Consider the following 47418-nt stretch of genomic DNA (forward strand, 5'->3'; position numbering starts at 1 on the left):
CTGCTCCGCGAATTGGTGCCCGCCTCGGGGCGCGCGCCGGCGACATTCGTATTTTCGGACTTGCTGAACATTGCTGAAGGCCGGGATACGTTCTGATCATTCCGTCGGCCACGGCTCACGCAGCGGGGCGAAGCCCCCTCAAAGCGCGCGGAAGCGGAAGTCGCGGAAGCGGGCCTCGCCGGTGCCCGCCGCATAGAGCGCCGGGCGGAGCATCAGGAAGCCGCCGCGGACATTGTGGTGATAGCCCGAGACCTCCATGCCCCGATCGAAGCGCTGCCATGTCGCGCCGCCGTCGCCGCTGGTGTGGAAGGAGACGATGTGGCGATCGTTGGTGACGCGGATGCGCATCCGGCGGCCGTGCGGATTGGCGGGGCGGCCGCGTTCCAGCCCATATTGATGCGTGACGAAGCGCGCCGCATCGAAGCCGAGGCCGCAATAGAGCCGATCGTCATAGAAGAGCAGCAGCCCGGCGGTGGTGCCTTCGCCCAGCTCGACATCGCATTCGAAGCGATAGGCGAGGTCGCCCGCCGTGAGCATCAGCGGCGACGAATTGGCGGGCGCGGTGCCGCGCGCGGCGAGGACCAGCGCGCCATCGGCGACGCGGGCGCGGGCGGCTTCGTCTGGCGCGGGGCGAAAGAAGTTCCATTTGCGGCCGAGTTCGAGCCGGGCGAAATCGTCGGACAGCGGCTGGCCGTGCGGGACGGCCGATCCGCCGCGCGGCTTTGGCAGGGGGCGCGACAGGTCGCCGCCGGTCATGCGGAACCAGCCGTCATCGGTCCATTCGACCGGATCGAGCAGCGCCTGCCGCCCGAGCGTCCAATAGCCATTCTCATACCCGTGATAGACCGACCACCAGCTGCCGTCCGGCGCCTCGACCAGCGAGGCATGGCCGCGCGACCACCATCGCTCGTCGTTGCTGCGCGTGCGGACGAGCGGGTTGGCGGGGCAATCCTCCCAGGGGCCGTGGATCGAGCGCGCGCGCGCGGCGATCACCATGTGGCCGGTGGGCGGCCCGGCGGTGCCGCCGACGGCGGTGATCATGTAGAACCAGCCGCCGTGGCGGTGGATCTTCGGCCCCTCGGGCGAGAAACCCTCGACCACCCAGTCGTCGGGATAGCGCCACGGATCATAGACATGCTCGACCGGGCCGGCGAGCGACAGGCCGTCCGCTGCGAGCCGCACCCGATCCCCGCCCGAGAGGAACAGCCAGCGCGAGCCATCCTCGCCGACCGCGTGGCACGGATCGATATGGCGATGCAGGCCGAGCGGCACCGGATCGCTCCACGGCCCGTCGATATGATCGGCCCAGAGGACATGGATGTCGTTCGGATCGGCCTTGACCGGCACATAGAGGAAATAGCGGCCGTCATGCTTTTCGAGGCTGACCGCCCAGACCGAGCCGATATTGCGGGTGAGCGCGGCGCGGCGCGGCTGCCAGTTCACCAGATCGCGCGAATGCCAGAGGGTGAGGCCGGGATAGGAATCGAAGCTGGAAAAGGTCATGTAATAATCGGCGCCGTCCTTCAGGATCGCGGGATCGGGCCGATCGCCGGACAGCAGCGGATTGAGGAAGCGGCCGTCGCCGAGATCGGCGATCCGCTGATGGTCGAAGCCGCGGCGGGGGGCGGGGGCGTCGCCATCCGGCGCGGGCAGCGCGCGGGCGATGCCGGGCGCGGTGGCGGCGAGACCGGCAAGCGTGGCGCCAAAGGCTTCGCGGCGGCTGATGGGCATGGGGCTCTCCTGTCGGGCCGTCCCCCTGTGGCTGGTGGGCCAGGGTGTTGGGGGGGCGTGCTCTTGTCGGCTTGACACCGGTGGCAGCAGATAAGCGGAGATGCGGCGGGGTGGCAAGGCGTTGCCGTTGCTCGACGGTGGCACCTTGAAGAACAGAGTGAGAACGCCGATCTTTTGGCGCTGAGTCTTTTGGGGGAAGCGCGATGCGCGGGACGGTTGCCGATCGGGTGCGGGAGAATGCGGCGTTTCTGAAGGCGCTGCGGCGCACCGCCAATGTGACGCTGGCCGCCGAGGCGGCGGGGCAGACGCGCAAGACATTCCAGAAGCGCCGCGCGCGCAATCCCGATTTCGCCACCGAATGGGATGCCGCGCTCGCCTTTGCCCAGGCGCAGCTTGCCGCCGGGCCGGGCGCTGTGGCGGCGCGCGGGGCGGGGGGCGATTATGGCGTGCGGGGATCGCGCGGGCGGCGCGTGCAGGTGCGGCGGCTGCCCCCAGGCACGTTGACGCCCGAGGCGGTGCGGCGCTTTCTGTCGCATCTGGCGGCGACCGCCAATGTGCGGCTTTCGGCGCAGGCGACGGGCGTTCACTGGAGCACCGTCTATGCGCTGCGGCGGCGTTCGGCGACCTTTGCGCGCGAAATGGCCGATGCGCTGGCCGAGGGCTATGAGCGGCTGGAGCTGGCGCTGCTCGCCTGTGCGGAGGCGTCGCTGTGCCCCGATGGCAGCGCGATCGCCGACTGGCGCGACGGGGGCGAGGGAGGCGAGCCGGCGGGGCCGCTGGCGCGGATGAGCCCCAAGGATGCGCTGCTGCTGCTCGGCTATCGCCGCAAGAACATCGTCGAGGGCGTGCCGCATGCCGGCTTTGCCGTGCCGCGCTCCACCCGCGAGGAAGCGGAGGGCTGGCTGGGCCGCAAGCTCGACGCGGTCGAGCGACGGCTGGCGCGCGAGGCGGCGGGCGAGGGCGGGCATTGCCAGGCGCGCGGCGGCGATGCGATGGAGGGGCGAGGAAGGGTGCCATGAAACTGAGATCATTGTTGTTCGTGCCGGGGGATCGCCCGGATCGCTTTGCCAAGGCCGCCGCGAGCGGGGCCGATGCGCTGATCCTCGACCTGGAGGATTCGGTGGCGGCGGCGCGCAAAGGGGAGGCGCGGGCGGCGATCGCCGACTGGCTGGCGCGTGAGCGCGACGTGCCGTGCTTCGTGCGGGTGAACCCGCTGGGCGGCGAGGCGATCGGCGACGACCTGCACGCGGTGCTGCCCGGGCGCCCCGATGCGCTGGTGCTGCCCAAGGCCGAGGGTGGCGCGTCGGTGCGCGCGCTGGTGGAACTGGCCGGGGGCGCGTGTCCGCCGATCCTGCCGATCGCCACCGAGACGCCGGCGGCGGTGTTCCAGCTGGGCAGCTATGCCGGATGGTCGGCGCAACTGATCGGGCTGACCTGGGGGGCGGAGGACCTGCCGGCGGCGATCGGCGCGGCGAGCGCGCGCGAGGAGGACGGCAGCTATACCGCGCCCTATGCGATGGTGCGCGCGCTGACACTGTTCGGCGCGCATGCCGCCGGGGTGGCGGCGATCGAGACGGTCTATCCCGACATCGCCGATGCCGAGGGGCTGGCCGGCTATGTTGCGCGCGGGCGGCGCGACGGCTTTACCGGCATGATGGCGATCCACCCGGCCCAGGTGGCGACGATCAATGCGGGCTTCACCCCGTCCGACGCCGAGGTGGCGCAGGCCGAGGCGGTGATCGCCGCCTTTGCCGCGAACCCCGGCGCGGGCGCGCTTCGACTCGACGGGCGGATGATCGACCGCCCGCACCTCGAACAGGCGCGCGCGCTGCTGCTTCGCGCCGGGCGGTAGCGGCGGCGCGACCCCGGCATGGCCCTGTATGGCAGATGCCGGGGCGGACGGCGGCGCGCCGATGGCGCCGCCAAGTATAGCCAAATTGTATTATGATAACGGTTTCAGTCGTCGGACACTGTTACATCGACAACACAGTCCCCTTCGAAATCAAACCTGTCTGACAGGTTTCGCCTTCTGCGATTGACAATGTTGTCGGGCGCGGTAGCGTTATCAACGTGCGGTGAAAGACCCGCCAACGATAATCGCGAAATGACGAACCGACGCCGCGCAGGGTGCCGGCACAGGAGGGGACATGATGAAGTTGCAGAAATCGACGGGATTAACGCGCTCGGCGTCCATGATTGCGGTCGCGGCGTGCATGCTGATGCCCGCAATCGCCCAGGCGCAGACTGACAGCGCTGCCACGCAAGAGACCCAGGGCGACGAGATCGTCGTCACCGGTATTCGCGCCAGCCTCGAGCGGTCGATCGCGATCAAGCGCGAGTCGCCGGGTATTGTCGACGCGATCTCGGCCGAAGACATCGGCAAGTTCCCCGACACCAACCTGGCCGAATCGCTCCAGCGCATTCCGGGCGTGTCGATCAACCGCACCAACGGCGAAGGCTCGCTGGTCACGGTCCGCGGCTTCGGCCCGAACTATAACCTGGTGACGCTCAACGGCCGCCAGCTCGCCGCGGCGAACGTCTCGGTGGTCGGCGGCGACCAGAATGCCGACAACGCCCAGGGCACGACGCGCTCGTTCGACTTTTCCAACCTCGCGACCGAAGGCGTCCGCACGCTGGAAGTCTACAAGACCGGCCGCGCGGCGGTGCCGTCGGGCGGCATCGGCGCGACGATCAACGTCGTCACGCGCCGCCCGCTCGACAACGGCACGCCGGGCTTCAGCGGCAGCGTGGGCGCCAAGGCAGTGTACGACACCAGCGTCGACGGCTGCCTCGACTGCGGATCGAAGGTGACGCCGGAATTTTCGGGCGTGGTGAGCTGGAGCGATCCCGAGCAGCGCTTCGGCGTCAACCTGTTCGGCAGCTACCAGAAGCGTAATTTCACCTCGATCGCGGCGACGTCGAACGACTGGAACATCATTCCCTACAGCACCTTCCTGACCGGCGGCTTCGCCCGCAGCTCGGGCGCGTGCACCGGCACGGTGACGCCGACCTGCACCGTGGTGAACAACGCACCGACCGATCCGAACCAGCTGGTCGCGATCCCCAATGACAGCCGCTACCACTATGCCGAGGGCAGCCGCGAGCGCATCAACGGGCAGGCGACCGTCCAGTTCAAGCCGACCGATTCGCTGACGCTGACCGCCGATGCGCTATATGCGCAGAACAAGCAGCGCGAAGAGCGTTCGGACGTGTCCAACTGGTTCAGCCGTCCGTTCGACGAAGTGACGTTCGACAGCAACCCGACCGTCGCGACCGCCACCTATCTGCACGAGACGATCGCCGGCCAGAAGGACGAGGGCTTCGAGGCTCAGTCGCGCGCGCAGAAGAGCAAGATCGAGGATTACGGCCTGAACGTCCGCTGGGACATGGCGCCGAACTTCTCGCTGACCGTCGACGGCCATATCAGCTCGGCATCGAGCCGCCCGGACAACGCCAACGGCAACAGCTCGACGCTGATGGGCATGGGCGCGAACGTCGTCGCCGCGCATTCGGTGACCTACCTGTCGGGCATCCCGCAGCAGGAAGTGACGTTCGGCGCCAGCGCGCCGCTGGACGTCAACGACGTCGGCTCGTCGATCGGCCGTACCCGCCGCTCGCTCCAGGACCAGAAGGTCAAGGAACTGCGCGCCGATTTCGGCTGGGATCTGGGCCTGGGCAGCCGGTTCGACTTCGGCGCGAACTATCGCAAGGTCGAGACCACGCAGACCTACACCGAAACGCAGCAGACGCTGGGCGACTGGGGCCTTGCCGCGCCGGGCGACGTCCAGCAGCAGGCGCCGGGCGCGCTGCAGGAGTTCTGCCTCGTCTGCAAGTTCAACCAGTTCGATCCGGGCAACGACCCCAATTCGCTGATCGCGTTCCGCGGCAATGCGGCGAACATCTATTCGATCATGTCGCCTTATTATGAGGGTCGCGGCAACGCGGTTGCGGTCAACAGCCGCAGCGACAACCGGGTGAACGAAGAGATCTGGGCGGCCTATGGCCAGGTGACCTGGGCCGGCGAGTTGGGCAATGCGCCGGCACGGCTGGTCGGCGGCCTGCGTTATGAGCACACCAAGTCGCACACCACCTCGCTCACCGCGATCCCGGGTTCGATCCAGTGGGATTCGGACAACGACTTCGTGGTCGTGCTGTCCGACGACAGCGAGTATCTGAGCGACGGCGGCAGCTATGACAATCTGCTGCCGCAGGTCGACTTCCAGGTCGAACTGAAGCGCAACCTGCTCGCCCGTGTGTCGTACAGCAAGACGATCGCCCGGCCGAATTACAACAGCCTCTATACCTCGGTCACCGTCTTCGGCCCGCCGCGTCCGACGGCGAATGGCGGCATCCCGACCGCGACCACCGGCAATGCCCGTCTGCGTCCGCTGATTTCGGACAATTTCGACGTGTCGCTGGAATGGTATTTCAAGCCGGACAGCTATGTGTCGGTCGCGTTCTTCGACAAGCGAGTACGCAACTTCATCGGCAACGGCCAGTATACGTCTGAACTGTTCGGCCTGAACGACCCGGCTTCGGGCCTTGCGGGCACCCGTTCGGGCGATGCGCGCGATGCGTTGCAGAGCATCGGTGCCGACACCAGCGACGTGAACCTCTATGTCCTCACCTCGCTGATCAACACCACCGGCTCGACTTCGGCGGCGCTGGCCGAGTTCAACCAGCATTACAACACGTCGACCCGTGCGCTGGACGATGCCTATGTCCAGACGATCAACAACGGCCCGCGCGTCGTGGCCAATGGCAACGACGTGGCCTACCAGTTCCAGGTGACGCAGCCGATCAACAACAAGGACGCCGAAATCTACGGCGTCGAGCTGGCCGGCCAGTATTTCCTGGGCCAGACCGGCTTCGGCGTCGCGGCGCAGTACACGCTGGTGCGCGGCGATGTGGGCTTCAACATCGGGGCGGACCCGTCGGAAGACCAGTTCGCGCTGATCGGCCTGAGCGACACCGCCAGCGCCACGCTGATCTATGAAAAGCACGGCCTGTCGGCGCGCGTTGCGTATAACTGGCGCGACAAGTTCCTTTCGGGGATCAATCGCGGCAATTCGCGCAACCCGGAGTTCACCGCGCCGTTCGGCCAGCTGGACATGAACATCAGCTATGAAGTCACGCCGCAGATCGCCGTTACCTTCGAAGGCATCAACCTGACCGAAGAGAGCGTGCGGACCTATGCCCGCGACGAGAAGCAGCTGTGGTTCGCGCAGGAGCTGGATCGTCGCTTCCTGCTCGGTGTCCGCTTCAAATATTGAGGCGCGCTGCATGACGAAGGGGCCGCTGCGGGAACGCGGCGGCCCTTTTGCTTCGGGTTGAGGGGCGCTCCGCTTTGCGCCATGCTGGCGCCACGGCAGATGCGATCCGAATTTGGGTGATGATTGAATGACGAGGCACGTCGCGCTCGATAATGTTGCGCACCAGTCGTTGCGGGTGGCGCTGCGCCACGGCGCGACGTTTGGCGACCAGGTGAACCAGATGGTGGTGCTGCCCACCGAGTTCGAGGAAGTGCAGCGCGAATTTCCGATCCTGCTGCGCAAGACCGATGCGGGGGAGATGGAGGCGCTGGCGCTGCTGGGCCTCGATCGCGACGAGAATCTGTTCTTCGACGGCGAGCGCTGGACCAGCCGCTATATCCCGGCATTGCAGCAGCGCGGGCCGTTTTCGATCGGACTGCCGGGCGACGATGCCCCGGCCGATCTGGGCCCGACGGTGCATGTCGATCTCGACGACCCGCGCGTCGGCGACGAGGCCGGCGAATTGCTGTTCCTGCCGCATGGCGGCGCCGGCCGCTATCTGGAGCATGTCAGCCGGGTGCTGTCACGGCTGCACGCCGGCATCGCGATGGCGCAACAGCTCTATCCGCTGCTCGACCGGCTCGGCCTGATCGAGCCGACGACGATCGAAGTGATGCTGAACGACGAGCAGCGCTACAAGATCGAGGGCTTCCACATCCTTTCGCGCGAGCGGCTGGACGGGCTGACGGTCGGCGCGATCGAGCAGCTGCACGGCATGGGCGGGCTGGCCCATGCCTATTGGCTGGCGGGATCGCTGGGCAATGTCCCCGCGCTGATCGAGCGAAAGAACGCGCGGATCGCGGCGCGGTGAACCAGGCGGCGGCGGTCGCACCGGCGGTGCGCGAACTGAACGGCATCGCGCCCGATGCGATCCCGTTCGACGCGCTGATGGCGGAGGGCGCGCCGGTGATCCTGCGCGGCGTGGCTGCCGACTGGCCGCTGGTCCGCGCCGGGCGCGAGTCCGCCGCTGCGGCGATGGCGGTGATCCGCCGCTTCGACGCCGGAAAGCCGGTGGTGACGTTCATCGGCGAGCCGGCGATCGGCGGGCGCTTTTTCTATGACGAGCACGTCACCGGCCTGAATTTCGAGGGGCGGCGGATGGCGCTGGCCGCGCTGTTCGATCAGATGCTGCCGCGGCTCGACGATGCGGCGGCGCCGAGCGTCTATGTCGGATCGACCGATCTCGACCAGTATCTGCCCGGCTTTCGCGGCGAGAATGATCTCGCGCTGACCCATCCCATGTTCGCCGAACATCCGCCGATCGCGAGCATCTGGATCGGCAACCGCACCACCGCGACCTGCCATTACGACATGTCGAACAACCTGGCGGTCTGCGCGGTCGGGCGGCGGCGCTTCACGCTGTTTCCGCCCGATCAGGTGGCGAACCTCTATCCCGGGCCGCTGGAGCCGACGCCCGGCGGGCAGGTGGTGAGCATGGTGGATTTCCAGGCGCCCGATTTCGATCGTCATCCGCGCTTCCGCGACGCGCTGGCGACGGCGCAGGTGGCGGAGATGGCGGCGGGCGACCTGCTCTTCTATCCGGCGATGTGGTGGCACCATGTCGAGGCGCTCGATCGCTTCAACGTGCTGGTCAATTACTGGTGGAACACCAGCCCCGGCTGGCTCGACACGCCGCAGCTGACGCTGCTCCATGCGCTGCTCAGCCTGCGCGACCGGCCGGATTCCGAAAAGGCGGCGTGGCGGGCGCTGTTCGATTATTATGTGTTCGGCCCGGCCGATCGGGCGGGCGCCCATCTGCCCGAGGCGGCGCGGGGGCCGCTGGGGCCGATCGACCAGGCGCAGGCGCGGCGGCTGCGCGCGCGGCTGCTGAACGGGCTCAATCGATGACATCAGGAGAGGCGAAGGTGCACGACCGTCCGGTGAAGCGCGTGGTGATTGCCGGCGGCGGCACGGCGGGCTGGATCGCGGCGGCGGCGCTGGCGCGACTGATCGGGCCGCTGATCGAGATCACGCTGATCGAATCGGACGAGATCGGCACGGTGGGCGTCGGCGAAAGCACGATCCCGACCGCGCGGACCTTTCACGACCTGCTGGGCATCGATGAGCAGGCGTTCATGCGCGCCACCGGATCGGCATTCAAGCTGGGCATCCAGTTCGAGGACTGGAACCGGCTGGGCGACGCCTACTTCCACAGCTTCGGCCAGATCGGCAAATCGATCTGGATGGGTGATTTCCACCATTTCTGGCTCCAGGCGAAGCGCGAGGGGTGGAGCGGACCGATCGGCGACTATTGCTTCGAGCTGAAGGCGGCGCTGGCCGGCAAGTTCGCGATTCCCGCCCAGGGCAAGGGGCAGATCAACTATGCCTATCACCTCGACGCGGGCCGCTATGCGCGCTTCCTGCGCGGCTTTGCCGAGCCGCTGGGCGTGCGGCGGATCGAGGGGCGGATCGCGCAGGTGGAGCAGGACGGCGAGAGCGGCTTCGTCACCGCGCTGGCGCTGGCATCGGGCGAGCGGGTCGAGGGCGAACTGTTCATCGACTGCACGGGCTTTCGCGGGCTGCTGATCGAGCAGGCGCTGGCGGCGGGCTATGAGGACTGGCGCCACTGGCTGCCGACCGACAGCGCGCTGGCGGTGCAGACCGACGCGGTGGCGCCGGCGGTGCCCTATACCCGCGCCGCCGCGCACCGGGCGGGCTGGCAATGGCGGATTCCGTTGCAGCACCGGGTGGGCAACGGGCTGGTCTATGCCCAGGCACATCTCGACGACGATGCGGCGCGGGCGCTGCTCGAATCGCGGATCAGCGGCGCGATGCGGGGCGAGCCGCGGCTGATCCGCTTTCAGGCGGGGCGGCGGCGCAAGGTGTGGGACCGCAACGTCGTCGCGATCGGGCTGGCGAGCGGCTTTGTCGAGCCGCTGGAATCGACGAGCATCCACCTGATCATGATCGCGGTGACGCGGCTGGTGCAGCTGTTCCCGTTCGACGGGGTGAATGCCGGCACGACGCGGCGCTTCAACGATCTGAGCCGCGCCGAGATTGAGAAGATCCGCGACTTCATCATCCTGCATTACCACCTGAACCAGCGCGGCGATGGCGGCTTCTGGGACCAGCTGCGCGACATGGCGATCCCCGACAGCCTGGCGGCGAGGATCGAGGCGTTTCGCGAGGGCGCGATCGCTTGGCAGGGATCGGACGACCTGTTCCGCGTCGACAGCTGGGTGCAGGTGATGCTGGGGCAGGGGCTGGTGCCGCGGCGCCACCATCATATGGGCGCGCTGCTGCCGCCGGGCGAGTTCCGCGAGGCGATGGCGGCGGTGCGCGACAATATCGACCGCGCGGTGGCGGGGATGCCAGCGCACGAATCGTTCCTGTTCGACTACGCCCGCGCCGACTGAGCGCGCCCGCGAGTCGCGCGGGAACCGGTATCATCATGACGGGGCGGAGAACGCGCTGACGCGGCCGAAAGGGCGGCGCTCGAGGCGCGGATTTCGGGGTTTTTTGGACGAGAGCGGGTGCGTTTTCCGCCGAAGCGTCGACTGGCGCTCGTCGCAAGCGGATTGACCTTCGCGTTTGACACCGGTAGCAAAGGCGCCATGCCAAACAACCGACGACCCGGAACAGGGCGCGGTCAGGAGAGGAGAGGCAGATGGGACATGCATTTTCGTCGCGCATGGTCGCGGCATTCGGAGGGGTATCGGCGATCGCCGTGATGGTAGCCGGTGCATGGCCGGCGAGCGCGCAGGCGCAGGAGGCGCCGTCCGAGCGCGAGGTGCCCAACCCGCTCAGCCAGGCCGAGAGCGAAGAGATCATCGTCACCGGCTTTCGCGGCTCGCTCGACCGTGCGATCTCGCTGAAGCGCGATACGGTCGGCTCGGTCGACGCGATCCTTGCCGAGGACATCGCCAAATTCCCTGACCAGAATCTCGCCGAATCGCTCCAGCGCATTCCGGGCATCGCGATCACCCGCGACGGCGGCGAAGGGCGCCAGATCACCGTGCGCGGCCTGGGCGCGGGCTATACCCGCGTGCGGATCAACGGGATGGAGACGATCGCCACCTCGGCAGGCGAGGGCGGCCCCAATCGCGGACGCGATTTCGACTTCAACGTGTTCGCATCCGAACTGTTCAGCTCGCTGGTGGTCCACAAGACCGCCGAGGCGAATCTGGACGAAGGATCGCTGGGCGCGGTGGTCGACCTGAACACCGGCAACCCGATGGGGCTGAAATCCGGGCTGACGATCGGCCTGAACGCCAAGGCGCAGTATAACGACCTGTCGAAGGACTGGGGCCCGCGGCTTTCGGGCCTGATCGGCTACAAGGCGCCGAGCGGGGTGATCGCGGCGTCGGCATCGGTCGCCTGGTCGAAATACGACATTCTGGAAGTGGGCAACAACACCGTGCGCTGGCAGCAGGCGCGGTTCAATTCGGTCGACGGGACGCCGTGCTTCACGCGGAATGGTAGCGGCGGCAGCTATGTGAACAGCCCGGTGTGCGACGCGGCCTCGCTCGCCTTCCACCCGCGCATCCCGCGCTATGGCGAGATCGGCCATGAGCGCGAGCGGCTGGGCGTGACCGGCAGCGTGCAGATCAAGCCGGCGGAAAACACGCTGATCTCGCTCGACGGCCTGTTCGCGCGCTATGACGAGACGCGCACCGAGAAATGGGCCGAGGTGCTGTTCCGATCGAACGAGCGCGGCATCGACCTGGCCGATGTCACGATCGACGACGACAACAACATGGTCGCCGCGACGGTGAACAACGCCTGGGTGCGGATCGAGAATTTCCGCCGCGAATCACGCACCGATTTCTACCAGTACAACGGCAAGATCGAGCAGACCTTCTCCGACCGGTTCAAGGCGACGCTGTTCGGCGGCGCATCGCGATCCAAGGCGGACGTGCCGAGCGAGACGACGATCATTTTCGACAGCCGCAACGTCAACGGCTATCGCTTCGACTATTCGAACATGGACCTGCCGCTGCTGGCATTCCCCGACGGCACGATGACGCCGTCCAATTTCCAGTTCGCCGAATTCCGTGATCGCCCGTCGGAAGTGACCAACAAGTACCGGACCGCGAAGCTGGACCTCGACTGGAAGGTGACCGATGATTTCGGGTTGCTGGGCGGGCCGTTCTTCCGCCGGTTCGAGTTCGACACGACCGAGGCGGCGCGCGATTCGACCTATTGCGCGGCGTTCACCTGCGCCACCGGCACGTACGGCGCGCCGGTGACAGATGCGATCTCGCAGCTCTACACGCTGCCCGATGTCGGCAAGGCGCCATCGGGCACGACACTGACCTATCTGATCCCGAACATCGACGCCGCGGCCGAGATGATCGACCTGTATAACCGCCCGCTCAACCCCACCGCGGCGAACATCCGCAACGTGGTGGAGAAGGATTATGGCGGCTATCTCCAGGCCAATTTCAAGGGATCGCTGTTCGGGCTCGACTATGCGGCGAATGCGGGCATCCGCTATATCCGCACCGATGTCTCCTCGACCGGAATCAACAATTCGCAGACGGTGACGGTCGACCGCAGCTATGAGGACTGGCTGCCGTCGGTCAACATCGCCTTCTATCCGACCGAGAGCGTCATCGTTCGCGGTGCCGTGGCGAAGGTGATGACGCGGCCGGGGCTGGGCAGCCTGACGCCGGGCGGATCGGTCGACGGGTTCAACTATCGGATCAGCTTCGGCAATCCGGCGCTCAACCCGACCCGCGCGACCACCTTCGACGCGGCGATCGAATGGTATTTCCAGCCACAGGCGGTGCTGTCGCTGGCGGCCTTTGCCAAGGATATCGAGAGCTTCCCGATTTCCGACACCACGACCGGCACCTATGCGTCGACCGGCCTGCCGCTGTCGCTGATCCTTGCCAGTTCGCCGGCCGCCGCCAATCCCGAAGGCCAGCCCTGGACGATCAACACGACGATCAACGGCCCCGGCGCCAAAATCAAGGGCCTGGAACTGAGCCTGCAGACGCCGTTCGGCTTCGTCTGGGACAAGCTGCGCAACTTCGGCATGCTGGCCAACGTCACCTATGTCGACTCGAACGTCGACTATACCGTCCGCACCGCGGCGACGACGGTGGGCACGGGCAGTTTCCCGGTACTCGGCACCGAGCTGGTCACCGCGCCGCTGCTCGGCCTTTCGAAATGGTCGTACAACGGCACGCTCTATTACGAGGACAAGAAGTTCAGCATCCGCGGATCGGTGGCCTATCGATCGGGCTATCGCGACGGCACCAGCGCCACGGGCAATGTGTTCGAAGGCTATAACAGCACGTTCAACGCGGACCTGTCCGTCAGCTATGCGCTGACGCCGTATCTCGACCTGACGTTCGAGGGGATCAACCTGACCGACAATTACCAGGACCGGTTCGTCGATGCGGCGACCGATCGCAATTATGAATATGACCATACCGGCCGCGTGTTCCTGTTTGGCGCGCGGGCCAAATTCTGATCCGGGTGGGCGGACGGGCTGGCTCGCCGCCCGTCCACCCCACCCATCCAGCAATCGCAACTGAAGGCACGCTCCGCTGATGCACGGCACCTCGAACACTGACATTGTCGCCCAGGCCTTCGTGGCGGCACGACGGGCGGGCAGGGCGCTCCCCGACTATCCGGGGCAGCGACCGGAGACGCTGGCCGACGCCTATGCGATCCAGGCGCGCGCGATCGCGCTGATGGCCGCGCCCGTCGCCGGATGGAAGGTCGGCCGGATCGGCGACGCGCTGGTCGACCGATATGGCGCCAACCGGCTGGCCGGGCCGATCTTTCCCGACCTTGTCGTCGAGGCAGCGGCCGAGGGCACGCCGCCGACGATGAATGTGTTCGGCGAAGGCTTTGCCGCCGCCGAAGCCGAGTTCCTGCTCCGCCTGGGCGCGCTGCCCGCCAGCTTCGACCGCGAATGGACCAACGACGCGGTGGCCGCGCATGTCGACGAGGTGCGGCTGGGGATCGAGATTGCCAGTTCGCCCTATCCGGGTATCAATGCCGACGGGCCGGCGGTGACCGTTTCCGATTTCGGCAACAATCACGGCCTCGTAATTGGCCAGACAATTTCTCCCGAAAGTGATTTCCTTGTCTGGCCAGTCGCGCTATCGATCGACGGGGAAGTGGCCGGCGAGGGCGCGGCGAGCACCATGCTCGACGGGCCGTTCGGTGCGGTTCGCTTCCTGTTTGAACTGGCGGCGCGGGGAATCGTCACCCTGGCGCAGGGCCAGTGGATTTCGACCGGTGCGGTCACCGGCGTCCATCCCGTTCGCCCCGGCGCGCGGGTGGTGGCACGCTTTGGATCGGACCGGACGGTGGAATGCATGATCGGCGAGGGATCGGCACGCTGACCCGAAGCCGACGGAGAGGGGTTGCATGGTAGAGGTTGGTCAGGCTGCGGTTTCCGGCGCCACGGCGCGAATGGGGCGCAGGCGTTGGGTGATCGTTGCGCTGCTGTTTGCGGCGACGATCATCAACTATGTCGATCGCCAGATGATCGGCGTGCTCAAGCCCACGCTGATGGCCGATCTGAACTGGACCGAGCAGGATTTTGCCGGCGTCATCATCTGGTTCCAGTTCGCCTATGCGATCGGCTATATCGTGTTCGGCAAGGTGGTGGATCAGGTCGGCGCGCGCGTCGGCTATACGATCGCCTTCGTTATCTGGCAGGTCGCGCACATCCTGCACGGCGCCGCGCACAGCATGACCCAGTTCGCGATCGCCCGTTTCGCGCTGGGCATCGGCGAATCGGGCAATTTCCCCGCCGGCATCAAGGCGGTGACCGAATGGTTCCCCGCCAAGGAACGCGCCTTCGCAATCGGCGTGTTCAACGCCGGCGCCAATATCGGCGCGGTGCTGACCCCGCTGATCATCCCGTATATGGTGCTGGCCTGGGGCTGGCGTGCGGCATTCGTCATCACGGGCGTGGTGAGCTTTGCCTGGCTGATCGCGTGGTGGACGATGTACCGCACGCCGCGCCAGCACCCCAAGGTGTCGCCGGGCGAGCTCGCCTGGATCGAGCAGGACCCCGCCGATCCCGTCGTCCCGCTGGGCTATGGCGCGGTACTCAAGCGCCGCGAGACCTGGGCTTACGGCCTGGGCAAGTTCTTCATCGATCCGGTGTGGTGGTTCTTCCTGTTCTGGCTGCCGGGCTATCTGTTCGAGCGCTATGAACTGAACCTGCTGACCTTCGGCATTCCGCTCGCGGCGATCTACCTGATCTCCGATTTCGGCAGCGTCGTCGGCGGCTGGATGTCGTCGCGGATGATGAAGGCGGGTTATACCGCCAATGTCGCGCGAAAGGCGACGATGTTCGTCTGCGCCTGTGCGGTGCTGCCGGTGCTGTTCGCCGAATCGATTTCGAGCGTGTGGGGCGCGGTGCTGGTGATCGGTCTTGCGACCGCGGCGCACCAGGCCTTTTCCGCCAACCTCTATGCGCTGCCGGCCGATGTGTTCCCGCGCGGCGCGGTGGGATCGGTGATCGGCATCGGCGGCACGATGGGCGCCGTGGGCGGCATCCTGATGTCCTTCTATGCCGGCGAGGTGCTGGAGCGGCTGGGCACCTATTGGCCCCTGTTCGCGGTGGCGGGCAGCGCCTATTTCGTGGCGCTCGCCTGTGTCCATTTCCTGTCGCCGCGGCTCGCCCGTGTCGACATGAGCGCCTGACCCGAACGCGTACCGGAGTATCCGATGGCCAAGCCGCTGAAGCTCGATCCCGACCGGCTGTTGCCGGCCGAGGACCGCACCCGCGCGATCGCGCGCGAACTCTACAGGGAAGTGGCGGGGCTGCCGATCATCAGCCCGCACGGCCATACCGATCCGACCTGGTTTTCGACCAACGCCAACTGGTCCAACGCCACCGAGCTGCTGCTCTCGCCCGACCATTATATCTACCGAATGCTCTATTCGCAGGGCGTGTCGCTCGACGCGCTGTGCGTGCCGAGCAAGGCGGGCATGCCGGCGACCGATCCGCGCGCGGCGTGGCGGACCTTTGCCGAGCATCTCCATCTGTTCCGCGGCACCCCCTCGGCGATGTGGCTGGGCCATGTGTTCGGCGAGGTGTTCGGCTTCGACGTGGCACTGGATGGTGACACGGCCGATTTCTATTACGACACGATCAACGAGAAGCTGGCGAGCGACGAGTTCCGCCCGCGCGCGCTGTTCGATCGCTTCAACATCGAGTTCCTCGCCACCACCGAGGGGCCGCAGGACGACCTCTCGTCGCACCACGCGATCAAGGAGTCGGGCTGGGGCGGCCGCGTCGTCACCACCTATCGCCCCGATGCGGTGATCGATGTGGAGCATGAGCAGTTCCACGGCGCGCTCAAGGTGTTTGCCGAGAAGACTGGCGAGGACGTGTATAGCTGGGACGGCTATCTTGCCGCGCACCGCAAGCGCCGCGCCGATTTCCGCGCGGCCGGCGCCACCGCCACCGATCATGGCCACCCGACCGCGCAGACGGCCGATCTGGGCAAGGACGAGGCCGAGCGGCTGTTCCGCACGATCCTGTCCGATCGCTGGACCCCGGCCGATGCCGAGCTGTTCCGCGCGCAGATGCTGACCGAGATGGCGGCGATGAGCGTGGAGGACGGGATGGTGATGCAGATCCATCCGGGCAGCTTCCGCAACCATAATGGCGGGCTGTTCGCCAGCCACGGACGCGACAAGGGCGCCGACATCCCGATGGCGACCGATTATGTCCACAGCCTGAAGCCGCTGCTCGACCGGTTCGGCACCTCGACCGAACTGTCGATCATCCTCTTCACGCTCGACGAGACGGTCTATGCGCGCGAACTGGCGCCGCTGGCGGGGCATTATCCGTGCCTGAAGCTGGGGCCGTCCTGGTGGTTCCACGACAGCCCCGAAGGCATGCGCCGCTTCCGCGAGCAGGTGACCGAGACGGCGGGGTTCTACAACACCGTCGGCTTCAACGACGATACGCGGGCATTCCTTTCGATCCCGGCGCGGCACGATGTCGCGCGGCGGATCGATTGCGGCTTCCTGGCGCAGCTGGTGGCCGAGGGGCGGCTGCTCGACTGGGAGGCGGCGGAGCTGGCGTTCGAGCTGACCAACGGGCTGGTGCGCCGCGCGTACAAGCTGGGGGAACCGGCGCGGGCAGGACGCTGAGCGCGACAAGCGGTTGAAATATCGGGTGCGGCGGGCGAAATGTCTGCCGTATCCGCGAAAACATGAGCGTCGCCGTGCCGGCTATGGTAACCGGTGTCGCTTGCAGCAGAGGGACGAGGACCATGAAGATTGCGCTGATCACCGAGAACAGCCAGGCCGCCAAGAACGGGATCATCCACAAGGCGCTGACCAACGTTGCCGAGCCGCTGGGCCACCAGGTGTTCAATTACGGCATGTATTCGGCCGAGGATAGCGCGTCGCTGACCTATGTGATGAACGGGCTGCTCACCGGCATCCTGCTCAATTCGAAGGCGGTGGATTTCGTGGTGACGGGCTGTGGCACCGGCATGGGTTCGATGCTCGCCTGCAACGCGATGCCCGGCGTGTTCTGCGGCCTGGTGATCGATCCGACCGACGCCTTTCTGTTCGGCCAGATCAACGACGGCAACGCGATCTCGATGCCCTATGCCAAGGGGTTCGGCTGGGCGGCGGAACTCAATCTGGAGGACGTCTATCGCAAGCTGTTCGAGGGCGAGCGCGGGCTGGGCTATCCCAAGGAGCGCGCCGAGATCATGCGCAAGAACCGCGGCATCCTGGCCGAGCTGAAGCGCGCGACGTGCAACGACATGCTCACCGTGCTGAAGACGGTGGACCAGGACCTGCTGCGCGCGGCGATCGCGGGCGAGAAGTTCGCCGAACATTTCTACCCCAATTCGCAGGACGAGGCGATCAGCGCCTATCTGCGCAGCCTTTCGTAAGGCGGGCGGGGAGCGATGATGACCAACCCGTTCGACCTTGGCGGCCAGGTGGCCGTCATCACCGGCGCGAATACCGGCATCGGCCAGGGGATTGCGCTGGCGCTGGCGGCGGCGGGGGCGGACATCGCCGCCGTCGGCCGCACGCCGGCCGAGGAAACCGTGCGCAAGGCGCGTGCGCTTGGCCGCCGGGCGGAGATCATTTCCGCCGACCTTTCCACGATCGAGCCTGTGCAAAAGGTTGTGGACGAGGCTGTGGATAAGCTGGGGAAGATCGACATCCTGGTGAACAATGCCGGGATCATCCGCCGCGCCGACAGCCTTGATTTCAGCGAAGAAGACTGGGACGCGGTGGTCGACACCAACCTGAAGTCGGTGTTCTTCCTGTGCCAGGCGGCGGGCAGGTTCATGGTGCGGCGCTTCGGCGAGACCGGCGAGCGGGGGCGGATCATCAACATCGCCTCGATGCTCACCTTTCAGGGCGGTATCCGCGTGCCGAGCTACACCGCGTCCAAATCGGGCATTGGCGGGCTCACCAAGCTGCTGGCGAACGAATGGGCGGGGAGGGGCGTGAACGTGAACGCGATCGCGCCGGGCTATATCGCCACCAACAACACCGCCGCGCTCCAGGCCGACGAGACGCGCAACCGCCAGATTCTCGAGCGGATTCCGGCGGGGCGCTGGGGCGATCCCGAGGATTTGGGCGGCGCGGCGGTCTTCCTTGCGTCGCGCGCTTCGGATTATGTGCAGGGCCATGTTCTCGCCGTCGACGGAGGCTGGCTGGCACGATGACGTTCGCGTTCTTCGGGGAAATGATGCTGCGGCTGTCGCCGCCGGGCCGCGAACTGCTGTTGCAGACGCCGAAGCTCGACGTGGCGATTGCGGGCGCGGAGGCGAATGTCGCGACCGGGCTGGCGTGCCTGGGCCATGACGTGGCGATGATCAGCGCGGTGGCGGACAATGCGCTGGGCGTCGCCGCGATCGGCGAACTGCGCCGGCGCGGGGTGGATACCCGCCACGTCGTGGCCGAGGCGGGGCGCATGGGCCTGTATTTCCTCACCCCCGGCGCCGGGCTGCGCGCGTCGGAGATCGTGTACGACCGCGCGCATTCGGTGTTCGCGAACCGGCCGGCCGAGGCGTGGGACTGGGACGCGCTGCTGGCGGGCGTGACCCGGCTGCACCTTTCGGGCATCACGCCGGCGCTGGGGGCGAACACCGCCGCCGCCGCCATCGCCGCGGCGGAGGCGGCGAGCGCGCGCGGCATCGCCGTGTCGTTCGACGGCAATTACCGCGCCAAGCTGTGGGAAGCATGGGACAGCGATCCGCGCGGCGTGCTGACGCAGCTGATCCGCCATGCCGATGTGCTGTTCGGCAACCATCGCGACATATCGCTGCTGCTGGGCGAAGGCTTCTCGGGCGACGGGCCGGAGCGGCGGCGCGAGGCGGCGGAGGCGGCGTTCGCGGCGTTCCCGAAGCTGCAGCTGATCGCCTCGACCGCCCGGCACGTGGATGACGTGGACAGCCACCGCATCGCTGCGCGCGTCGATACCCGCGAGGGCGGGCACCAGACCGACGAGCTGCGCGTCAGCGGCATCGTCGACCGGATCGGCGGCGGCGACGCCTTTGCCGCCGGCGTGCTGCATGGCCTGCTGGAAGGCGGCGATGCGTGCGCGATGGCCGAGGCCGGGCTGGCGCTGACCGCGCTCAAGCATTCGCTGCCCGGTGACGCCAGCCTGTTTACCCGCGCGGATCTTGCCGCCTTTGCCGAGGGCGGGCTGGACGTGCGACGGTGACGAGTCGGCGCGCGGTGCTGGCGGGCGGGCTTGCGCTCACCCTGCCGCCGCGCGCCTGGGCGGCCGGCGATCCGGTGGTGGAGGCGCCGGCCGGGCGCTTTACAGGGATGCGGGAAGGGGGGCTCTCGCGCTTCCTGGGCATTCGCTATGGCCGAGCCGAGCGGTTCCGCGCGCCCGTCGCCGCGCCGCGCGCCGAGGTGTCCGCGCAGGCATTCGGGCCGATCTGTCCGCAGCGCGGGCTGAAGGACGAGCCGCAATCCGAGGATTGCCTGTTCCTCAACATCTGGACGCCGGGCACCGAACGCGCGGCGCGGCGGCCGGTGATGGTCTATTTCCACGGCGGCGCCTATTCGAACGGCAGCGTCACCGATCCGCTGAACGACGGCGCGACGCTGGCGCGGGCCGAGGACGTGGTGGTGGTGACGGTGAACCACCGGCTCAATGCGTTCGGCTATCTCTATCTCGCCCGGCTCGACCCGCGCTTTCCCGATAGCGGTAATGCCGGCCAGCTCGACCTGATACTGGCGCTGCGCTGGATCCGCGACAATATCGCCAGCTTCGGCGGCGATCCCGGCCGCGTGTTCCTGTTCGGCCAGTCGGGCGGGGGCGCCAAGATCGCGACGCTGATGGGGATGCCGGCGGCCAAGGGACTGTTCCACAGCGCCGCGACGATGAGCGGCCAGCAAGTCACCGCATCGGGACCGCTCAACGCCACCGCACGGGCGCGGGCGTTTCTGGAACGGCTGGCGGGCGGGCTCGACGCGGTGGCGACGCTGCCGGCCGAGAAACTGGTCGAGGCGCAGGACGCGCGCGACCCGATCCTGGGCGGGGGCGTCTATTTCGGGCCGGTGCTCGACATGCGCTGGCTCACCCGCCATCCGTTCTGGCCCGATGCGAACCCGCAGTCGCTGGCCATTCCGATGATCCTCGGCAACACGCATGACGAGACGCGCGCCTTCATCGATCCGCAGTCGGCGCGCATCCGCACGCTGGACTGGGGCAATCTCGCCGAGCGCATGGCGCCCGAGCTGAAGATCGATGTGCTGCCCGAATGGGTGGTCGCCGAATATCGCGCGCAGTTTCCGGCCGATACGCCGCAGGACATTTTCTACCGCGCCACCACCGCCGGGCGCAGCTGGCGCGGGCAGGTGATCGAGGCGGATGCGCGTGCCGCGGCCGGCGCGAAGGCGACCTGGGTCTATCAGGTCGATTTCGCTTCGCCGACCCAGCCCGAGCGCGGTGCGCCGCACACGATCGACATCGCGCTCGCCTTTGGCACGCTGGCGGCGCCGGGTTCCTATACCGGCACCGGCCCGGCGGCGCAGCGACTGAGCCGGCAGGTGATGGGCGCCTTCGCATCGCTGGCGCGCAGCGGCCGGCCCGCCGCGCCGGGGCTGCCCGACTGGCGACCCTATACGCTGCCCGATCGCGCGACGATGCTGTTCGATGCGACCAGCCGGATGGCCGACGATCCGCGCCGCTGGCAGCGCGAGCTGTTCGCCCGCATCCCCTATATCCAGCCGGGCAGCTGAAAGCGGCTATCGCCATGGCGCGCATCTACCGCTAGCATCCGCCGATGCAGAAGACGGGGAAGCCCACGATCAACGATGTCGCCCGGCTGTCCGGCGTTTCCAAGAAGACGGTCAGCCGCGTCATCAACCGTTCGCCGCTGCTGAACGAGGACACGCGGGCGAAGGTGGAAACGGTGATCGCGCAGCTGGGCTATGTGCCCAATGTGCAGGCGCGCGCGCTGGCGCTGCGCCGCAATTTCCTGCTCGGGCTGATCCACGACAATCCGAACGCGCAGATGGTGATGAACGTCCAGGCGGGCATTCTGGAGGCGATCCGCGACACCGAGTTCGAGCTGATCGTCCGGCCGATTGATCGCGGTTCCTCGACCGTGCTCGCCGATGTGCGTACCTTTCTGGAGCGGCAGCGGCTGTACGGCGTGCTGATCCTGCCGCCGGTTTCCGAGAACGACATGATCGCCGAGCTGTGCGAGAGCCTGGGCACCCGCTATGTCCGCATGGGCTCCGCCACGCTTGATGTGCCGGACCATATGGTCGCATCGAACGACAGCGAAGTGGTGGAAGAAGCCGTCCAGCACCTGATCGCGCTGGGCCATCGCCGCATCGGCCTGATCGCCGGGCCGCACGGCTTCCGATCGGCCCGCGAGCGGCGCAAGGGATTTGAGCAGGCGCTGTCGGCGGCGGGGATCAAGCTGCCGCGCAGCATGATCGCCGACGGCAATTACACGTTCGACAGCGGCCTGGCGGCTGCGGAGCGGCTGCTGGACCTGTCGCCGCGCCCGACGGCGATCTTCGCGTCGAACGACGAGATGGCGGCGGCGGTGATGCATGCGGCGCGGCGGCGACGCATGGAGATTCCCGACGACCTGTCGATCATCGGGTTCGACGACACGGCGATCGCATCGCAGGTATGGCCGCCGATGACGACGGTGCACTGGCCGATCATCTCGATGGGGCGTTCGGCCGCGCTGAAACTGCTCGGCGATTATTTCGGCGACCCCCAGGGCGTCGAGGAGCCGTCGATGTTCCCGTCGACGCTGATCCACCGCGCATCGGTGGCGCCGCCGCGCAGCGACGACTGATCGCGACGTTCGTTGACGACGACGGCGGTCGGCTGCCGTCATTTGCTTTGCTTTGCCGACATCGTGGTCCGACGCCCCGCCAGGCGGGCGGAAGGCGGGCTTGTGGCGCCCGCGCTGCACCGGCATGAAAACTTGCATCGCTATAAATGACACCGGTTGACTTGCGCCAAAATCGTGCAACAAATGCGGCAATACAGGCGCTCACGCGCTTGCGCCAAGGCGAGCCCAAGATTCGCCGGAGGTGGAGGAGAGAGATGCCGCGGCCGCTACCAGCGTAGTGTTCTGCGGAAACTGTGGCGCCGGGGGTGTGCCTCACAGATCGATTTCCTGTGTCCTCAGCGCAGCGCCGACATGCTTGGCAAGATGCGAACGGGGAGGTTGGAATGGCTTTTGGTTGCGGGTCTTCGACGGTAGGGCGCCGCCAGGTGCGGCATGGCGCCTCGCTTGGCGCGGTGGGAATGGCGCTTTTGCTGGCCGCGCCGGCCTGGGCGCAGCAGCAGACGCCCGGCAATGCCGTTGCCGCCGCCGATGAACGGCGCGACGCCGACATGCAGGAGTCGCAGTCGGGCGTCGATGCACAGAGCGAGGAGATCGTTGTCACCGGTTTCCGTGCCTCGTTGCAGAATGCGCTGAACCTGAAGCGCAACTCCAACCAGATCATCGATGCGATCACCGCCGAGGACATTGCCGATTTCCCCGACGCCAATCTGGCGGAATCGATCCAGCGGCTGCCGGGCGTCTCGATCGATCGCGACAATGGCGAGGGCCGATCAATCACGGTGCGCGGCCTGGGCGGCGATTTCCAGATGGTGCGGCTGAACGGTGCCGATGCGCAGAATGTGGCGGGCGGCAACCAGTCCGACGCGGGCGCCAATCGCAGCCGCGGGTTCGATTTCAACACCTTCGCCTCCGAACTGTTCGGCGGGGTGAAGATCACCAAGTCGACCGCCGCTGAGAATGACGAAGGCTCGCTGGGCGCGATCATCGACCTGACGACCGGCCGCCCGCTCGCCTATAAGGGCAATCGCTTCGCGGTCGGGGCCGAGGGCGAGTATCGCGAGAACGGCAAGACGTGGAACCCGCGCCTGACCGGGCTGGCATCGGTCAAGCTGACCGACAATTTCGGCGTGCTCGTCTCCGGCGCGTACCAGAAGCAGGAGCAGCAGCTCGATTCCTATCGCCGCGGCATCGGCGCGTTCGAATATGTCTATCGCAACTCGCAGATCGCGGGCGTGACGCCGCCCACTTATGGCTTTGCCCGTCCCGGCGGCACCGGCGCGACCTTCGGCTCCGATCCGGCCGCCTATGCTGCACTGGCATCGGACACGCTGATCCCGACGCTGCCGTCGATCAACCGGCAGGAACTCAGCTATGAGCGGCTGGGCCTGACCGCGACGGCGCAGTGGCGCCCGACCGAGCGGACCGAGATCGTGCTCGACGGCGTCTATTCCAAATATGACCAGGACAGCCGGCTGGCCGGCATCACCACGATCGGCCTGAACCGCAACGGCACCAATTCGCGCGCGACGCAGAACACGCTGCGCGCGCCCGGCACCACCAACGGCTATGCCGATCGCGTGGCGCTCTATCCGGTCTGCACCCAGAGCGCGATCGTCGATTGCGGCCAGCAGCTTTACGGCAGCACGGTGCTGCCCGGCTATTTCAACAGCTATAATCCCAATAATCTCAGCGCATTCGATTATTACAACAATCCGAATTCGCCCGGCTATGTCGCGACGACGAACCAGACGGGTTATTACACCCAGCTGATTGGCCGGCCCAACACGGTGCTGCGCGACGTGCATGTCAACGATGCGGGGCAGGCGGATTATCTGGCGCTCGACCGGGTCGACTGGCGCAGCTCGATCGACACGCAGCGCGGATCGACCGAGTTCAAGCAGGCGACGCTCAATCTGCGCCAGGATTTCGGCGACCGGCTGACGATGGAAGGCACCATCGGCTGGTCGAAATCGGTGTTCGACGCGACCGGCTATCTCGCCGAATTCAACGCGATCGACCAGAATGGCTATGTGTTCGACGAACGCGACGGGGGCAAGATGCCGGTGTTCAGCCCCGGCTTCAACGTCGCCGATCCGAACGCCTGGACGCTGGTGAAGGGCCTCTCGACGATCCGCGTGTTCAAGAACACCGTCACCAACGAATATCGCGTCGGCCGGCTGAACTTCGCGTTCGAGGCGGTGCCGGAAATGACGCTGCGCTTCGGCGGCACGTACAAGAAATACGACTTTTCGGCCGACCAGCTGCGCCGCAACCAGCGGATCGAGGCGCTGAACCCGACGCTGGCCGAGGCCAATCTGAGCATCACCGATCTGGGCAAGGTCTATGGTTTTGGCCAGGGGCTCGACGTGCCGGCGGGGACGCCGACCAGTTTCTATGCCCCCGATCTGGGCAAGTTCATCAATGCGTTCGGCATCGATTGCAACTGCGTCAACAAATGGGGCGATTTCCGCGTGGTCGCCGATGGGCGCCAGGGCGGTGCGGTGAGCGAGCGCGACATTTCGGGCTTCTTCCAGGTGGATTACAACCTGATGCTGCTGGGCCGCCCGCTGCGCGGCAATGCCGGCCTGCGCGTTGCGAACACGCGCGTCGAGGGCTTTGGCAATATCGGCGGCGCGGACGGCGTGGTGGGCACGCCGGTGGTCGGCACCAACGAATATTGGGACTGGCTGCCGTCGATGAACGCGAACTGGGAAGTGGCCGACGACTTCCTGATCCGGTTCGCCGCCGCGAAGGTGATGGCGCGTCCGCAGCTGGGCAATCTTTCGCCGGGCACCCAGTCCTTTTCGACCGGGCTGGCGACCTCCGGCGCGGCGCCGTCGCTCACCGTCGGCAACCCCTATCTGAGCCCGTTCCGCGCGACCAATCTCGACCTGAGCTTCGAGAAGTATTTCCGTAACAACGGCCTGCTTGCGGTGTCGCTGTTCAAGAAGAATCTCGACAGTTTCCCGCAGCAGATCGCGGGCGAGGCGCCGCTTTCGACCGTGTTCGAGCCGGCGGTGTATCAGCAGGTGCTCGACTCGATCACCAGCCCGACGCTGCGTGCCTATACCGAGGCGGGCGGCACCTGGGCGATACGCCAGTACAAGGACGCGCCAGGCGGCACGATCAAGGGCATCGAGGTGAATGCCCAGACCGATTTCTGGTTCCTGCCCGCGCCGTTCGACAAGATGGGGGTGATCGCCAACTACACCCATATCGAATCGAGCCTGAGCTACCTGACCGGCACGGTGCTTTCGACGACGCAGACCGGCACCAGCTCGACGGCGCAGAATATCTATGCCGACGGGCCGTTCCTGAATACCTCGCCCGATGCGTTCAACGCGACGATCTATTACGAGAACAAGCTGTGGTCGCTGCGCTTCTCGGGGGCGTATCGCACCCGCTATGTCAATCGCTTCCCGCTGGCGACGGGCACCTGTTCGGTGGGCACCACGACCAATGGCGGCGCGGCGTGCAACTCGCCGGTGGTGGCCGATTTCGGCTATAACGAGGACACGTTCAACCTCGACTTCGCGTTCGCGATCAACGTGACCGACTTTGCCCGGTTCACGGTGGAGGGGCGCAACCTGACCAACCAGACGCAGTATCGGACGATGTATGCGGACAACCCCGTGTCGCAGACCTATGGCAGCACGGGCCGCATCATCACCGCCGGCGTGCGGATGACCTTCTGACCTCCCCCGGCGGCCGGGTGCGGCGGCATCGACCGCGATGTCGTCGCGCCCGGCCGCAAGATGTGGACCGATTGCCATGCCCGATACGATGCGCCCCCTGTTCGCCGCCATGATGGTGGCTGCCGTTGTCGGCAGCGCCCCGGCGCTTGCCGGCGACCGGCCGGTGCCCGCCTTTCCGGGTGCCGAGGGAGCGGGGGCACTGTCGCTCGGCGGACGGGGCGGGCGGGTGCTGTTCGTCACCAACCTGAACGATCGGGGGCCGGGCAGCCTGCGCGCGGCGGTGGAGACGGCGGGGCCGCGCACCATCCTGTTCCGCATCTCGGGCACGATCCGGCTGGAAAAGCCGCTGCGCATCCGCGAGGGGCGGGTGACGATCGCCGGCCAGTCGGCGCCGGGCGACGGCGTCACGCTGCGCGATCATCCGCTGGAGGTGGACGCCGACGATGTGGTGATCCGCTATATCCGATCGCGGCTGGGCGATGAATCGCGCACCGAATCCGATGCGATCTGGGTGCTGGGCGGGCGCCGGATCATCCTCGACCATGTCTCTGCCAGCTGGTCGGTCGACGAGACGCTGTCGGCCTCCGCCAACTATACCAAGGCGGGCGGGGGGTTCTGGGACCTGACCGTGCAATGGTCGATCATCGCCAATTCGCTGACCCACTCGCTCCATGCCAAGGGCGAACATGGCTATGGCAGCCTGATCCGTGGCGGACAGGGCGCGCGGATCAGCTTTCACCACAATCTTTGGGCCAATCATGCAGCGCGGATGCCGCGGCCGGGCAATTACAGCGGGCCGGAGGCCGATCCGCTCGGTGCCTTTTTCGATTTCCGGTCGAACGTCTTCTACAATTGGGGCAGGAACTGGTCGGGCTATAATGCCGACAAGGCGACGCTGGCGCGGTACAATTTCGTCGACAATGCCTATGTGATGGGGCCGCAATCGAACAAGCCGATCGCGTTCCATGAATCGAACACGCTCGCCCATGCCTATTTCGCCGGCAACAGCATGAACGGCACCATCCCCGATGACCCGTGGAGCCTGGTCGACGGCATCGCGCCCGAGGGCTATCGCCTGGCCGAGCCGGTGCCGATGCCGCCGGTGACGCGGACCGGCGCGGCGGAAAGCTATGCGCTGGTGCTCGACCGGGCGGGCGCGTCGAAGGTGCGCGACAGCGTCGACGCGGCGATCGTCGCCGGGGTGCGCGACCGTAGCGGGCGGCAGATCGACAGCCAGCGCGACATGGGCGGCTGGCCCGAGCTGAAAAGCACCGCCCCGCCGCGCGACAGCGACGGTGACGGCATGCCCGATGCGTGGGAGACCGCCCACGGGCTCGATCCGCAGGACGCGAGCGACGGCAATGCCGATCGCAACGGCGACGGCTGGACCAACCTGGAAGACTGGCTGGGCTCGCTGGTGGCTTAACCCGCCACCAGCGCGGCATAGCCCGGCAACTGCGCCCGCGTCGCGCCGTTCAGCGCCTCGATCGGCGCCAGCCCGTTGAGCAGCGCGGGCGGCAGCGCGACCGGCTCCGGCGACAGGTTGAACGCGCAGACCAGCCGTGCGTCGCCGAGCGTGCGCGCGAAGACCAGCAGCGCGGCATCGGCATGGAGCACCGTCATCGTGCCCTCCACGAGCGCGGGGTGGGCGCGGCGCAGCGCGGTCATCCGCCTGGTGTGGTGGAGCAGCGAGGCGGGATCGGCCTCCTGCCGGTCGACCGCCAGCGCGGCGTGATCCTTGCCGAGCGGCAGCCACGGGCGCGCATCGGTGAAGCCGCATTGCGGGGCGGCGGCGCGCCACGGCATCGGCGTGCGGGCGCCGTCGCGGCTGAGCGTCAGTGGCCAGTTGGCGATCGCCTCGGGATCCTGAAGATCGGCATAGCCGATCTCGACCTGGGTCAGCCCCAGTTCCTCGCCATAATAGAGGATCGCGTTGCCGCGCAGCGTGAGCAGCAACAGCATCTTCATCGCGGCGAAGGCGGCGCGGTGCTCGGGCGCGACCCAGCGCGACAGGGCGCGGGGGGCATCATGGTTTTCGAACGCCCAGCTGGGCCAGCCGACCCCCGGCGCATCGGGCCATTCGGCGACGGCATCGCGCACCAGCGCCGGCGTCAGCCGATCGGCATAGAGGAAGTTGAAGCCGTAGGCGCTGTTCAGCCGGCTGTTGCCGGCGGTGAACAGGTGCATCTCCGCCTCGGGCGCGGGGCCGCCGACTTCGGCGACGGTGAAGCGGCCGGGATAGCGATCGGCCAGCGCACGCAGCCTTTCGAGCAGCAGCGGAATATCGGCATGGCTCTGGTTGTAGAGATGCTGCTGGAAATCGAACGGGCGGGTGCGCGGGGCGCCAGTATCGGGCGCGGGCGGGTTATCGCGGAGCTGCGGATCGTGCATCGTGAAGTTGATTGCATCGAGCCGGAAACCATCGACGCCGCGATCGAGCCAGAACTTGGCGGTGGCAAGCGTCGCTTCCTGCACCGCCGGATGGTGGAAATTGAGGTCCGGCTGTTCGCGCAGGAAATTGTGGAGATAATATTGGCCGCGCCGCGCGTCCCAGGTCCAGGCCGGGCCGCCGAACACCGATTGCCAGTTGTTGGGCGGGCTGCCGTCGGGCTTGGCATCGGCCCAGACATACCAGTCGGCGCGCCGGTTGGTGCGGCTGGTGCGGCTTTCCTGGAACCAGGGATGCTGGTCCGAGCTATGCGAATAGACCTGATCGATCAGCACCTTGAGCCCCAGCGCATGCGCGCGGGCGACGAGCGCGTCGAAATCGGCGAGCGTGCCGAACACCGGATCGACATCGCGGAAATCGGCGATGTCATAGCCGAAGTCCCGCATCGGTGAAGTGAAGAAGGGCGAAATCCACACCGCATCGACGCCGAGCGAGGCGACATGATCGAGCCGCGACGTGATGCCCGGCAGATCGCCGATACCATCCCCGTTCGAATCCGCGAAGCTGCGCGGATAGATCTGGTAGATCACCGCGCCGCGCCACCACGGCCGGGTTTCGGTGGAAAGCGTACGCATCGACATCAGGTTCACTCGGGCGCTCCGGCGGTGCAGACGGCATAGCCGAATGCAGGGAGGGTGAGGGCAAGGCTGCCGGGAGCGACAGCGTTGGCGGGGCAGGCGCCGGCAAGGGCGCGGAAGGCAGTGGAACCGGCTTCGACCTCGACATGGCCGGTCCAGGGTTCGGCCGAGGTGTTGAAGGCGATCACCGTCTCGGCGCCGCTCACCGGATCGAAGCGCGACACCGCGAACAGGCCGGGCTTGTCGCTGGCGAAGCGCGTCAACTGCCGCCCCCGGGTGAGCGCGGGGTGGCTGGTGCGCAGCCGGGCAAGCGTTGCGATCTCGCGGAACAGCGGATGGGAGGTGTCGAAGTTCGAACCGGCGGTGGTGGCACTGGTGCCGATCAGCTGATTGTCGTTGTACACGGCGACCTTGCTGGGGAACATGTCCTCGCGCGCGTCCTGATCGTTGCCGTCGCTGACGAAGCCCTGCTCGTCGCCCGAATAGATGGTCGGCACGCCGCGCAGCAGCAACAGCATCGCCTGGGCAAGCTTCACCCGCTGGAGCAACTCGTCCTGATCGATCTTCGGCATCGCCTGTTTGATGAAGGTGGCGCTGCGGCCGGCATCATGGTTGCTGACGAAGGTCGGCAGGCGCAGCGCGGTCGCGTCGCCGCCCTGGTACAGCGGGTCGGCGGCGAACACCCTTGCCAGCCGATCGGTGCCCTTGCCCGAGGCGACCTCGTCCACGGCGAGCGCGAAGGCGAAATCGAGCACCGCCGGGAATTTATCGACGCGGGTATGGCGGGCGAGCGCCGCCACGTCCGGGTCCGCCACTTCGCCGAAGATGTGGAAGTTGGGGATGCCCCTGGCCTTCGCCCGCGCCAGCATGGCGGGCACGAACGCCTGCCAGAATTCGGGGTTCACATGCCGCGCGGTATCGATGCGGAAGCCATCGACGCCGAACCGATCGATCCAGCCGCCGAAAATGTCGATCATGCCGGCCACCACACGCGGGTTTTCGGTCATCAGATCGTCGAGCCCGACGAAATCGCCCATCGTCGAGCTTTCGCCCGCGAAGGTCGAGTTGCCGCGATTGTGGTAATAGATCGGATCGTTGAGCCAGGCGGGCACCTTGATGGTCTTTTCCGCCTCCGGCACGAACGGCGTATAGGCATAGTCCGGGCGGGTCAGCTGCGCGAAGTTCGCCGCGGTGTGGACGTCGTCGCCGGCGAACCCCGGATTGATGGCCTCGCCGGCGACGCCCCCTTTACGGCGATATGGATAGGCGGCGCGGGCGCGATAGGCGCAGTCGCCGCATTCCTGATACTGGATGACATCGGCGGTGTGGTTGACGATGATGTCCATATAGATCTTGATGCCGCGGGCATGCGCGGCATCGACCAGCGCCTTGAAGTCGGCATCGGTGCCGAAATGCGGATCGACCCGGGTGAAATCGGTGATCCAGTAGCCGTGATAGCCGGCCGATTCCTGCCCCTTTGGCCCCTGAACCGGCTTGTTTTTGAAGATCGGCCCGACCCAGATCGCGGTGGCGCCGAGCGCCTGGATATAGTCGAGCCGCCGGATCACGCCCTTCAGGTCGCCGCCATGATAGAAGCCCTTGGCTGCCGGATCGAAGCCCGTTGCCAGCCGGTCGCCCGCCATGCCGCCGCGATCATTGGCGGCGTCGCCATTTTCGAACCGGTCGGGTAGGAGGAAGTAGAGCACCTCGTCCTCGGGCAGCCGATCGCGATAGGTCTGCGCGGCGACGGGCGTCGCGGCGAGCGCGGTGGCGAGCAGGGCGAGGGCGGTCTTGCGGATCATGCGGCCTGGGGTTCCTTCTGGACGGCGCCGATTCCGTTGAGGAAATCGACATGCGACGGCATCGCCGCGGTGGTGCGTTCGATCACGGTGCGGATCGTGGCGAGGAACTGGGCCAGTTCCTCGTCGCTCGGCTGATCGGAAAGCGGATGCCACCGGCCGGGGACGATGCCCTGGCCGAACAGCACCTGGAGCCAGCCGGGTTCGGCGAACAATTCGTCGTCGCGCCGCGAAATATGGCCCGTGGCATGGAACAGTGCGAGCTTGCCGGTCAGATCGTCGGGCAGCGCCATCGCCCGGCACGCCTGCCAGAGCGGTTCCGGCCGGTCATTGGCGTGGTAATGGAGGACGAGGAAGTCGCGGATCGCGGCATATTCGAAATGGGTCAGCCGGTTGAACTCGTCCTGCGCGGCGGCGCTGACCGGGCCTTGCGGCAGGAAGCGGAGCAGCCGGGCGATGCCGGCCTGGACGAGATGGATGCTGGTCGATTCCAGCGGCTCGAGAAAGCCGGCGGCGAGGCCGAGCGCAACGCAATTGCCCTGCCAGAATCGTTCGCGGGTGCCGGTGGTGAAGCGCAGCGTGCGCGGCGAACCCAGCGCCTCGCCATCGAGGTGCGCGAGCAGCGTCGCCGCCGCCTCGTCATCGGAAAGATGCGCGCTGGCATAGACATAGCCATTGCCGGTGCGATGCTGAAGCGGGATGCGCCATTGCCAGCCGGCGGCGCGCGCGGTGGCGCGCGTATAGGGAAGCAGCGGCGCCGTCCGCGCGCTGGGCACCGCGACGGCGCGATCGCAGGGCAGCCAGCGCGACCAGTCGCGATAGCCGACGCCGAGCGCCGACATCAGCAGCGCCGAAAAGCCGGTGCAATCGATGAATAGATCGCCTTCGATGAGGCGGCCACCGTCCAGCCGCAGCGCGGCGATCCCGGCGGGCCCGCGTTCGACATCGACGATGCGCCCCTCCTGCCGCTCGACCCCGCGCGCTTCGGCATAGCGGCGCAGGAACGCGGCGTAGAGGCCGACATCGAGATGATAGGCATAGGGCATGGCGGGCACCGGCCCCTGGCCGTCGAGCCGGGCGGCCTTGCCGGCGAGCGCGGCTTCACGGTTCAGCGAATAGGCCCCGAACGGCATCGCAATGCCGGCGGCATGCGCGCGCAGCCAGTAATGCTGAAACTCGAGCAGCCCGAGCCCGCGCCCGATCGTGCCGAACGCATGGAGATAGCGGCTGCCATCGCCGCTCCAGCCATCAAATTCGATACCCAGCTTGATCGTGCCGCCGGTGGCGCGGAGCAGGTCGGCCTCGTCGATGCCGAGACCGGCATTGAACAGGCGGATCTGCGGGATGGTCGCTTCGCCGACGCCGATTGTCCCGATCGCATCGGATTCGACGAGGCGCACCCGCCACTGGCTTCCGGCAAAGCGGGCCAGCGCCGCGGCGGCCATCCAGCCTGCGGTGCCGCCGCCGGCGACGATGATCGTTCGGGTGTCGGTCATGATCCGCACTCCTGGGCGGGACGCCGGGGGAGGGGGCATTCCCCGGCGCCCCTAGAGGGTCGAGCGTCAGAACTTGAAGCTGCCGCCGGCAAGGAAGCGGCGCCCATAGCGCTGATAGTCGATCACCTGATCCGGCTGGTTCGGATTATAGGTGACGAACGGCTCGTCGGTGAGGTTCTGGCCCTGGATGAACAGCGACAGGCCCTTGAGCGCGCTGCCTTCGGCGAAGTCATAGCCGATCTGGGCGTCGACGATCGTCTCGGGCGCGGCGCGGCGCCGGGTGCGCGCGGCACCGAAGCCCGACACCTCGCCCACGAAGGTCGAGCGATAGCGCACGCTGCCGCGCGCCGAGAAACCCCATTTCTCGAAATAGGCGGTGCCGTTGGCGACCCATTTCGAATAGCCGGGAATATCCTCTGCCGGGGCGCCGGGCGTCGGCGAGATGCTGGTTTCGGTATAGGAGACGCCGCCCGTCACGCCGAAGCCGTCGAGCGCGCCGACGAATTCGCCGAGCGGCACGGTGCCCGCCAGTTCGACGCCATAGAGATTGCCGCCGCTGCCGTTGATCGGCACGTTGATGATCGCGGTCGGCGCGATCAGCACGCCATTGCCCGGATTGGACAGCGCCAGGCTGGTCGAGGGGACTTCCTGGTCCTGATTGTACACGTAGCTGAGCAGATCCTTGTAGAAGAACTGCGCGGCCAGATAGCCCTGACGGCCGAAATACTTCTCGAACGTCAGGTCGACGGCATTGGCGCGCCACGGCCGCAGCCGGGGATTGCCGCTGCTGCCGGTGGCGAAGGCGACGTCGCCGACGCCCGGCACGGTGGTGATCTGATAGCCATAGCTGAGGCTGGCGCGCATATCGTCGAGCCGCGGCCGGACGATCTCACGCGCGGCGCTGAAGCGGATCACGAAATCGCCGGCGGTGCGCAGCGACAGGTTGAGGCTGGGCAGCACATCGACATAGTCGACGCTCGACCGGCGAAGCTCCGCGCCGATGTCCGGCGACCCATTGGCGTTGGTGCCGAGGAAGATCGCGGTCGCGCCGTTCGAATTCTGATCGGTGAACACCGCCTGCACGCCGATATTGCCGGTGAGCTGGTTGCTGCCGATTTCCTGATCGATGTCGGCCTGGAGATAGCCGGTCATCTGCTTTTCGCGGATCGAATAGGACTTCACGACGACGTCGCCATAGGGATTGCGGACGCGGCGATAGATGCCCGAATTGAGCAGCGCGACCGGATCGTAGCTGATCAGCGGGCCGAGCCCGAGATAGGTGAGATCGGTGGTGCCGAGCCGGGCATCGGCGGGCACGGGCACATCGGTGGCGCCATCGGTGTTGGCGACCAGGCCGATGAACGCCTCGTCCGGGGTCAGCGACTTCGACCGGTTGGTATAGTTCATCCCGAACTTCGCGGCCTTGAGGAAGCCGTCAAGCTCGCGCTCGATCTCGAGCCGGTACTGCCACAGCTCGTCCTTGATCAGGCGGTTGTTGTAATAGCCGTCCTGGCCGTTGAGGATGCGGGTGCCGTCCTCCGCGATCTGATCGCCGCCCCAGCCGAGCGGGCCGGTGAGCTTGATGAGGTCATAATCGCCGTAATCGAGCTGGTGGGTGAAGGAATAGCCGTTGTCGCTCGGCCGGAAGCCGATCGTGTCGGTGGCGCCGGTGCCTGCGCCGCGCGCGGTGCCGGCATAGGTTTCGAGCACGAGTTCGTTGCGATCGGTTTTCGACAGGCTGACATCGGCCATGACGTTCCAGCCGTCATCGCCTTCATATTTGCCGTTCCAGCCGAATGCGTAGAGCTTGGCGTGGCGCTGGAACGCATCGTTGCGGACGACGCCCTCGACGCCGGTGAAGCTGCCGTTCGTCACCATGCCGTTGGTGACGGTGGCGCCCGGCTGGAGCGTGCCGCTGCCCCAATAGAGCGGCAGTTCGATGCCGCGCTTGATCTGATCGTCCTTGAAGTCCGAGAAGAAGCCGTCGAGCGTCGTCGTGAATTCGGGCGCGGGCCGCCATTCGAGCGTGCCCTGAAGGCCGAGGCGCTTGAGCTCGGTGGAGGTCACATAGGATTTGGAGCCGCCGAGCACCGCTGCGCCGACCACATCCTCATAGCCCGGGCGGGCGACGCGGGCATTGGCGGGGCCGGTGCCATAGCGATCGTCGTTGATATCCACGGTGGGATAGCCCCAGGCGTTGAATTCCTTGATCTGATAGGGCTCGTCCAGATAGCTGGCCGACACCGCGATGCCGATCGTGTCGTTGGCGAACTGATCGATATAGGTGCCGTTGACGCGCCAGCCATATTCCTTCGAGCCGACGTTGAGCTTGCCGATATCGGCCCAGGTGCCGCGCCCGCCGATGCTGATCGCGCGGCGGCCATATTCGAGCGGGCGGACGGTGCGCAGATCGACCGTGCCGGACAGGCCCTGACCGACGATCGAGGCCATCGGCGTCTTGTACACCAGCACCTGGCTGATGATTTCGGACGGATATTGATCATATTCGACCGCGCGATTGTCGCCGGTGGAGGTCTGTTCGCGGCCGTTGAGCAGCGTCGTCGAGAAGTCGGGCGCGAAGCCGCGGATCGAGATCGCGTTCGAGCGGCCGTTGACGCGCTGTGAGGTGAGGCCGGGCAGGCGGGCGATCGATTCCGCGATCGACGCATCGGGCAGCTTGCCGATGTCTTCGGCCGAGATCGATTCGACCACCTGGTCACGCGATTTCTTGGCGGTGACGGCGCTTTCGAGGCTGGCGCGGAAGCCGGTGACGACGATCGCGTCGTTCTGGTCCTCATCCTGCGTGGTCGTCTCGGTGGTGGTCGCGTCCTGCGCCCAGGCGGCGGGCGTGAAGGCGGCGAAGGCGATCGCAGCGGCGCTGGCACCGAATGCGATGCGGGCGGCGCGACGGCCGCGAAGCGTGGTCAGCAACTATTCTCTCCCCAATTATGTCTCTGTCCCGGCTCGTCCCGGCCGGTTGCGATGCTGTTGCATGGTTCGGCGCGTCTGCGCGGTGCTGCATCTTTTCTTCCAAAACGGGGTATGCCGACCAGCGGCTCACATACGTATTCAGCGACGATCCGGGGCGACTATGGCTTTTCGGCACCATCGGCCGATTGACGCGCCCCGCGACTTGCTCGATTGCATATTATGCGACGCGGCGATCAACCGCCGGCGCGCCGGAGGAGAGGAGATGGGCATCCAGCGGAAGCCGACATCGTTCGATATCGCGCAGCTTGCGGGGGTGTCCCAGCCCACCGTGTCGCGCGCGCTGCGCGGCGAAGCCGGGGTCAATCCGGCGACGCGGCTGCGGATCGAGACGATCGCCAAGCAGTTGAACTATCGTGTCGACAAGGCGGCATCGAACCTGCGTACCCGCCATTCACAGACGCTCGCACTGTTGTTCTTCGAAGATCCGACGCCGGACGATTCGTTGATCAATCCGTTCTTCTTGTCGATGCTGGGTTCGATCATCCGAAGCTGTGCAGAGCGCAACCATGATCTGCTGATCAGTTTCCAGCAACTTTCGAGCGACTGGCACACCGATTACGAGGATGCGCGCAAGGCCGACGGGCTGATCCTGCTCGGCTATGGCGATTACGAACTCTATCGCGAGCGGCTGCGCGCGCTGGAGGCGGCGGGCACGCATTTCGTTCGCTGGGGATCGGCGCAGAGCGAGGGCGCCGGGCTAACCATCGGCTGCGACAATCGCGGCGGCGGCGCCGAGGCGACCCGGCACCTGCTGGCGCAGGGACGACGCAACATTGCATTTCTGGGTACGGCAACGAGCCATTATCCCGAGTTTCAGGAGCGCTATCGCGGCCATGCCGAGGCGCTGGCGGCGGCGGGCGCCGAACTGTGCCCCGAACGCCAGATCGACGCGATCACCACGGAGGAATCCGGGGCGGCCGCAGCGCAGGCGCTGCTCGACAGCGGCGCCGATTTCGACGCGATCCTGGCGGCGAGCGACCTGATCGCGATCGGCGCGATGCGGGTGCTCCAGGCCGCGGGCAAGCGCATTCCAGAGGATGTTTCGATGATCGGTTTCGACGATATTCCCGCCGCGAGTTCGGCGAGCCCGCCGCTGACCACGGTGATGCAGGACGCGCGGCTGGCGGGCCGGATGCTGGTGGAGACGCTGATCGGGCGCATCCGGGAGGAGCCGGTGCGACCGTTGCTGCTGCCCACTCGGCTGATCGTGCGCCAGTCGTGCGGCGCATGAGCCAGGAAAAGCCGCGCCAGTCCTTTGCCGGGCTGTGGAACATCAGCTTCGGCTTTTTCGGCATCCAGATCGGCTTCGCGCTCCAGAACGCGAACATGAGCCGCATCTTCCAGTCGCTGGGCACCAATCTGGACGATCTGCCGGCGCTGTGGGTGGCGGCGCCGCTGACCGGGCTGCTGGTGCAGCCGATCATCGGCCATCTGAGCGACCGCACCTGGCTGGGGCGGCTGGGGCGGCGCCGGCCCTATTTTCTGGGCGGTGCGATCCTGGCGGCGCTGGCATTGCTGCTGATGCCGGAAAGCCCGGCCTTGTGGTTCGCGGCGGGGCTGCTCTGGGTGCTCGATGCTTCGCTCAACGTCTCGATGGAGCCGTTCCGTGCGTTCGTCGGCGACATGCTGCGCAAGGACCAGCACAGCGCCGGTTATGCGGTGCAGACGGCGTTCATCGGCATGGGCGCGGTGCTGGGATCGATCTTTCCCTGGGCGCTCGAGCATCTGGGCGTCTCCAACGCTGCGGTGGCGGGGGGCGTGCCCGATACGGTGCGCTATGCCTTCTGGTTCGGCGGCGCGGCGCTGTTCGGCGCGGTGCTGTGGACGGTGCTGACGACGCGCGAATACAGCCCGGCCGAAATGGCGGCATTCGACGGCGCGGCCAGCACGGCCGACGAGGGCGCGGCGATCCGGCTGCTGGCCGGCCGGCATCCGGCAGCGGGGCTGCCGTGGATCGTCGCGGGCGCGCTGGTGGTCGCGGCCGTCGCCCGGTTCGCGCTCGAAAAGGAGGTCTATCTGCTGGGCGGCCTGCTGATCGCGTACGGCGTTGCGCAGGGCGTGGCGATCCTGCGGGCGCAGGCGGGCCGGCCAAGCATGCTGGGCCATATCGTCGGCGACTTTGCCGGCATGCCGGTGCTGATGAAGCGGCTGGCGGTGGCGCAGTTCTTCAGCTGGTCGGCACTGTTCATCATGTGGATCAACACCACGCCGATCGTCGCCGGCACTTTTTACGGATCGCCCGATCCGGCAAGCGCCGGCTATCAGACCGGCGCGAACTGGGTCGACGTGCTGTTCGCCACCTATAACGGCGTGGCCGCGATTGCCGCGCTGACGCTGTTGCCGATGCTTTCGGCGCGGTTCGGCAAGGCGCGCACGCACATCTTCGGGCTGCTGTGCGGCGCGGCGGGGTTCGCCAGCTTCTTCGTGGTGCGCGATCCCGCCTGGCTGATCGCCAGCGAGATCGGCATCGGCATCGCTTGGGCGTCGATCCTCGCCATGCCCTATGCGATCCTGGCGTCGAGCCTGCCGCAGGCGAAGCTGGGCATCTATATGGGGCTGTTCAACGTCTTCGTCGTGGTGCCGCAGCTGCTGGTCGCGACGGTGATGGGATCGATCATGAAGCGGTTCTTCCCCGGCGAGCCGATCTGGACGATGGCATTCGCGGCGGCGACGCTGCTGCTGGCGGCGCTGGCGATGACGCGGGTGGCGGTGCACAGCCGCGATTGATGCCGGGTGCTGCGACGGCCGGTATCAGCAATCGGACCGCAGACGCCGCGCGACGATGAAGGTCTGGACGATGAACAGAAGGATCAGCGATCCGCCGATCGTGCCGATCGTGATGTCGAAGCCGGACACGCTGCCGATCAGATCGCGTTCCGGATCGTCGAACATCATCGCGATCGTCAGCAACATCAGCGCCAGCCGCAGCTCGGTTGGACCCGCCAGCGAATAGGAGAGCCGCAACTCGCCCGTTACCTTCGCGCTGAGGAAGGTGTGCATGCACATCAGGAAATAGCCGGCGAGCGCGATCATCGCGACCGTCATGTCGACAAAGGGCGACAGACCGATCCCGGCGACAATCAGCAGATTGGCGACGCCATCGCAGCTGTGATCGAGGAAGTAGCCATAGGAGGGCCGCTCGATCTTGCGAAAGCGCGCGAGGCTGCCGTCGAGCGAGTCGCCGAACCACTGGACCGCGTATCCCATCATCGCGACCCACAACCACCATGTCGCAAGGTTGCTGCCGACATAGCCGATGAAAACAAGGGCGGCGCCGGCCATGCCGATGGCTGTCAGCCGGTCCGGCGTGATCGAGGGCGGCATGATCCCGCAAAGCCAGGTGAGCAGTCGGCGCTCTTTGGTGGCCAGCCAGTTTTGCTGGATGCGATTGAGCGCCGGCGCCTCGGGCAGATGGTGTTCCATCCAATGCTAATGGTTCATGGGCGATGGTTTCACAAGCGCAGCACGATCGATCGAAGCGGGCGGCTGGAACGAGCCGTCGCAATTGTCGATTCTCGGTCGCATCCGGCGGGACAGGCGGGATTGCACATCCCTAACGCTAAGGCTGCGAGCCGCCCGGGCGAGGGCGGGCCAAGGGGGATCTGCAATGACGCTTCGTTTTACCGTTCTGCGCGCGGCGGCGCTGGCCTGCTGCTCGATGGCAGCCGGATGCGGCGGCGGCGATCCGCAAGAAGCATCGGCCGCCGACAAGGTCGGTACGCTGGCTTCGGTGGCGGGGGCTGCGGCTGGCCGCCCGATCTCGGTCGCCGACCTGCCGGCGTTCGCGCAAATCTATCCGGGCGGCAAGGTGATCAGCCACCTGAAGATGAACGATGCCGGGCAGCGTGCGGGGACCGTCACCTATACAAGCGATGCCAGCGCCGCCGATATCGTCGCATTCTACAAAAAGAGCTTTGCCGCCAACGGCATTGCCATCCAGGCCGAAGCGGATACGGGCGCCGGCTATATGCTTACCGGCGCAGATGACGCGAGCAGCAAACAACTGGTGGTGACGATCACCGACGAGGCGGATGAGCGCGTTCGGACGGTCTCGCTTGTCCATAGCAGCCCGATCGCAGCCAATAGCCAGCGCGGCATCTGATTTCCGGCGGGGGCGCCAGGGCGATCCAGCCATGCCCTTGCCCTTGTTAAGCCGAGCGGATTTCGTGATGTCGGTTGCAGGAATCGAACTGTGCGAAAATGGAATTATAATTCAAATATTTATGCTGATACCGTCATTCTATATACCGTGCGAGGTGCCGCCACTTGGAAAATCTTGTTGGGTTCGATTCCAAACTCGCTGCTGATTTCAGCGTCGCGTTGAGCGATTCGCTTTCCGAGAGATAGCAAATCTACCTACAGAAATGCAGTTTCGAGAAATAGCGAGGGATGGTCTACTTCCCCCGACCGGTAATAGGTGGCCACCAATCTATGCAGTTTGCGCTCAATGGGCCTACATCGGAGGTGCGCCCACTTTTACGCATTCAGTGCAGCTATTGATCACCCACGAGCGGACGCAAACAACCGGCTCTCCGCCTCGCGCTGGCGGGGACTGGCGGTAGACCGCGGTCGGCGTTGATCTGCTCTGCGAGGGTCGCAGCCGCTACGGTAGCGACGGCAGCAATCTGCACCGGCTCTGCACAGACACTCCCACGAAGTTCCTCAGCGCCAGCGCAAGCGATCGACCAGCATCGCCTATCCACGCTGCTCCTGTGCAAGAGGGAGCAACAAGTGCGCTTCAGTTTCGTCCGCAAGGCCGGTGCCGCCTTGGCCCTGATCATCCTGTTCGACAGGCTTTTCGCCGACAGCTTCGGCGGGGCGGGAGTGGGTGTGTTCGCCGGCGCCTGGCTGCTCGCTATCGTCGCCACCCGACCGGACATCGGCAGGGCGCGATCCGCCTGGCCGGCGCTCGCGCTGGCGGCGCTTTTCGCGGCTTCGCTGTTCGACGAGCCAGGGGGGCTGGCCTGGTCGATGTTCTGGTGCGCGATCGCATTCGCCGCGCTGGCGCCTAGGGTCGGGCGTTTCGACGACGCCTGGCATTGGGGTGTCCGCCTGTTCCTCCACGGCGCTACCGGTTTCCTGCGGCCCTTCACGGACCTGCGTCGTGTCGCCGGGCAACGACGGGGCGTCGGCGCTTCTCCGCGCCTGCTCGCGACGACGCTGGCCCTGCCGCTGCTCGGCGGCATCGTCTTCCTGATCCTCTTCGCGGCGGCGAACCCGCTGATCGAGCATGCCTTCGCCTCCATCCAGCTGCCCAGCCTGTGGCAGCTCGCGCTCTGGACCTTCGTTGCCTGCTGCGTCTGGCCGATGCTGCGTCCCGGCACGCTCGCGCTGCGCATCGCCCGACGCGTGCCCGATCTGGAGCCGATCCTTCCCGGCACGTCGCTGCCTTCGGTGCTGATCGCCCTCGCGCTCTTCAACCTGATCTTCGCGGTGCAGAATGCCCTAGACATCGCTTTCCTGTGGAGCGGAGGCGCGCTGCCCGATGGCATGACCCGGACGGAATATGTGCATCGTGGTGCCTATCCGCTGATCGTCACGGCGCTGATCGCCGGCGCGATGGCGCTCGCCATGCTGCGGCCCGGCAGTGCGAGCGAGCGCGATCCCTGGGCGCGACGGCTGGTAGCCCTTTGGGTGGCGCAGAACCTGGTGCTCGTCGCCTCCAGCGCGCTGCGGACGGTGCAGTATATCCAGGAATCGATGCTCACTTCCTGGCGGATCGCGGCGCTGCTGTGGATGGCGCTGGTTGCGCTCGGCCTGGTGCTGATCTGCTGGCGCATCCTACGCGGGCGCAGCGCGCGCTGGCTGATCAACTGCAACGCGCTGGCTGCCGGTGTCGTGCTGACCGCCTGCTGTTTCGTCGACATCGAAGCGATCGCGGCCCGTTGGAACGTGCAGGCCGCCGATCCTGCGAAGATCGATCTCTGCTATCTGCACAGGGGCGGGGACAGTGCCCTGCTGCCGCTGCTCGCGCTGGAACGCCGGCCGATGGACGCCGAGACGCTGGACCGCGTGCGCTATGTGCGCGCCGATCTCCTAAGGGATCTCGAGACGCGGCAGGCGGACGGGCGGTACTGGACATGGCATGGCGCGCGTCGCTTGGCGGCGGCTCGGGCGATCGTCGGACCGGGGGCGCCACGCCCGCTGCCTGCCAATTACAGCCGGGACTGGTGCGACGGCAGCATCAGTTCCCCGCAAGTCCAATCTTGACGGGGGAGGCGCGCGCCATGATCCAGTGCCCCATGCCTCGTACGATCCTGGTCGCGGACGATGATCCGCATATCCGCCAACTGCTGGCGTTCGCGCTGGCCAAGGCCGGGCTCGATGCGATCGAGGCCGAGGACGGCGAGGCGGCGCTGGCCGCTGTCGCGTCCCACGCGCCGGACCTGATTGTGCTCGACATCAACATGCCGCGCATGGATGGGATCGAGGTCTGCCGGCGGCTGCGAGCCGGTGGCGATCTGCCGATCCTGTTCCTGTCGAGCCGGGACGACGAGATCGATCGCGTCCTCGGTATCGAGCTCGGCGCGGACGACTATGTCGTGAAGCCCTTCTCGCCGCGCGAAGTGGTGGCGCGGGTGATGGCGATCCTGCGGCGGGTGGGCAGCCGCCCGCCGGACGTCGCCGCGGCGGCGGGGCCGCTCCAGCATGGACGCCTGACGCTCGACCCCGATGGCTGGCAGGCGAGCTGGGCAGGGGAGGCGGTGCCGCTCACCGTCACCGAGTTTGGCATCCTGCGCACGCTGGCGGCGATGCCGTCCAAGGTGTTCAGCCGCGATGCGATCATTGACCGGCTCCATGGGCCGGGCTTCGCAATCACCGATCGCACAATCGACAGCCACATCCGCAACCTGCGGGGCAAGTTCGCGCGGATCGGCGCGGAGGACGTGATCGAGACCCGCGCCGGTATCGGCTATCGGCTCGGCACCTGCGGGGCGGGGTGATCGAGCGGTTCAAAGCCGTCGTGCGGCGCCATTGGCCGCGCCTGCGGCTCCGCACGATCCTGCTGCTGACCTTCGTGTTCGTGACGGCCTTGCCGGGCTTCGGCGCGCTGTTCCTGCGGGTCTATGAGAACAGCCTGCTGCGCCAGACCGAGGCCGCGCTGATCGCGCAGAGCGCGGCACTGGCAGCGGCGGGCGCGGCCGAGTGGCCGGGTGCGCACGGGATGCCGGCGAGCATGGGCACCATGCCCAGCGCGTCTACGCTTGATCTGCGCCTGACAACGGTCCTTCCTGAGCGCCCGGCAGCCGTCTCCCGACCAGGCGGAGTCGATCCTAAGACGCGTGCTTGGGCAATGCGCTTAGCCCCGGTCCTCCGTGCGACGGCAAACACGACGCTCGCGTCGATCCAGTTACTCGACCCGCAGGGGCGCATTCTTGCAGGCGGCGATGTGCGTCTGGCCTATGGCGCGATGCCGGAACTGCAGGCGGCGCTCGCCGGTCGCGCGGTGACGACGCTGCGCCGCAACGGCGCCTACCGGCCGCACTATGCGCTCGAGTGGCTGAGCCGTGCCTCCGACCTGCGCCTCCACCATGCGCGGCCGATCGTCGTTGACGGCCGGGTGGTCGGGGTGCTGCTGCTGGCGCGCTCGCCGCGCGTGTTGTTCGTCGGCATCTATGAGGATCGCGGCAAGATCCTGTTCGGCATCGTCGTGATCTTCGCCACGCTGGTGGTACTGAGCGGCCTGCTGTCGCGCGGCATCGTGCGGCCGGTGGAGGCGCTGGGCGAGGCGACCCGGGCGGTCGCGAAGGGCGGCGGCACTGTGCCGGAGGCGCCCACGACCGCCGCGATCGAGATCCAGGCGCTGTACCGCGACTTCGGCAGCATGGCCGAGGCGATCGAGCGGCGCTCGCGATATCTGCGCGACTTCGCACATGCTGTCAGCCACGAATTCAAGACGCCGCTGGCGGGCATCCGAGGCGCAGTCGAACTGCTGCAGGACCATGGCGACATGGCCGCCGCGGATCGCGAGCGCTTCCTCGCCAACATCGCCGGCGACGCAGGCAGGCTCAATCTGCTCGTCAGCCGGCTGCTCGATCTCGCGCGTGCAGACATGGCGACGGCAGAGGAGGGGGCTCGAACCGATGTGCTCCATGTGATGCGCTGCATCGCTGACGCCTATGGGCACGAGGGCGCTGGGTTTGCTGTCCACATCTCGGAGCAGCCTGTGCCGCTGGTCGCGATGCCCTCCAACGTGCTGGAAGCGGTGCTGGTGGGGTTGATCGAAAACAGCAAGCAGGCAGGCGCCACGCAGGTGACGCTCGTAGCCCGATCAGCGCCTGCGGGTGTTAAAGTGACCGTGACGGACGATGGTCCAGGGGTGCCTTTGGGAGATTGCCATCGCATCTTTGAGCCGTTCTTCACCACGCGCCGCTCGGATGGTGGTACCGGCCTTGGCCTGCCAATCCTGCGCTCGCTGCTCGACGCCAATCGTGGGAACATCGACTTTGATGCGGCGTACGCGGCGGGCGCCTCGTTTGTGATCTCGCTCCCGGTTGAATTGTGAGGCTTTCGACCGGCCGGCGATTGGAATTGGGACTTTTCTGCCATCCACAGATGCCTCGCCGAACGGCGGTATCGCCCGGGAGTTGCCGTGCGCCAGCGTCCCGGATAGGATCAAAAAAAAAACGGGAACAGAAATACGTTCTCGAAACTCACCGCTGATGAGAAGACCGTGGACGAGTCGGCTATGGATGGGCGAGGTGGCTTGGTGCCGCACCCTTTCTTATCGTGACGGCATGAACATTGGCCAACTTGACGCCGCGATCCGGGCGGGTGCTGTCGGCACGATCCTCCTGCTGGCATGGCTCCTGTTCAGCGCGCGTCGCCGGGTTGGCCTGCCTGCGGCGCTGTTTGCACCCCTAACGCTCTGCCTCTCTGGCTTCGTCATCGGCAACACGCCGATCGCCGCGCTAGCCCCGACCGGAATCGTCGGTGCCATTGCTCACACCGTGAGTGGTTTCGCGGTCGTCTTCCTATGGTGGTTCTGCCTGTCGTGCTTTGATAGCCGGTTCAGATTGAGAGGGGCCGTGTTGGGCGTCGGTTTGGCCTGGGTCGCCATCGCCGCAGCGGATCGCGGGCTGCTCGGCGATGCTTTGGCGAGCAAAGGGCTGTCGTTGCTGCTGGTCCCTTTGGGCTTCTCAATTGTCGGCCATATGGTCTGGCGCCTACTGACCGAACGTCAGGGCGACCTGATTCAGCAACGTCACGACGCCCGGATCATGGTCGCGGTCCTGCTCGGCGGAATGCTATTCATCGACTTGGCAGCCGATGCGCTGTTCGGCTTCGCATGGCGTCCACTCGCGTTCGCCATGACGCAGAACGCGATGGCGCTCGCCTTCGGCCTTTGGCTCGCCGGCAGGCTGCTGACCGTGCGTGCCGACGTGCTGACCTTCGGTGTGGCCGCGGAACCGCCGCTGCTGGCGGAACCAGCACCGCAATCCGACCTCCGGCATGACAGCGAATTGCATCGCCGATTGTCCGGCCTGATGGAAACCGAGCGGGTGTTCCTCGATCCTGAACTGACCTTCTCCGCTTTTGCCGAGAGGATGGGCGCGCCCGAACGCACTGTGCGGACGCTCATCAATCACGAGCTGGGCTACGATCATTTCCGTACCTTTCTGAACCACTACCGGGTAGCGGAGGCACGTCGATTGCTGGGTGATCGAGATCGGGATGATAAGCTGATCACAGTCGCGCTGGACAGCGGCTTTGCCTCGCTCGCCAGCTTCAACCGTGCCTTCAAAGCAATCGAAGGGCGCACCCCCAGCGACTACCGAACCGCTGCACGTCAGGAGCAACCAAACGGCGCGCACTTGGCGAAAGCCGGGTTTTGATGAGCGAAATGCCCGGTTTTGAGAGGGCAAGCCGTCGCACCCTGGGTAGAGTTGCACGCTCTCGCTACATAGGATGAAGGTGGGCGCGTGAACGGACTGATCGGCTTGGGGGGAACGCTGGCGCTTCTCCTCGTCTTGGGGGTGGTGTTGGGATGCACCGACCGGAAGCGCTTCTCTCCGCGCTGGCTGCTGATCGCGGCGCTGCTGGTGGCGATCAACGACGCGCTTCTTACCCGCGCCTACGGATCGCTGCCTGATCTGATCGGCGGAGAGTGGAACTGGCAAGGCAAGCTCCTGGCGTTAGCAGCCACTCTCGCCATGGCCGCGTCGCCGGCATTCGGGTTTCGTCGTACGGGTCTGACAATCACGCAAGAGTCCGGAAGTCTGAAGGCCGCGTTGCCAGTCGCGGCGCTCTACTGCGCCTTCTTCGCCGTGACCGCATTGGCCTTCCCGGACGGCCGATCCAGTGGGGAGGAAATCGCTTTCCAGTTGACTATGCCGGGTCTGGAGGAAGAACCCTTTTACCGGGGCATCCTCCTGTTCGCGCTGGATCAGGCTTTCACCGGCAGGAAGCGGATGCTCGGTGTCGATTGGGGTTGGGGTGCTGTGCTATCATGCTTCTTGTTCGGAATGGCGCACGCGTTCGGCTTCTCGCGCGGCAGCTTCTCCTTCGACCCTATGACAATGGCCCTGACGGCAATTCCATCGTTCATCGCCGTTTGGCTGCGCCTGCGGACAGGGAGCCTGCTCCTGCCGGTCCTACTGCACAATTTCGGCAACTCGTTCTCGCTACTAGCGTAGCGGCGGCTTCCCGATTGGGAACATGACGCGGGCCAGCTGGTGACTGCATGCGCTGGCATCCCGTGACAGGGTTGGCTTTCCCGAAAGCTGTTCCTGATTGTGTTTCCCGAAATGGCGCAGCGGAGATGAAGAAATGGGACGACCGCGCATTAGAGATCGGTTGAACGGCAATGTCTGTGGCCTTAGCCCCGACCTTCCTCCACCTATGAGTAGAGCCGACGGTCCGATTGATGAGCTGCTGCCGGTTTGATAGACACGAGGTTAAGCTACCTGCGCCTGCCGCTCGAAGTCCATGGGGCTGAGATAGCCCAAGGTCGAGTGCCTGCGTGTCGGGTTGTAGAAGCGCTCGATCTAATCGAAAACGTCGGCCTTCGCGTGATTGCGCGTGCGATATGTCTTCCGGCCGATCCGTTCGGTCTTCATCGACGAGAAGAAGCTCTCCATCGCCGCGTTGTCCCAGACGTTGCCCGATCGGCTCATCGAGCAGGTAACGCCATTGTCGGCCATCAACCGCTGGAACTGCTCGCTCGTGTATTGGCTGCCCTGATCCGAATGATGCAGCAATGCGTCGGGCTTTCCGCGTCGCCAGATCGCCATCATCAGCGCGTCGGTCACGAGCTGGGCGGTCATGCTGCCGCTCATCGACCAACCGACAACGCGCCGCGAAAACAGGTCGATGACGGCGGCGACATACAGCCATCCTTCGGCGGTCCAGATGTAGGTGAAGTCTGCGATCCACTTCTGGTTCGGCGCTTCGGCGGTGAACTGGCGATCAAGCACGTTGTCGGCAATGACCGACCGCAGGCCATTATCCTTGGGTAGACCACGGCGTCGCGGGCGCGCCTTCAGGCCGTGCACACGCATCAGCCGCTCGATGCGATGCAAGCCACATGAAAGGCCTTCGGCCAGAAGATCGTGCCAGACGCGGCGCGCACCATAGGTGCGGTAGCTGGAGATAAAACTGGCGCGAACCCTGGCACCGAGATCCTCGTCGCTACGGGCGCGGGCACTGGGCGCACGAACCAGCCAGGCGTGAAAGCCGCTGCGCGAAACACCGAGCGCTTCGCAGATCCACGATACCGGCCAGATCCCTCGGTGCTTCGCGATGAACTCGAACCTCATATCGAGTCCCTGGCGAAGTAGGCCGCCGCTTTTTTTAAGATGTCACGCTCAGCCTTCATCCTGGCCAACTCGCGGCGCAGCCGCTCAATCTCATGCTGCTCGGGCTTCATCACGCCGTGACCGGGAAACGCTGATCCCGGATCGGCCTGTTGCTCCCGCACCCATTTACGCAGCACGTTCTCGTGCAGGTCCAGATCGCGGGCGGCTTGCGACACCGATACCCCGCGTTCCCGTACCAGCTTCACCGCCTCGAGCTTAAACTCGCGGCTGAACTTCCGTCGTTGCATCTCCATCCTCCGGTTCCAAAAACACCTTATCTCGGTGTCCACGAAACCGGCAGCAGCTCAGTTCGCCCGGGCGCACAAAGAC

32 protein-coding genes and 1 pseudogene (1 of these 33 cut by a window edge) are annotated in these 47418 nt (G+C 66.4%); 26 read left to right on the forward strand and 7 right to left on the reverse strand.

Annotated features, from left to right (window positions below):
* Positions 1 to 96 carry the final stretch of a Fic family protein gene (locus ACX40Y_RS14490; protein WP_459120276.1) on the forward strand. 1026 nt of this gene lie to the left of the window's left edge, so 96 of the gene's 1122 nt are visible here — the last part of the coding sequence; the start codon falls outside the window, past its left edge; the stop codon is at positions 94 to 96.
* A 42-nt stretch (positions 97 to 138) separates the two neighbouring features.
* Here ACX40Y_RS14490 and ACX40Y_RS14495 read toward each other — a convergent pair whose 3' ends face one another.
* Complete coding sequence (locus ACX40Y_RS14495) at positions 139 to 1731, reverse strand: family 43 glycosylhydrolase (protein WP_459120277.1); 1593 nt, start codon at positions 1729 to 1731, stop codon at positions 139 to 141.
* A 203-nt stretch (positions 1732 to 1934) separates the two neighbouring features.
* Between ACX40Y_RS14495 and ACX40Y_RS14500 the strand changes: the two genes are divergently transcribed.
* From ACX40Y_RS14500 to ACX40Y_RS14580, 17 genes are all read left to right on the forward strand, one after another.
* Positions 1935 to 2750 (forward strand): hypothetical protein, encoded by an 816-nt coding sequence (locus tag ACX40Y_RS14500; protein WP_459120278.1) that lies wholly within the window; start codon positions 1935 to 1937, stop codon positions 2748 to 2750.
* Positions 2747 to 3583 (forward strand): HpcH/HpaI aldolase/citrate lyase family protein, encoded by an 837-nt coding sequence (locus ACX40Y_RS14505; protein ID WP_459120279.1) that lies wholly within the window; start codon positions 2747 to 2749, stop codon positions 3581 to 3583. Before ACX40Y_RS14500 ends, ACX40Y_RS14505 begins: the two co-directional genes overlap by 4 nt.
* Positions 3584 to 3878: 295 nt before the next feature.
* The gene (locus tag ACX40Y_RS14510) at positions 3879 to 7004 is read left to right on the forward strand and encodes a TonB-dependent receptor (RefSeq protein ID WP_459120280.1); all 3126 of its coding nucleotides are present in this window, start codon (positions 3879 to 3881) and stop codon (positions 7002 to 7004) included.
* A 127-nt stretch (positions 7005 to 7131) separates the two neighbouring features.
* Entirely contained in the window at positions 7132 to 7854 is a 723-nt protein-coding gene (locus ACX40Y_RS14515) for a SapC family protein (protein WP_459120281.1), read from the forward strand.
* Positions 7851 to 8891: a cupin-like domain-containing protein gene (locus tag ACX40Y_RS14520; protein WP_459120282.1), complete on the forward strand. Its 1041-nt coding sequence runs from the start codon at positions 7851 to 7853 to the stop codon at positions 8889 to 8891. Before ACX40Y_RS14515 ends, ACX40Y_RS14520 begins: the two co-directional genes overlap by 4 nt.
* Positions 8888 to 10399 (forward strand): tryptophan halogenase family protein, encoded by a 1512-nt coding sequence (locus ACX40Y_RS14525; protein WP_459120283.1) that lies wholly within the window; start codon positions 8888 to 8890, stop codon positions 10397 to 10399. The genes ACX40Y_RS14520 and ACX40Y_RS14525 overlap by 4 nt, the downstream gene beginning before the upstream one ends.
* Positions 10400 to 10650: 251 nt before the next feature.
* Positions 10651 to 13464 (forward strand): TonB-dependent receptor, encoded by a 2814-nt coding sequence (locus ACX40Y_RS14530; protein ID WP_459120284.1) that lies wholly within the window; start codon positions 10651 to 10653, stop codon positions 13462 to 13464.
* A gap of 79 nt (positions 13465 to 13543) precedes the next feature.
* Positions 13544 to 14347 (forward strand): 2-keto-4-pentenoate hydratase, encoded by an 804-nt coding sequence (locus ACX40Y_RS14535; protein WP_459120285.1) that lies wholly within the window; start codon positions 13544 to 13546, stop codon positions 14345 to 14347.
* Between the two features lie 25 nt (positions 14348 to 14372).
* Positions 14373 to 15662: an MFS transporter gene (locus tag ACX40Y_RS14540; RefSeq protein WP_459120286.1), complete on the forward strand. Its 1290-nt coding sequence runs from the start codon at positions 14373 to 14375 to the stop codon at positions 15660 to 15662.
* Between the two features lie 24 nt (positions 15663 to 15686).
* Positions 15687 to 17123, forward strand: a complete 1437-nt coding sequence (gene uxaC, locus ACX40Y_RS14545) for a glucuronate isomerase (RefSeq protein ID WP_459120287.1) — start codon at positions 15687 to 15689, stop codon at positions 17121 to 17123.
* A gap of 122 nt (positions 17124 to 17245) precedes the next feature.
* Positions 17246 to 17881, forward strand: coding sequence for an RpiB/LacA/LacB family sugar-phosphate isomerase (locus ACX40Y_RS14550; protein ID WP_459120288.1), 636 nt, complete (start codon positions 17246 to 17248; stop codon positions 17879 to 17881).
* 18 nt (positions 17882 to 17899) lie between these two features.
* Complete coding sequence (gene kduD / locus ACX40Y_RS14555; protein ID WP_459120289.1) at positions 17900 to 18670, forward strand: 2-dehydro-3-deoxy-D-gluconate 5-dehydrogenase KduD; 771 nt, start codon at positions 17900 to 17902, stop codon at positions 18668 to 18670.
* On the forward strand, positions 18667 to 19671 hold the full coding sequence (locus ACX40Y_RS14560; RefSeq protein ID WP_459120290.1) for a PfkB family carbohydrate kinase: 1005 nt from the start codon (positions 18667 to 18669) through the stop codon (positions 19669 to 19671). The genes kduD and ACX40Y_RS14560 overlap by 4 nt, the downstream gene beginning before the upstream one ends.
* On the forward strand, positions 19668 to 21203 hold the full coding sequence (locus ACX40Y_RS14565) for a carboxylesterase/lipase family protein (RefSeq protein ID WP_459120291.1): 1536 nt from the start codon (positions 19668 to 19670) through the stop codon (positions 21201 to 21203). The genes ACX40Y_RS14560 and ACX40Y_RS14565 overlap by 4 nt, the downstream gene beginning before the upstream one ends.
* 44 nt (positions 21204 to 21247) lie before the next feature.
* Positions 21248 to 22282 (forward strand): LacI family DNA-binding transcriptional regulator, encoded by a 1035-nt coding sequence (locus tag ACX40Y_RS14570; RefSeq protein WP_459120292.1) that lies wholly within the window; start codon positions 21248 to 21250, stop codon positions 22280 to 22282.
* A 458-nt stretch (positions 22283 to 22740) separates the two neighbouring features.
* Positions 22741 to 25977, forward strand: coding sequence for a TonB-dependent receptor domain-containing protein (locus tag ACX40Y_RS14575; protein WP_459120293.1), 3237 nt, complete (start codon positions 22741 to 22743; stop codon positions 25975 to 25977).
* 88 nt (positions 25978 to 26065) lie between these two features.
* Positions 26066 to 27403 carry a pectate lyase gene (locus tag ACX40Y_RS14580; RefSeq protein ID WP_459120294.1) on the forward strand — a complete coding sequence of 446 codons (1338 nt, stop codon included), beginning with the start codon at positions 26066 to 26068 and terminating at the stop codon, positions 27401 to 27403.
* Here ACX40Y_RS14580 and ACX40Y_RS14585 read toward each other — a convergent pair.
* The 4 genes from ACX40Y_RS14585 to ACX40Y_RS14600 form a co-directional block, all read right to left on the reverse strand.
* Complete coding sequence (locus ACX40Y_RS14585) at positions 27400 to 29007, reverse strand: alpha-glucosidase family protein (RefSeq protein ID WP_459120295.1); 1608 nt, start codon at positions 29005 to 29007, stop codon at positions 27400 to 27402. The genes ACX40Y_RS14580 and ACX40Y_RS14585 overlap by 4 nt on opposite strands.
* A 5-nt stretch (positions 29008 to 29012) precedes the next feature.
* Complete coding sequence (locus tag ACX40Y_RS14590; protein WP_459120296.1) at positions 29013 to 30806, reverse strand: alpha-amylase family glycosyl hydrolase; 1794 nt, start codon at positions 30804 to 30806, stop codon at positions 29013 to 29015.
* Positions 30803 to 32299 (reverse strand): tryptophan halogenase family protein, encoded by a 1497-nt coding sequence (locus ACX40Y_RS14595; RefSeq protein ID WP_459120297.1) that lies wholly within the window; start codon positions 32297 to 32299, stop codon positions 30803 to 30805. The genes ACX40Y_RS14590 and ACX40Y_RS14595 overlap by 4 nt, the downstream gene beginning before the upstream one ends.
* A gap of 66 nt (positions 32300 to 32365) precedes the next feature.
* Positions 32366 to 35230, reverse strand: a complete 2865-nt coding sequence (locus tag ACX40Y_RS14600) for a TonB-dependent receptor (RefSeq protein WP_459120298.1) — start codon at positions 35228 to 35230, stop codon at positions 32366 to 32368.
* A 262-nt stretch (positions 35231 to 35492) separates the two neighbouring features.
* Here ACX40Y_RS14600 and ACX40Y_RS14605 point away from each other — a divergent pair, with 262 nt between their 5' ends.
* Positions 35493 to 36521, forward strand: coding sequence for a LacI family DNA-binding transcriptional regulator (locus tag ACX40Y_RS14605; RefSeq protein WP_459120299.1), 1029 nt, complete (start codon positions 35493 to 35495; stop codon positions 36519 to 36521).
* Complete coding sequence (locus ACX40Y_RS14610) at positions 36518 to 38017, forward strand: MFS transporter (RefSeq protein WP_459120310.1); 1500 nt, start codon at positions 36518 to 36520, stop codon at positions 38015 to 38017. The genes ACX40Y_RS14605 and ACX40Y_RS14610 overlap by 4 nt, the downstream gene beginning before the upstream one ends.
* A gap of 24 nt (positions 38018 to 38041) precedes the next feature.
* Here ACX40Y_RS14610 and ACX40Y_RS14615 read toward each other — a convergent pair whose 3' ends face one another.
* A complete protein-coding gene (locus tag ACX40Y_RS14615) occupies positions 38042 to 38713 on the reverse strand; it encodes a CDP-alcohol phosphatidyltransferase family protein (protein WP_459120300.1) in 672 nt (223 codons plus the stop codon).
* 184 nt (positions 38714 to 38897) lie between these two features.
* On the opposite strand from ACX40Y_RS14615, the gene ACX40Y_RS14620 reads away from it, so the two are divergent.
* The 6 genes from ACX40Y_RS14620 to ACX40Y_RS14645 all read left to right on the forward strand — a co-directional run bounded on the left by ACX40Y_RS14620 (position 38898) and on the right by ACX40Y_RS14645 (position 45927).
* Complete coding sequence (locus tag ACX40Y_RS14620; protein ID WP_459120301.1) at positions 38898 to 39392, forward strand: hypothetical protein; 495 nt, start codon at positions 38898 to 38900, stop codon at positions 39390 to 39392.
* A gap of 629 nt (positions 39393 to 40021) precedes the next feature.
* On the forward strand, positions 40022 to 41500 hold the full coding sequence (locus ACX40Y_RS14625) for a DUF4153 domain-containing protein (RefSeq protein WP_459120302.1): 1479 nt from the start codon (positions 40022 to 40024) through the stop codon (positions 41498 to 41500).
* 32 nt (positions 41501 to 41532) lie between these two features.
* On the forward strand, positions 41533 to 42234 hold the full coding sequence (locus ACX40Y_RS14630; RefSeq protein ID WP_459120303.1) for a response regulator transcription factor: 702 nt from the start codon (positions 41533 to 41535) through the stop codon (positions 42232 to 42234).
* Positions 42231 to 43796: a sensor histidine kinase gene (locus ACX40Y_RS14635; RefSeq protein WP_459120304.1), complete on the forward strand. Its 1566-nt coding sequence runs from the start codon at positions 42231 to 42233 to the stop codon at positions 43794 to 43796. The genes ACX40Y_RS14630 and ACX40Y_RS14635 overlap by 4 nt, the downstream gene beginning before the upstream one ends.
* A 232-nt stretch (positions 43797 to 44028) precedes the next feature.
* A complete protein-coding gene (locus ACX40Y_RS14640) occupies positions 44029 to 45126 on the forward strand; it encodes a helix-turn-helix domain-containing protein (protein WP_459120305.1) in 1098 nt (365 codons plus the stop codon).
* An 87-nt stretch (positions 45127 to 45213) separates the two neighbouring features.
* Entirely contained in the window at positions 45214 to 45927 is a 714-nt protein-coding gene (locus tag ACX40Y_RS14645; RefSeq protein WP_459120306.1) for a CPBP family intramembrane glutamic endopeptidase, BDIM_20840 family, read from the forward strand.
* 261 nt (positions 45928 to 46188) lie between these two features.
* Here ACX40Y_RS14645 and ACX40Y_RS14650 read toward each other — a convergent pair.
* Positions 46189 to 47336, reverse strand: a pseudogene (locus tag ACX40Y_RS14650) (IS3 family transposase).
* Positions 47337 to 47418 lie beyond the last annotated feature (82 nt).

It is taken from the genome of Sphingomonas sp. RS6 (assembly GCF_054489705.1).

Coding starts and splice junctions, on each gene's coding strand:
- ACX40Y_RS14585 (WP_459120295.1), bottom strand. CDS start 29,007: ATGTCGATGCGTACGCTTTCCACCGAAACCCGGCCGTGGTGGCGCGGC.
- ACX40Y_RS14550 (WP_459120288.1), top strand. CDS start 17,246: ATGAAGATTGCGCTGATCACCGAGAACAGCCAGGCCGCCAAGAACGGG.
- ACX40Y_RS14620 (WP_459120301.1), top strand. CDS start 38,898: ATGACGCTTCGTTTTACCGTTCTGCGCGCGGCGGCGCTGGCCTGCTGC.
- ACX40Y_RS14640 (WP_459120305.1), top strand. CDS start 44,029: ATGAACATTGGCCAACTTGACGCCGCGATCCGGGCGGGTGCTGTCGGC.
- ACX40Y_RS14525 (WP_459120283.1), top strand. CDS start 8,888: ATGACATCAGGAGAGGCGAAGGTGCACGACCGTCCGGTGAAGCGCGTG.
- ACX40Y_RS14580 (WP_459120294.1), top strand. CDS start 26,066: ATGCGCCCCCTGTTCGCCGCCATGATGGTGGCTGCCGTTGTCGGCAGC.
- ACX40Y_RS14515 (WP_459120281.1), top strand. CDS start 7,132: ATGACGAGGCACGTCGCGCTCGATAATGTTGCGCACCAGTCGTTGCGG.
- ACX40Y_RS14610 (WP_459120310.1), top strand. CDS start 36,518: ATGAGCCAGGAAAAGCCGCGCCAGTCCTTTGCCGGGCTGTGGAACATC.
- ACX40Y_RS14570 (WP_459120292.1), top strand. CDS start 21,248: ATGCAGAAGACGGGGAAGCCCACGATCAACGATGTCGCCCGGCTGTCC.
- ACX40Y_RS14590 (WP_459120296.1), bottom strand. CDS start 30,806: ATGATCCGCAAGACCGCCCTCGCCCTGCTCGCCACCGCGCTCGCCGCG.
- ACX40Y_RS14615 (WP_459120300.1), bottom strand. CDS start 38,713: ATGGAACACCATCTGCCCGAGGCGCCGGCGCTCAATCGCATCCAGCAA.
- ACX40Y_RS14530 (WP_459120284.1), top strand. CDS start 10,651: ATGGGACATGCATTTTCGTCGCGCATGGTCGCGGCATTCGGAGGGGTA.
- ACX40Y_RS14560 (WP_459120290.1), top strand. CDS start 18,667: ATGACGTTCGCGTTCTTCGGGGAAATGATGCTGCGGCTGTCGCCGCCG.
- ACX40Y_RS14535 (WP_459120285.1), top strand. CDS start 13,544: ATGCACGGCACCTCGAACACTGACATTGTCGCCCAGGCCTTCGTGGCG.
- ACX40Y_RS14500 (WP_459120278.1), top strand. CDS start 1,935: ATGCGCGGGACGGTTGCCGATCGGGTGCGGGAGAATGCGGCGTTTCTG.
- kduD (WP_459120289.1), top strand. CDS start 17,900: ATGACCAACCCGTTCGACCTTGGCGGCCAGGTGGCCGTCATCACCGGC.
- ACX40Y_RS14510 (WP_459120280.1), top strand. CDS start 3,879: ATGATGAAGTTGCAGAAATCGACGGGATTAACGCGCTCGGCGTCCATG.
- ACX40Y_RS14630 (WP_459120303.1), top strand. CDS start 41,533: ATGCCTCGTACGATCCTGGTCGCGGACGATGATCCGCATATCCGCCAA.
- ACX40Y_RS14575 (WP_459120293.1), top strand. CDS start 22,741: ATGGCGCTTTTGCTGGCCGCGCCGGCCTGGGCGCAGCAGCAGACGCCC.
- ACX40Y_RS14495 (WP_459120277.1), bottom strand. CDS start 1,731: ATGCCCATCAGCCGCCGCGAAGCCTTTGGCGCCACGCTTGCCGGTCTC.
- ACX40Y_RS14505 (WP_459120279.1), top strand. CDS start 2,747: ATGAAACTGAGATCATTGTTGTTCGTGCCGGGGGATCGCCCGGATCGC.
- ACX40Y_RS14595 (WP_459120297.1), bottom strand. CDS start 32,299: ATGACCGACACCCGAACGATCATCGTCGCCGGCGGCGGCACCGCAGGC.
- ACX40Y_RS14605 (WP_459120299.1), top strand. CDS start 35,493: ATGGGCATCCAGCGGAAGCCGACATCGTTCGATATCGCGCAGCTTGCG.
- uxaC (WP_459120287.1), top strand. CDS start 15,687: ATGGCCAAGCCGCTGAAGCTCGATCCCGACCGGCTGTTGCCGGCCGAG.
- ACX40Y_RS14540 (WP_459120286.1), top strand. CDS start 14,373: ATGGTAGAGGTTGGTCAGGCTGCGGTTTCCGGCGCCACGGCGCGAATG.